This is a genomic window from Frigoribacterium faeni, from assembly GCF_007988805.1.
Lineage (GTDB): Bacteria > Actinomycetota > Actinomycetes > Actinomycetales > Microbacteriaceae > Frigoribacterium > Frigoribacterium faeni.
Genome location: NZ_BJUV01000017.1, coordinates 1 through 55096 on the forward strand (window position 1 = coordinate 1; position 55096 = coordinate 55096).

56 protein-coding genes and 1 tRNA gene (1 of these 57 cut by a window edge) are annotated in these 55096 nt (G+C 72.0%); 36 read left to right on the forward strand and 21 right to left on the reverse strand.

The features are described from left to right. Positions 1 to 266 precede the first annotated feature (266 nt). Both trhO and FFA01_RS09320 read left to right on the forward strand, forming a co-directional pair. Positions 267 to 1160, forward strand: a complete 894-nt coding sequence (trhO, locus tag FFA01_RS09315; protein WP_146855389.1) for an oxygen-dependent tRNA uridine(34) hydroxylase TrhO — start codon at positions 267 to 269, stop codon at positions 1158 to 1160. Then, positions 1157 to 1642 (forward strand): pyridoxamine 5'-phosphate oxidase family protein, encoded by a 486-nt coding sequence (locus FFA01_RS09320; RefSeq protein WP_146855391.1) that lies wholly within the window; start codon positions 1157 to 1159, stop codon positions 1640 to 1642. The genes trhO and FFA01_RS09320 overlap by 4 nt, the downstream gene beginning before the upstream one ends. A gap of 81 nt (positions 1643 to 1723) precedes the next feature. Here FFA01_RS09320 and FFA01_RS09325 read toward each other — a convergent pair whose 3' ends face one another. Then, the gene (locus tag FFA01_RS09325) at positions 1724 to 2230 is read right to left on the reverse strand and encodes a hypothetical protein (protein WP_146855393.1); all 507 of its coding nucleotides are present in this window, start codon (positions 2228 to 2230) and stop codon (positions 1724 to 1726) included. Positions 2231 to 2472: 242 nt separating this feature from the next. On the opposite strand from FFA01_RS09325, the gene FFA01_RS09330 reads away from it, so the two are divergent. From FFA01_RS09330 to FFA01_RS09375, 10 genes are all read left to right on the forward strand, one after another. Continuing rightward, entirely contained in the window at positions 2473 to 3498 is a 1026-nt protein-coding gene (locus FFA01_RS09330) for a 6-phosphofructokinase (protein WP_146855395.1), read from the forward strand. A gap of 115 nt (positions 3499 to 3613) precedes the next feature. Next, positions 3614 to 4102 (forward strand): hypothetical protein, encoded by a 489-nt coding sequence (locus FFA01_RS09335; RefSeq protein WP_146855397.1) that lies wholly within the window; start codon positions 3614 to 3616, stop codon positions 4100 to 4102. Positions 4103 to 4177: 75 nt separating this feature from the next. Next, positions 4178 to 5599, forward strand: a complete 1422-nt coding sequence (locus FFA01_RS09340; protein ID WP_146855399.1) for an SPFH domain-containing protein — start codon at positions 4178 to 4180, stop codon at positions 5597 to 5599. Between the two features lie 10 nt (positions 5600 to 5609). Continuing rightward, complete coding sequence (locus FFA01_RS09345) at positions 5610 to 6599, forward strand: MDR family oxidoreductase (RefSeq protein WP_146855401.1); 990 nt, start codon at positions 5610 to 5612, stop codon at positions 6597 to 6599. Between the two features lie 107 nt (positions 6600 to 6706). Next, positions 6707 to 7390 (forward strand): GntR family transcriptional regulator, encoded by a 684-nt coding sequence (locus FFA01_RS09350; RefSeq protein WP_146855403.1) that lies wholly within the window; start codon positions 6707 to 6709, stop codon positions 7388 to 7390. Between the two features lie 107 nt (positions 7391 to 7497). After that, positions 7498 to 8187, forward strand: a complete 690-nt coding sequence (locus FFA01_RS09355) for a GntR family transcriptional regulator (RefSeq protein WP_146855405.1) — start codon at positions 7498 to 7500, stop codon at positions 8185 to 8187. Next, complete coding sequence (locus FFA01_RS09360; RefSeq protein WP_146855407.1) at positions 8184 to 9002, forward strand: ABC transporter ATP-binding protein; 819 nt, start codon at positions 8184 to 8186, stop codon at positions 9000 to 9002. Before FFA01_RS09355 ends, FFA01_RS09360 begins: the two co-directional genes overlap by 4 nt. Before the next feature lie 51 nt (positions 9003 to 9053). After that, a complete protein-coding gene (locus FFA01_RS09365) occupies positions 9054 to 9581 on the forward strand; it encodes a PadR family transcriptional regulator (protein ID WP_146855409.1) in 528 nt (175 codons plus the stop codon). Further along, positions 9578 to 10351 (forward strand): ABC transporter ATP-binding protein, encoded by a 774-nt coding sequence (locus FFA01_RS09370; protein ID WP_146855411.1) that lies wholly within the window; start codon positions 9578 to 9580, stop codon positions 10349 to 10351. Before FFA01_RS09365 ends, FFA01_RS09370 begins: the two co-directional genes overlap by 4 nt. Continuing rightward, entirely contained in the window at positions 10348 to 12582 is a 2235-nt protein-coding gene (locus FFA01_RS09375; RefSeq protein ID WP_146855413.1) for an FtsX-like permease family protein, read from the forward strand. Before FFA01_RS09370 ends, FFA01_RS09375 begins: the two co-directional genes overlap by 4 nt. 119 nt (positions 12583 to 12701) lie before the next feature. On the opposite strand, the gene hemL is transcribed toward FFA01_RS09375, so the two are convergent. The 12 genes from hemL to FFA01_RS09435 all read right to left on the reverse strand — a co-directional run bounded on the left by hemL (position 12702) and on the right by FFA01_RS09435 (position 23615). After that, on the reverse strand, positions 12702 to 14045 hold the full coding sequence (hemL, locus tag FFA01_RS09380; RefSeq protein ID WP_146855416.1) for a glutamate-1-semialdehyde 2,1-aminomutase: 1344 nt from the start codon (positions 14043 to 14045) through the stop codon (positions 12702 to 12704). Continuing rightward, positions 14042 to 15034: a porphobilinogen synthase gene (hemB, locus tag FFA01_RS09385; protein WP_146855418.1), complete on the reverse strand. Its 993-nt coding sequence runs from the start codon at positions 15032 to 15034 to the stop codon at positions 14042 to 14044. The genes hemL and hemB overlap by 4 nt, the downstream gene beginning before the upstream one ends. After that, positions 15034 to 15816, reverse strand: coding sequence for a uroporphyrinogen-III synthase (locus FFA01_RS09390; RefSeq protein WP_146855420.1), 783 nt, complete (start codon positions 15814 to 15816; stop codon positions 15034 to 15036). Before FFA01_RS09390 ends, hemB begins: the two co-directional genes overlap by 1 nt. Beyond that, entirely contained in the window at positions 15813 to 16799 is a 987-nt protein-coding gene (hemC, locus tag FFA01_RS09395; protein WP_146855422.1) for a hydroxymethylbilane synthase, read from the reverse strand. The genes FFA01_RS09390 and hemC overlap by 4 nt, the downstream gene beginning before the upstream one ends. Before the next feature lie 4 nt (positions 16800 to 16803). Continuing rightward, positions 16804 to 18027 carry a ferrochelatase gene (locus tag FFA01_RS09400; RefSeq protein ID WP_146855424.1) on the reverse strand — a complete coding sequence of 408 codons (1224 nt, stop codon included), beginning with the start codon at positions 18025 to 18027 and terminating at the stop codon, positions 16804 to 16806. Further along, the gene (hemQ, locus tag FFA01_RS09405; RefSeq protein ID WP_146855426.1) at positions 18024 to 18791 is read right to left on the reverse strand and encodes a hydrogen peroxide-dependent heme synthase; all 768 of its coding nucleotides are present in this window, start codon (positions 18789 to 18791) and stop codon (positions 18024 to 18026) included. The genes FFA01_RS09400 and hemQ overlap by 4 nt, the downstream gene beginning before the upstream one ends. 88 nt (positions 18792 to 18879) lie before the next feature. After that, on the reverse strand, positions 18880 to 19107 hold the full coding sequence (locus FFA01_RS15920; protein ID WP_167627334.1) for a DUF3618 domain-containing protein: 228 nt from the start codon (positions 19105 to 19107) through the stop codon (positions 18880 to 18882). A gap of 35 nt (positions 19108 to 19142) precedes the next feature. Continuing rightward, positions 19143 to 19604, reverse strand: a complete 462-nt coding sequence (locus FFA01_RS09415) for a phage holin family protein (protein ID WP_146855430.1) — start codon at positions 19602 to 19604, stop codon at positions 19143 to 19145. Continuing rightward, complete coding sequence (locus tag FFA01_RS09420; protein WP_146855432.1) at positions 19601 to 19873, reverse strand: hypothetical protein; 273 nt, start codon at positions 19871 to 19873, stop codon at positions 19601 to 19603. Before FFA01_RS09420 ends, FFA01_RS09415 begins: the two co-directional genes overlap by 4 nt. A gap of 103 nt (positions 19874 to 19976) precedes the next feature. Continuing rightward, the gene (locus tag FFA01_RS09425) at positions 19977 to 21395 is read right to left on the reverse strand and encodes a protoporphyrinogen/coproporphyrinogen oxidase (protein WP_244289782.1); all 1419 of its coding nucleotides are present in this window, start codon (positions 21393 to 21395) and stop codon (positions 19977 to 19979) included. Positions 21396 to 21410: 15 nt separating this feature from the next. Next, complete coding sequence (gene hemE, locus FFA01_RS09430) at positions 21411 to 22478, reverse strand: uroporphyrinogen decarboxylase (RefSeq protein ID WP_244289783.1); 1068 nt, start codon at positions 22476 to 22478, stop codon at positions 21411 to 21413. A 129-nt stretch (positions 22479 to 22607) separates the two neighbouring features. Beyond that, positions 22608 to 23615, reverse strand: coding sequence for an NADP-dependent oxidoreductase (locus FFA01_RS09435; RefSeq protein ID WP_146855436.1), 1008 nt, complete (start codon positions 23613 to 23615; stop codon positions 22608 to 22610). A gap of 161 nt (positions 23616 to 23776) precedes the next feature. On the opposite strand from FFA01_RS09435, the gene FFA01_RS09440 reads away from it, so the two are divergent. From FFA01_RS09440 to FFA01_RS09450, 3 genes are all read left to right on the forward strand, one after another. Beyond that, positions 23777 to 25048 (forward strand): glutamyl-tRNA reductase, encoded by a 1272-nt coding sequence (locus tag FFA01_RS09440; protein ID WP_146855438.1) that lies wholly within the window; start codon positions 23777 to 23779, stop codon positions 25046 to 25048. Positions 25049 to 25106: 58 nt separating this feature from the next. Beyond that, on the forward strand, positions 25107 to 25514 hold the full coding sequence (locus FFA01_RS09445) for an NUDIX hydrolase (RefSeq protein ID WP_146855440.1): 408 nt from the start codon (positions 25107 to 25109) through the stop codon (positions 25512 to 25514). Between the two features lie 63 nt (positions 25515 to 25577). Beyond that, positions 25578 to 26219: a DUF4232 domain-containing protein gene (locus FFA01_RS09450; protein WP_146855442.1), complete on the forward strand. Its 642-nt coding sequence runs from the start codon at positions 25578 to 25580 to the stop codon at positions 26217 to 26219. A 160-nt stretch (positions 26220 to 26379) separates the two neighbouring features. Here FFA01_RS09450 and FFA01_RS09455 read toward each other — a convergent pair whose 3' ends face one another. After that, positions 26380 to 28344, reverse strand: a complete 1965-nt coding sequence (locus FFA01_RS09455; RefSeq protein ID WP_146855444.1) for a M13 family metallopeptidase — start codon at positions 28342 to 28344, stop codon at positions 26380 to 26382. 41 nt (positions 28345 to 28385) lie between these two features. Between FFA01_RS09455 and FFA01_RS09460 the strand changes: the two genes are divergently transcribed. Both FFA01_RS09460 and FFA01_RS09465 read left to right on the forward strand, forming a co-directional pair. Continuing rightward, positions 28386 to 29651 (forward strand): uracil-xanthine permease family protein, encoded by a 1266-nt coding sequence (locus FFA01_RS09460; protein ID WP_146855446.1) that lies wholly within the window; start codon positions 28386 to 28388, stop codon positions 29649 to 29651. Position 29652: 1 nt separating this feature from the next. Continuing rightward, positions 29653 to 30978 carry an MATE family efflux transporter gene (locus FFA01_RS09465; protein WP_244289784.1) on the forward strand — a complete coding sequence of 442 codons (1326 nt, stop codon included), beginning with the start codon at positions 29653 to 29655 and terminating at the stop codon, positions 30976 to 30978. A gap of 69 nt (positions 30979 to 31047) precedes the next feature. Here FFA01_RS09465 and FFA01_RS09470 read toward each other — a convergent pair whose 3' ends face one another. Further along, positions 31048 to 31734, reverse strand: coding sequence for a hypothetical protein (locus FFA01_RS09470; protein ID WP_146855448.1), 687 nt, complete (start codon positions 31732 to 31734; stop codon positions 31048 to 31050). Positions 31735 to 31940: 206 nt separating this feature from the next. On the opposite strand from FFA01_RS09470, the gene FFA01_RS09475 reads away from it, so the two are divergent. Next, on the forward strand, positions 31941 to 32471 hold the full coding sequence (locus tag FFA01_RS09475; protein ID WP_146855450.1) for an RNA polymerase sigma factor: 531 nt from the start codon (positions 31941 to 31943) through the stop codon (positions 32469 to 32471). Next, on the forward strand, positions 32461 to 33744 hold the full coding sequence (locus tag FFA01_RS09480) for a hypothetical protein (RefSeq protein ID WP_146855452.1): 1284 nt from the start codon (positions 32461 to 32463) through the stop codon (positions 33742 to 33744). Before FFA01_RS09475 ends, FFA01_RS09480 begins: the two co-directional genes overlap by 11 nt. Before the next feature lie 350 nt (positions 33745 to 34094). On the opposite strand, the gene FFA01_RS09485 is transcribed toward FFA01_RS09480, so the two are convergent. After that, positions 34095 to 34562 carry a DIP1984 family protein gene (locus FFA01_RS09485; protein ID WP_146855454.1) on the reverse strand — a complete coding sequence of 156 codons (468 nt, stop codon included), beginning with the start codon at positions 34560 to 34562 and terminating at the stop codon, positions 34095 to 34097. 155 nt (positions 34563 to 34717) lie between these two features. On the opposite strand from FFA01_RS09485, the gene FFA01_RS09490 reads away from it, so the two are divergent. The 4 genes from FFA01_RS09490 (at position 34718) to FFA01_RS09505 (ending at position 37054) form a co-directional block, all read left to right on the forward strand. Further along, on the forward strand, positions 34718 to 35632 hold the full coding sequence (locus FFA01_RS09490; protein WP_146855456.1) for a hypothetical protein: 915 nt from the start codon (positions 34718 to 34720) through the stop codon (positions 35630 to 35632). Then, positions 35632 to 35994: a GntR family transcriptional regulator gene (locus FFA01_RS09495; protein WP_146855541.1), complete on the forward strand. Its 363-nt coding sequence runs from the start codon at positions 35632 to 35634 to the stop codon at positions 35992 to 35994. Before FFA01_RS09490 ends, FFA01_RS09495 begins: the two co-directional genes overlap by 1 nt. A 209-nt stretch (positions 35995 to 36203) precedes the next feature. After that, positions 36204 to 36554 carry a histone-like nucleoid-structuring protein Lsr2 gene (locus FFA01_RS09500; RefSeq protein ID WP_146855458.1) on the forward strand — a complete coding sequence of 117 codons (351 nt, stop codon included), beginning with the start codon at positions 36204 to 36206 and terminating at the stop codon, positions 36552 to 36554. A 2-nt stretch (positions 36555 to 36556) separates the two neighbouring features. Beyond that, the gene (locus FFA01_RS09505; RefSeq protein WP_146855460.1) at positions 36557 to 37054 is read left to right on the forward strand and encodes a CarD family transcriptional regulator; all 498 of its coding nucleotides are present in this window, start codon (positions 36557 to 36559) and stop codon (positions 37052 to 37054) included. A gap of 21 nt (positions 37055 to 37075) precedes the next feature. Here the strand turns inward: FFA01_RS09505 and FFA01_RS09510 are convergent, their stop codons facing one another. Next, positions 37076 to 38152, reverse strand: a complete 1077-nt coding sequence (locus FFA01_RS09510; RefSeq protein ID WP_146855462.1) for a LacI family DNA-binding transcriptional regulator — start codon at positions 38150 to 38152, stop codon at positions 37076 to 37078. A gap of 88 nt (positions 38153 to 38240) precedes the next feature. Next, positions 38241 to 38963, reverse strand: a complete 723-nt coding sequence (locus FFA01_RS09515; RefSeq protein WP_146855464.1) for a GntR family transcriptional regulator — start codon at positions 38961 to 38963, stop codon at positions 38241 to 38243. Between the two features lie 157 nt (positions 38964 to 39120). On the opposite strand from FFA01_RS09515, the gene nucS reads away from it, so the two are divergent. The 4 genes from nucS (at position 39121) to FFA01_RS09535 (ending at position 42313) form a co-directional block, all read left to right on the forward strand. Next, positions 39121 to 39816 (forward strand): endonuclease NucS, encoded by a 696-nt coding sequence (nucS, locus tag FFA01_RS09520; RefSeq protein WP_146855466.1) that lies wholly within the window; start codon positions 39121 to 39123, stop codon positions 39814 to 39816. 148 nt (positions 39817 to 39964) lie between these two features. Further along, positions 39965 to 40195: a hypothetical protein gene (locus FFA01_RS09525; protein WP_146855468.1), complete on the forward strand. Its 231-nt coding sequence runs from the start codon at positions 39965 to 39967 to the stop codon at positions 40193 to 40195. Between the two features lie 133 nt (positions 40196 to 40328). Next, complete coding sequence (locus tag FFA01_RS09530; protein WP_146855469.1) at positions 40329 to 41006, forward strand: HAD hydrolase-like protein; 678 nt, start codon at positions 40329 to 40331, stop codon at positions 41004 to 41006. Beyond that, entirely contained in the window at positions 41003 to 42313 is a 1311-nt protein-coding gene (locus FFA01_RS09535) for an MFS transporter (protein ID WP_146855472.1), read from the forward strand. Before FFA01_RS09530 ends, FFA01_RS09535 begins: the two co-directional genes overlap by 4 nt. A 33-nt stretch (positions 42314 to 42346) precedes the next feature. Here FFA01_RS09535 and FFA01_RS09540 read toward each other — a convergent pair whose 3' ends face one another. Then, on the reverse strand, positions 42347 to 43225 hold the full coding sequence (locus FFA01_RS09540) for an SDR family oxidoreductase (protein WP_146855474.1): 879 nt from the start codon (positions 43223 to 43225) through the stop codon (positions 42347 to 42349). Positions 43226 to 43471: 246 nt separating this feature from the next. On the opposite strand from FFA01_RS09540, the gene FFA01_RS09545 reads away from it, so the two are divergent. Beyond that, positions 43472 to 44386, forward strand: coding sequence for a cation diffusion facilitator family transporter (locus FFA01_RS09545; RefSeq protein WP_146855477.1), 915 nt, complete (start codon positions 43472 to 43474; stop codon positions 44384 to 44386). 252 nt (positions 44387 to 44638) lie between these two features. Here FFA01_RS09545 and FFA01_RS09550 read toward each other — a convergent pair whose 3' ends face one another. Beyond that, positions 44639 to 45157, reverse strand: a complete 519-nt coding sequence (locus FFA01_RS09550) for a universal stress protein (RefSeq protein WP_146855479.1) — start codon at positions 45155 to 45157, stop codon at positions 44639 to 44641. 107 nt (positions 45158 to 45264) lie between these two features. Between FFA01_RS09550 and FFA01_RS09555 the strand changes: the two genes are divergently transcribed. Beyond that, entirely contained in the window at positions 45265 to 45939 is a 675-nt protein-coding gene (locus tag FFA01_RS09555; RefSeq protein WP_146855481.1) for an SOS response-associated peptidase, read from the forward strand. Between the two features lie 244 nt (positions 45940 to 46183). Here FFA01_RS09555 and FFA01_RS09560 read toward each other — a convergent pair. After that, a tRNA-Leu gene (locus FFA01_RS09560) sits at positions 46184 to 46267 on the reverse strand. Positions 46268 to 46375: 108 nt separating this feature from the next. On the opposite strand from FFA01_RS09560, the gene FFA01_RS09565 reads away from it, so the two are divergent. The 7 genes from FFA01_RS09565 to pknB form a co-directional block, all read left to right on the forward strand. Then, positions 46376 to 47092 (forward strand): FHA domain-containing protein, encoded by a 717-nt coding sequence (locus FFA01_RS09565; RefSeq protein WP_146855483.1) that lies wholly within the window; start codon positions 46376 to 46378, stop codon positions 47090 to 47092. Next, on the forward strand, positions 47089 to 47613 hold the full coding sequence (locus FFA01_RS09570; protein WP_146855485.1) for an FHA domain-containing protein FhaB/FipA: 525 nt from the start codon (positions 47089 to 47091) through the stop codon (positions 47611 to 47613). Before FFA01_RS09565 ends, FFA01_RS09570 begins: the two co-directional genes overlap by 4 nt. A 7-nt stretch (positions 47614 to 47620) precedes the next feature. Beyond that, a complete protein-coding gene (locus FFA01_RS09575; RefSeq protein ID WP_146855487.1) occupies positions 47621 to 48865 on the forward strand; it encodes a PP2C family protein-serine/threonine phosphatase in 1245 nt (414 codons plus the stop codon). Beyond that, entirely contained in the window at positions 48849 to 50312 is a 1464-nt protein-coding gene (locus FFA01_RS09580) for an FtsW/RodA/SpoVE family cell cycle protein (protein WP_146855489.1), read from the forward strand. The genes FFA01_RS09575 and FFA01_RS09580 overlap by 17 nt, the downstream gene beginning before the upstream one ends. Continuing rightward, positions 50312 to 51787 carry a peptidoglycan D,D-transpeptidase FtsI family protein gene (locus FFA01_RS09585; protein ID WP_146855491.1) on the forward strand — a complete coding sequence of 492 codons (1476 nt, stop codon included), beginning with the start codon at positions 50312 to 50314 and terminating at the stop codon, positions 51785 to 51787. Before FFA01_RS09580 ends, FFA01_RS09585 begins: the two co-directional genes overlap by 1 nt. Next, positions 51784 to 53580: a protein kinase domain-containing protein gene (locus FFA01_RS09590; RefSeq protein ID WP_146855492.1), complete on the forward strand. Its 1797-nt coding sequence runs from the start codon at positions 51784 to 51786 to the stop codon at positions 53578 to 53580. The genes FFA01_RS09585 and FFA01_RS09590 overlap by 4 nt, the downstream gene beginning before the upstream one ends. Positions 53581 to 53733: 153 nt before the next feature. After that, a protein-coding gene (pknB, locus tag FFA01_RS09595) for a Stk1 family PASTA domain-containing Ser/Thr kinase (protein ID WP_146855494.1) crosses the window boundary here: on the forward strand, positions 53734 to 55096 show its 5' portion. Its footprint extends 344 nt past the window's final position; 1363 of the gene's 1707 nt are visible here — the first part of the coding sequence; its start codon is at positions 53734 to 53736; the stop codon falls past the right edge of the window.

The following is a 55096-nucleotide window of genomic DNA, read 5'->3' on the forward strand; positions in this document are numbered from 1 at the left end:
CCCCGAGCCACTCCTCGAGCTCGGTGTCGTGCAGCCGATCGCCGTCGCCGAAGCAGCCGCCGACGATGGCCTCGAGCAGGAGGTCGAAGACCTCGTCTCGGTGCAGCCGACGGGTGATGGTCGCCGACGGGGTCGTGGGAATGGGCATCGGTCCTCCTCCGCGTGGGTGCGCCGTGGTCGGGACGCACTCCGTGATCTGTCGTTCCACGTGTCAGAATAGTGCATTCATCATCCAGGTATCGATCACCCGCGATTACACTCGTCCGGTGGCCGTCCCCAAGATCCTGCTGTTCTACGTCTTCACCCCGTTGCGCGACCCCGAGGCCCTGCGCCTGTGGCAGCGCGACCTCTGCCGCTCGCTGGGGCTCACCGGGCGGATCATCCTGTCGCCGCACGGCATCAACGCGACCGTCGGGGGCGATCTCGACGACGTCAAGCGCTACCTCCGCACGACCCGCGAGTACGGGCCCTTCGCCGACCTCGACGCCAAATGGAGCGACGGGACCGGACACGACTTCCCGCGGCTGTCGGTCAAGGTGCGCGACGAGATCGTGACCTTCGGCGCGCCCGACGAGCTCCGGGTCGACGACGACGGCGTGGTGGGCGGGGGGACCCGCCTGAGCCCCGACGAGCTGCACGAGCTCGTCGAGCGCGAGCAGGTCACGTTCTTCGACGGGCGCAACGAGTTCGAGTCCCGCATCGGGCGCTTCCGCGACGCGGTCGTGCCCGACGTCGCGAACACGCGCGAGTTCGTGGCCGAAATCGAGAGCGGACGCTACGACCATCTGAAGGACGAGCCCGTGGTCACGTACTGCACCGGCGGGGTCCGGTGCGAGGTGCTCAGCTCGTTGATGACCGCTCGGGGCTTCACCCGCGTGTACCAGCTCGACGGCGGCGTGGTGCGCTACGGCGAGCGCTTCGGCGACGACGGCCTCTGGGACGGCTCCCTCTACGTCTTCGACGGACGCGGCTCCGTCGACTTCTCCGATCACACGGCGGTGCTGGGCCGCTGCGTACGCTGCGGCGACGCCACGAAGCGCATGCGGAACTGCAGCGACCTGCAGTGCCGCGAGCAGCTCGTCGTCTGCGACGCCTGCGGGTCGCGGGGGGAGGTTCACTGTGAGGCGCACCGCGGTTCCGGCGTAGCGTCATCGGCATGACGGAGACGAACGACATCAGCAAGGTCGCCGAGGTGCTCGACAAGGGCAGGATCGGCATCCTCACCACCCAGGGCAGCAACAAGCACCTCGTGAGCCGACCCCTCGCGATCGTCGATCGCGAGTTCGACGGCAAGGTCTACTTCTTCACGCCCGACCCCTCGCCGAAGGTCGACGATGTGAAGGCCCACCCCCAGGTCAACGTGGCGGTCGAGACCGGCAAGGGCTATCTGTCCTTGTCGGGCGAGGCCTCCATCGTCAAGGACGCGGCCCTCATCGACGAGCTGTGGACCGCGGCCGCCGAGGCGTGGTTCGACAAGGGTCGCGAGGACCCGACCGTCGCCCTCCTCCAGGTCGAGGTCGAGACCGCCGAGTACTGGGTGAGCAACGAGCCGAAGGCCCTCACGCTCCTCAAGTACGCCAAGGCCGCCGTCACCGGCGGGCACCCCGAGAACATCGCCGACACCGGCACCGTCAGGCTCTGAGACCCGACGGGACGAGACGAGGAGGCGCGGTGCGTGACGATCACGCACCGCGCCTCCTCGGCGTCCGGGCCCTCCGCCGGCTCAGCCGCAGGTGACGGTGCGACCCGAGGGGTCGACGTACTCGCCCGCTCCGAGCTGGGCGCAGGTGGCCGACAGCCTCGCCAGGTAGTCGAGGGCGACGACGCCGTAGGCGACGACGGCGACGATGACGACGGCCGCGACGACGACCCCGGTGAGGCCGAGGCGGCGCGAGTAGCCGGCCCGCGACGACCGACGTGCGGCGACCAGGCCGAGCACGAGACCGAGCGGGGCGAAGAAGATCCCGAAGACGATCGACGCGACGGCGAGCCCGTGCCCGGGGTCGTCGGTCGTGCGACGGGGAGGATCCCACGCGTCGTCGTCGTCGAGAGGGGCGAAGTACGAGCCGAAGTCGGACGGGCCCGACCGGTGGCGGGCCGCGGCGGCGTCGTCCACGGCGACCGGAGTCGACGCGTCGACCGGACGGCCGTCAATGGGAGCCGGAGTCGGAGCCCAGATGTCCGGCACGGCCGCCGATCCGGAGGGATCGTGCGCGGAGACGCCGGTCACGGGCCGCGGCGGACCCGCTTCGGGGAGGACGCGGTGCTCTCCTGGCGCCGGTCGGGTGAAGCGCGCCCACGGGGACGGCGGGCGGGGCGACGGGGGTCGGGGGGTCGACGGGTCGCTCATGAGGTCGAGGGTAGTACCGCGCGGTTCGCCGACGCCGTGCTCCGACTCACAGCCTCGTCTGGGCCATGATGGAACCGACCTCGGCCACCGAGCCGGGCCCGACCTTGCGATGGAGCATCACGATGAGAATCGGAATCCTCACCAGCGGCGGCGACTGCCCCGGCCTGAACGCCGTGATCCGCGGCGCCGTCCTCAAGGGCACGCAGATCCACGGGCAGGAGTTCGTCGGCTTCCGAGACGGCTGGCGGGGCGTCGTCGACGCCGACATCGTCCCCCTCGTGCGCAAGGACATCCAGGGCATCGCCAAGCAGGGCGGCACGATCCTCGGCACGAGCCGCACCAACCCCTTCGAGGGCGACGGCGGGGTCGACCGCATCACCGAGAACATGGAGCGCCATGGCATCGACGCCATGATCGCCATCGGCGGCGAGGGCACCCTCGCCGCCGCCAAACGGCTGACCGACGCCGGCATCAAGATCGTCGGCGTCCCCAAGACGGTCGACAACGACCTGGGCGCGACGGACTACACCTTCGGCTTCGACACGGCCGTGCAGATCGCGACCGACGCGATGGACCGCCTCCGCACCACGGGCGAGTCGCACAGCCGGTGCATGGTGGCCGAGGTCATGGGTCGCCACGTCGGCTGGATCGCCCTCCATTCGGGCATGGCCTCCGGCGCCCACGCGATCCTGATCCCCGAGCAGGCCATCAGCATGGATCAGATCGTCGACTGGGTGCGGTCGGCGTACGACCGGGGCCGTGCCCCGCTGGTCGTCGTCGCCGAGGGGTTCGTCCCCGACCACGAGAGCGACGCGCACTCCGAACGAGGCCTCGACGCCTTCGGTCGCCCGCGCCTGGGCGGCATCGGCGAGCGCCTCGCCCCGATCATCGAGGAGCGGACCGGCATCGAGACCCGGGCGACGACCCTCGGGCACATCCAGCGCGGCGGCACCCCGACGTCGTACGACCGCGTCCTCGCCACCCGGCTCGGGCTCGCGGCGAGCGACGCCGTCGAGGAGGGACGGTGGGGGCGGATGGTCGCCCTGCGCGGCACCGACATCGTCCACGTCTCGTTCGAGGAGGCCCTCGACAGCCTCAAGACCGTCCCCCAGCACCGTTACGACGAGGCGTCCATCCTCTTCGGCTGACGACCGGGCCTCGCCTCGACCGGGCCTCGCCTCCCCCGGACCCTGCGAGACCGATCCGTCCACACTCCGCCGCGCAGGCGATGTGCTCGGGGCCGAGTTCTGACAGTCTCGATGCATGGTCACGTTCATCGTCGTCGGGTCGGTGGGGCTCGTCGTCCTCCTGCTCAGCATCGTCGTCGGCGATCTTCTCGACGTCTTCGACATCGGCGACGGCCTGGTCTCGGGCGTCGCCGTCGGCGCTGCCCTGGCCATCTTCGGACTGGCGGGCGTCGTGACGCTCCAGAGCGGCCGGCCCGCGGGGTGGACGTACGCCATCGCCGTCGGCATGGCCCTCGTGGCCCTCGTCGCGATCCAGCTCCTCGTCCGCCGGGTCACCCGACGCGAGACGGGCGGTCACTGGTCGCCCGTCGGCTTCGTCGGCACCGCCACCGAGACCACCACCGCCACCGGGGGCGAGGTCCGACTCGACGACACCCGCGAGCTCGAACGCCGGCTCGCCTTCAGCGTCGAGCGCATCGAGCGCGGTCAGCGCATCCGGGTCGTGGCCGAGACGGGCCCGCGCGTCCAGGTCGTCCGCGACGACGGCGAGACCACCGCCTCCTGACCCGACGGGCCCCGCCGAACGGGTGCCCGCACCCCGACTACAGCCCTGCACCACCGAAGAGAAACGAGAAGCCCGATGGACTTCATCTCCGGAAACATCAGCGTCGTCGCCATCGTCGTCGCGGTCGTCATCGTCGTCGCCCTGCTGTCGTTCGTCGCCAGCCGCGTGCGGCGCGTCCCCCCGAACGAGGCCCTGATCGTCGTGGGCCGCGGCGCCGAGAGGTCCGAGGGCGGCGGCATCTCGAGCCCGCAGAAGGTCATCATCGGGGGTCGCACCTTCGTCTGGCCGATCTTCCAGGAGGGGTTCAAGCTCAGCCTCGAGCAGTACCAGACCCCCGTCGAGGTCCAGGCCATCGACGCGAACTACATCCGCACGGCCGTCAAGGCGACCGTCAACTTCAAGGTCACCGGCACGGAGGACGGCGTCCGTCGGGCCGCCCAGCGCTACCTCCTGCAGCAGCAGCAGCTGCCGGTGATCGTGCAGCAGTCGCTCGAGGGCTCGATCCGCGGCCTCATCGGCGGGCAGCCCGTCGACGACCTCGTCAAGAACTTCTCCCGCCTCGCAGCCGACGCGGTCAACGAGACCAAGGGCGAGCTCGCCGAGCTCGGTCTGCAGATCGAGACGATGAACATCCGCGAGATCGAGACCCCCGGCAGCACGTACCTCGCCGACCGCGGTCGCGCCGAGGCCGCCGTCGCGAAGCAGAACGCCGACGTGGCGGAGGCCGAGGCCGAGCGGATCGCGGCTCTGGCCCGCATCGGCAACACCCAGCAGACGGCCGAGCGCCAGCTGCAGCTCGACGTGCGCCAGGCGCAGATCAAGGCCGAGACCGACCGTGCCAACGCCGAGGCGTCGGCCGCCGGCGAGCTCGCTCGCGCCACGCAGGACAAACTGGTCGCCGAGCAGGAGAGCATCGCCGTCGCCGAACAGGCCAAGGTGAACCAGGAGCGCCTGAACATCGACGTCCGTCAGCCCGCCGAGGCAGCGGCCTACGCCGCCGTCCAGAACGCCGAGGCCGAGCGCGACGCCGCCAACGCCGCCGTCGAGGCCGAGGCCTTCCGTCGCACGCAGCTCGCCGACGCCGCTCGCGCCGCCGCCGAGAACGAGGCCGCCGCCGTCGAGGCCGCCGGTCGCGCCGAGGCCGCCGCCATCAAGGCGAAGGGTCTGGCCGAGGCCGAGGCCGTCGACGCGCTGGCCGAGGCCCAGGGCAAGTTCGGCCAGGCCGCGCTCGCCTCGCAGGTCATCTCGCGCCTGCCCGAGATCGCCCGCGAGATGGCGGCGCCGATGGGCAACATCGACGCGCTGACCGTCGTCTCGACCGACGGGGCGAACGAGCTGACGAAGTCGGTCGCCAACAACATGACGCAGCTGCAGGACGTCGTGAAGGCCACCACCGGTCTCGACCTGGTGAGCGCCCTCGGCGGGTTCCTCGGCGGCCGGGCCGGCGCCTCCGACGCCCCCTCGGCTCACGTCACGACGCCTCGCGACTCCGCCTAGGGTGACCGCCGTGCGCGCCGTCGTCGTCGAGAAGGACCGCCCCGCGTCGCTCCGAGAGGTGGACGAGGCGTTCGTCGGTCTCGCCGACGGCGTCGCCGACGGCCAGGTCGCCGTCGACGTCCACTGGTCGAGCCTCAACTACAAGGACGGCATGGCCCTGGCGGGCGACCCGGGGGTCGCCCGGGTGAGCCCTCTGGTGCCGGGCATCGACCTGGTCGGGGTCGTGTCGGCGTCCGGATCGTCCGACTTCGCCGTCGGCGACCTCGTGGTGGCGAACGGCGCCGGCCTCGGCGAGACGCGGCACGGCGGGTTCGCCGACCGTGCGCTCGTCGAGGCCGGGTCGCTGGTCGCCGTCCCCGACGGGATCGACGCGCGACGCGCGGCCGCCATCGGCACGGCCGGCTTCACGGCGATGCTCAGCGTCCTGCGACTCGAACGCGACGTCCGGCCGGGCGACGGCGAGATCGTCGTCACCGGCGCCGCCGGCGGGGTCGGGTCGGTGGCCGTCGCGGTGCTGAGCCGCCTCGGCTACTCGGTCACCGCCTCCACGGGGCGGGTCGACGAGCGGGGCGCCCACCTGCGCTCGCTCGGCGCCTCCTCCGTCGTCGACCGGTCCGAGCTCGCCGAGCCGGGCCGACCCGTCCAGCGGTCCCGCTGGGCCGGGGGCATCGACTCCGTCGGCAGCACGACGTTGGCGAGCGTGCTCGCGCAGACGTCGTGGGGCGGAACGGTCACGGCCTGCGGTCTCGCTCAGGGCTCCGATCTGCCCACCACCGTGCTGCCGTTCATCCTGCGGGCCGTCACGCTCGCGGGAGTGAACTCCGTGGACGCACCGCCGGCCCTGCGTCGAGAGGCGTGGGGGCGTCTCGCCACCGACCTCGATCTCGACCTGCTCGACTCCATGACGACCGAGACGACCCTCGACGAGGTCGTCGCCCTCGGGCCGGAGATCGTCGCCGGACGGGTCGCGGGACGCACGGTGGTGCGCGTCCGCCCGTGACGCCGTCGACCGCGGCTCGAACCGCCGCCCGCAGGCTCGACATCTCCGGAGGGGTCATCTAAAGTACCGGATAATCGATACATTCTCGCGCATTGAAGGTCTGATACATGCCCATCCCCACCGGCCCCGAGAACCCCGCCCCCCGTCGCCTGCTCCGCGACGTCGTCTTCGACAAGATGCTGGCGGCCATCGAAGACGGCACGCTCCAGCCCGGTGAGCGCCTCAACGACGACGAGCTGGTCACCTGGCTCGGCGTCTCGCGCACCCCCATCCGCGAGGCGATCGCCAAACTCGTCGACTACGGCCTGGTCGAGATGGAGGCCAACCGGTACACGCGTATCGCCCTGCCCGACTTCGAGCTCTACCGGCACGCGCTGCAGGTCTTCGCCGGGCTCAACGAGCTGACCGCGCGGTGGGCCATCCCGCTCCTCACCGACGCCGAGGTCGACGAGTTCACCGCATTCGTCGACACGGCCCTCGAGAGGCACGAGGCCCGCGACGTCGACGGTCTCGCCGACTTCCAGGCCGTGACCACCTACCTCAGAGGCAAGATCGGCAACCCTCTGCTCGACAACGCCGAGCAGCTCGTCACCGCGCGGGTGATGTTCATGTCGAAGCCCGTCCTCGAGCACTGGCAGTGGGACCTCACCGCCGAGTACCTGACCCGGATCCGCGAGGCCGTGCGCAAGCGCGACGTCGACCTCGCGACCGCCGCGTTCATCCCGCTGAACGAGGCGAACCTCCGCCACCTCGAGGCCGTCGAGGTCGACGGGGCCCTCATCACCCGCTGACCGCGCCTCCACACGAGCGCCGACGCAGTACCGCACCACCTCGTCGGTGCGGGGCGGACAGGGAACCGACCCGCACCTCCCACCCTCCATCCAACCCAGGAGACCCCATGCCGATCCCCACGCTCACCGACCAGCCGCCCGCTCCCCGTCGCCTGCTCCGCGACGTCGTCTACGACAAGATGTTCGCCGCGATCATCGACGGCACCCTCGAGTTCGGCGAACGACTGAACGACGACCAGCTGGTCGCGTGGCTGGGCGTCTCGCGCACCCCCGTCCGCGAGGCCATCGCGAAGCTCGCCGACCAGGCCCTGGTCGACATCGAGGCCAACCGCTACACGCGCATCGTCCACCCGACCTTCGACGAGTTCGTCGACACCATCGACGTCGGTTACGCCGTCTGGTCGCTCTTCGTCGAGCGCGGCGTCGCCCGACTCGGCAAGAACCAGCGGGCCGAGGCCGTGAAGATCCTCGACGCACGGGCCAAGGCGTTCGCCGCCCATAAGCCCGAAGACGATCAGGCGCTCGTCCGCTTCAACGAGCTGCTGCTCGAGGCCAGCGGGAGCACCTCGCTCACGCGCCTGTGGGCGAACACCGGCCCGCGCCTCCTGCTGCTCATCCGCCGCCCGTCGGCCCAGGGCCTGTTCGACTTCGACGCCGCCCTGGCGTTCACGACGACCCTGCGCGACGCCGTGGCCGACGGCGACGCCGAAGCCGCCGCCGAGGCCGTCCGCACCCAGCCCCAGCGCCTGGCCGCGTTCCACGAGAAGGTCCGCGAGGCGGGCGTCTACGCCTCGTGACCTCCGCGTCGGCGGCGACGAGCGCCTCCTCCCCGATCGTGCTCGACGTCGCCGACGTCCGGGTCCGGCGTGCCGGCCGTGATCTGCTCGGCGGGGTCTCGCTGCGCGTCCGGGCCGCCGAGCACTGGGCGCTGATCGGCCCGAACGGGGCCGGCAAGACCACTCTCCTGACGCTCTGCGGCGCACTCGGCCACCCGTCGGCGGGCACCGTCGACGTGCTCGGCCGCCGTCTCGGCCGGGTCGAGCTGAGCGAGCTCCGTCGGCACATCGGCCACGTCGACCCCCGGCACCGGATGCTCGGGGACAACCCGGTGCTCGACGTCGTGCTCACCGGCCTCACCGGCAGCAGCGATCCCGTGCCGCGCTGGTCGGCGACGCCGGCCGAGGAGGCGCGGGCACGGTCGCTCATCGCCTCCGTCGGTCTCGGGGCCCGGTCCGGATCCCGGTGGTCGGTGCTCTCGCAGGGCGAGCGCGGTCGGGCGCTGATCGCCCGGGCGCTCGTCGCCGATCCGGCCCTCCTCCTGCTCGACGAGCCGGCCACCGGGCTCGACGTCGCCGCGCGCGAGCACCTGCTCGACACGCTCGACGAGGTCCGCGCGGCGCACCCCGACATCGCCTCGGTGACCGTGACGCACCACCTCGAGGACCTCCCTGCCAGCACCAGCCACGCGGTCCTGCTGCGCGACGGCCTGGTCTTCGCGCAGGGCCCCGCCGACGACGTGCTGACGTCGGAGAGGGTGTCGGCGGCGTTCGACCACCCGCTCGTCGTCGACCGCGTCGACGGACGCTGGTCGGCCCGGACCCGTCGGGGATAGCCGCCTCGCGGCGCTCGCGCTGGACTACACACCGAGTGTATAGTCCAGCGCATGGACAACTCCCGTGCCCTCCTCGGGCTGCTCAGCGTCGAGCCGACCTACGGCTACGACCTCAAGCACGACTACGACCGTCACTTCGGGCGGCGGAAGCCCCTCGCCCTGGGCCAGGTGTACTCGACCCTCGCCCGCATGATCCGCGACGGGCTGATCCGCACGCTCGGCTCGGAGGCGGGCGGGGGGCCCGACCGGAAGCGCTACGAGGTCACCGACGCCGGTCGGCGGGCCCTGCGCGAGTGGATGTTCACGCCCGACGTGCCCTCCGACACACTGCAGAGCAACCTGTTCGCCAAGACGGTCGTGGCCCTGCTGGTCGACGACGACGCCGAGGCGCTCCTCGACGCCCAGCGGGCGGAGCACATGTCGCGCATGCGCGAGCACACCCGCGCCAAGCGCGACGCCGACCTCGTCGACGTGCTGCTGCACGACCACGCGCTCTTCCACATCGAGGCCGACCTCCGCTGGATCGACCTGACCGGGGCGCGTCTCGCCGAGCTGCGGCGGGCGGTGAGGCGCTCGTGAGCGGCTCGGCCCCCCTGTCGGCTCGAGGCCTCACGGTGTCCTTCGGCCGCACCGAGGCCCTCCGCGGCGTCGACCTCGACGTCGAGGCGGGCGAGGTCCTCGCCGTCATGGGTCCGTCCGGATCGGGGAAGTCGACGCTCCTCCATGCCCTCGCCGGGGTCATCGTGCCCGACTCGGGAACGGTCTCGCTGGGCGACACCGTGATCAGCGACCTGCCGGAACCCGCTCGGGCGCAGCTGCGCCTCCGCGAGTTCGGCTTCGTCTTCCAGTTCGGTCAGCTGCTGCCCGACCTCACCGCTCTCGACAACGTCACCCTCCCCCTCCTCCTCACCGGTCACTCGCGCCGACGGGCTCGACGCCAAGCCGCCTCCTGGCTCGAGCGACTCGGGGTGGCCGACACGCGCGACCAGGTCCCGAGCGAGGTCTCCGGAGGGCAGGCGCAGCGCATCGCGATCGCCCGGGCCCTCGTCACCGGGCCCCGCGTGGTCTTCGCCGACGAACCCACCGGGTCGCTCGACTCGCTCGCGGCCGAGAGCGTCATGACGACCCTGACCGATCTCGCCCGCGACACCGGCGCCACGATCGTCGTCGTCACCCACGATCCGCGCACGGCGGCCCATGCGGACCGGGAGGTCGTCGTCCGCGACGGGCGGATCGGCGGCCGGACCGGCGGCGGGGCACGCGGCGAGGCGGGCGGCGAGGCGGGCTGCCCGGCCGGCGACGACGCCGACCGCGCACCCCGTCGGCCGGTCGTGCGGACACGAGCATGAACCCCGCCGTCATCCCCCTCGTCGCGGCCGGCGGACGCGGCGACCGCGCACGGCTGCTCGGCATGGTCGCCGGCGTCATGGTGGGAGTCGCCCTGTTCCTCCTCCTCTGGGGCGCCTACCAGGCCCTCCAGCTCCGCGAGGAGCGCACCGCCTGGCTCCAGTTCGGCGGCGTCGACGCGACCTACGTCGCCGACCTCGAGTCCGGCCCGGCCGCCGACGCCGTCGTCGCACGGCTGGGGACGGACCACGTCGCCGACGCTGCGATCCAGCGGGTCGACGTCTCGGCTCCGACCGGCGACCCCGCCGGCACGCCGCAGATCCCCGGACTCGACGGACTCCCGCCCGTGGGCGCGTACGCCGCCTCCCCCGCTCTCGCCGCCCTCATCGCATCGACGCCGAGGGACGAGCTGGGCGACCGCTTCGGCGAGCAGGTCGGCATCCTCGACGCGGGATCGCTGCCGACGCCCGATGCGCTCGTGGTCGTCGTGGGCACCGACCGCGACGCTCTCGTCACCGACCCGGCCGCCATCCAGGTCGCGTCGTTCACGGGCCAGCCCTACGGCGGCAGCACCAACTACCAGATCGTCGCGCTGATCGGCAGCATCGCCCTGCTGTTCCCCGTCCTGCTGCTCGTCTCGATCGTCACCGACCTCGGGGCGGCGCAGCGTCGCGACCGTCTCTCGACGTTGCGCCTGATCGGAGCGACGCGCGGCGACGTCGCCCGCATCTCCGCCGTCGAGACCGGGGTGACCAGCCTGGTGGGTGCGCTGGCCGGCGTCGCCCTCGCGCGCCTCCTCGTCCCCCTCGCGGCGCAGCTGCGGATCGACGGCGGGCGGTTCTTCGCCGCCGACCTCGTGGCGTCGCCTCTCACCGCGGTCGTGGCCGTCGCGGTCACCGTCGCCGCCTCCATGGCGGTCGCCGTCGCCCGCGTGCGTCGCAGCGACCCGGGGCCTCTCGGAGCATCTCGACCGTCGGCCGAGACGGTGCCTCGCGCGTGGCGGCTCGCGCCGGTCGGTCTGGGCGTGACGGGCATGGTGGCCGTGACCGTCGCCGAGATCTCGGGCGTCCGGGTCCCGTACTCGGCGGCGCTGCTCATCGCCGGGTTCGTGATCACGAGCGTCGGTCTGCTCGCCGCCGGGCCCTACCTCACCTGGCTCGTCACGCGAGGGGCCGCGGGCCGGGCGCGCGACGCCTCCGGGCTGATCGCGATGAGCCGCATCAGCCGGGCGCCCCGGGCCACGTTCCGCTCGGTCGGGGGCCTCGTGATCGCCGTGTTCATGGTCTCGGTGTTCGCCGGCGCCGCCAGCACGGCGGTGGGCCAGGCCGGCCTCGTGACGGACGACGACCACCTGCCGCCGTCCACCCTCTTCGCCGACCTCGACCAGACGGGCTCCGATCCGGTCGGCACCGACCCGAGCCCCGGAGCCGAGGAGGCGCGGGCCGGCTCGACCCCCGCCGCCATCCGCTCCGCCGTCGACCCCGTGACGCGCGTGGCCGGTGTCGAGCACGTCGCGGTCGCGTCGTGGTCGTCCGAGTCGATGGGCGGGCTGCTGCTCACCCGTGACGACGCCGCCGGGCTCGGCCTGACGCTGCCCGCGGGCGACGACCCGTTCGTCGAGCTGGGCATCGCCGCGAAGAGCGACGGCCCCGCCGCCCTGACGGCCGCGCCCGCTCCCGGTGTTCTCACGCCGGCGGTCGTCATCGTCGCGACCGACGGGACGACCGGCGCCGTCGATCGAGCCCGCACGGCCCTCGACACCGGACCCGTGGTCCTGTGGGGGCATCCGGTCACGAGAGCCGAGAACGCCGGGAGCTCGCTCCGCACGATGGTCGAGAGCTTCGCCGCGATGGCGAACGTCGGCATGGGCATCGCCACGTTGGTCGCCGCCGCCTCGCTGACGGTCGCCACGACGGCGGGGGTCCTCGATCGGCGGCGGCCCCTCGGGCTCCTGCGCCTCACCGGCATGCCCGTCGCCACCCTGCGCAGGATCCTCCTGCGCGAAGCCGCCGTCCCCCTCGTCACGGTGACGGCGGGCACGGTGGGGCTGGGGTTCGTCGTCGCGTGGACGATCCTGGCCGGTCTCACCGGCGGCGCGCGGACGATCTCCTGGCCGGATCCGTCGTACCTGGTCGTCCTGGCGGTCAGCGTCGCCCTGGCCGTCGCGTCGGTCGTCGCGACCTTCCCCACGGCCGAGCGCAGCACCGGGACCGGGTCGACGCGCTTCGAGTGACGGCGGAACCTCCGCGTGAGCGGAGAACCCGGTCGTGACGGGGTTCGACGCTCACGCGGGGGTTCCCGCTCGCGGCGCCCGGATCAGGGCGGCGCCCGCGGCGGCTCGGTGCAGGCGGCTCAGTGCGGGGCGGTCGCGGCGGCGGCGGCCTTCGCGGCGGCGGGCAGGGCGTCGAGGATGCGCGACACGGCGGTCTCGTCGTGCGCGGCCGTGACGAACCAGGCCTCGAAGACCGACGGGGGCAGGTTCACCCCGGCGTCGAGCATGGCGTGGAAGAACGGCGGGTAGCGCCAGGCCTGCTGAGCCCGGACGTCGTCGTAGTTCAGCGGCGCGGTCGGCGTGAACGCGAACGAGAACAGCGAGCCCGCACGCTGCACGCTGTGCTCGACACCCTCGGCCGACAGGGCGTCGGAGACGGCGACCGAGAGCTGGTCGGCGACCGCGTCGAGGGTCTCGTAGACGGCGGGGGTGGCGAGCCGCAGGGTCGCGGTGCCGGCGGCGACGGCGACCGGGTTCCCGCTGAGCGTGCCGGCCTGGTAGACCGGGCCGAGCGGGGCCAGGTAGTCCATGACCTCGGTGCGACCGCCGAGCGCGGCGAGCGGCAGGCCACCGCCGATGACCTTGCCGAAGGTGATCAGGTCGGGCTGCCAGCCGCCGCCGTCGGGCACGACGTTCGCGGCCTCGAGGCCCCACCAGCCCGCAGGGCCCACGCGGAATCCGGTCAGCACCTCGTCGACGATGAGCAGCGACCCGTTGCGTCGGGTGATCTCGGACAGGCTGCGGTTGAAGCCGCGCTGCGGGGCGAGGACGCCCATGTTGGCGGCGGCCGACTCGACGATCACGGCGGCGATGCGCGGGCCGTGCTCGTCGAAGGCGGCCCGGACGGCGTCGAGGTCGTTGTACGGCAGCACGAGGGTCTGCGCTGCCGTCTCGGCCGTGATGCCGGCCGAACCGGGCATCGACAGGGTCGCGACGCCCGAGCCGGCCTCGGCGAGGAGCGAGTCGGAGTGACCGTGATAGTGCCCGGCGAACTTCACGAGCAGGTCGCGGCCGGTGTATCCGCGGGCCAGCCGGATGGCCGTCATGGTCGCCTCGGTGCCGGTGGACACCATCCGCAGCTTGCCGATCGGGTGGGCGTCGCCGACCGAGACGCGTTCGCGCACCAGCTCGGCGAGCTCGGTCTCGCCGGGGGTCGAGGCCCCGAACGACAGCCCGCGTGCCGCGGCCTGCTGGACGGCCTCGAGGACCTCGGGGTGGGTGTGGCCGAGGATGGCCGGGCCCCACGAGGCCACGAGGTCGACGTACTCGCGCCCCTCGGTGTCGGTCACGTAGGCGCCCTGCGCCCCGACCAGGAACCTCGGCGTGCCGCCGACCGAGCCGTAGGCGCGCACAGGCGAGTTCACGCCGCCGGGGATGGACTGCTTGGCTCGGGTGAAGTAGTGCTCGTTGCTGCGGTCGCTCATCGGATGAGTCCCTTCTGCAGGCGCGTGGCCAGTTCCGTCGCCCAGTAGGTCAGGATGGCGTCGGCTCCGGCGCGCTTGATCGACAGCACGCTCTCGTACGAGGCGGCGTCGAGATCGATCCACCCGTTGGCGGCGGCGGCCTGGATCATCGCGTACTCGCCGCTGATCTGATAGGCCCAGACCGGAACGGTGCTGGTCGCGGCGGTCTCGGCCAGCACGTCGAGGTAGCTCATGGCGGGCTTCACCATGACGATGTCGGCCCCCTCGGCGATGTCGAGGTCGACCTCGCGGAGGCCCTCGCGGCCGTTGGCGGCGTCGAGCTGGTAGGTGCGTCGGTCGCCGACGAGCGTCGACTGGACGGCCTCGCGGAACGGGCCGTAGAACGCCGAGGCGTACTTGGCCGAGTAGGCCAGCAGGGCGGTGTTCGAGTGACCGGCGTCGTCGAGGGCGTCGCGCGCCGACCCGATCTGGCCGTCCATCATGCCGCTCATGCCGATCAGCTGCGAGCCGGCTTCCGCCTGCACGACCGCCATCTCGTCGTAGCGCTCGAGGGTGGAGTCGTTGTCGACCGAACCGTCCGCGGCCAGGACGCCGCAGTGCCCGTGGTCCGTGAACTCGTCGAGGCAGAGGTCGGTCTGCACGACGAGCGCGCCCTGCGCGGCGTCGACCGCCACCCGGGTCGCGACGTTGAGGATGCCGTCGGGGTCGGTCGCGCCCGAGCCGATCGCGTCCTTCTCGAGCGGGACGCCGAACAGCATGACGCCGCCGACACCCGCCGCGGCGGCCTCCTCGACCGCGCGGGGGAGGCTCGACAGGCTGTGGTGCATCACGCCCGGCATCGAGCTGATCTCGACCGGCTCGTCGATGCCCTCGCGGACGAACATCGGCAGCACCAGGTCGGCGGGGTGGAGGCGCGTCTCGGCGGTCAGACGGCGCAGAGCGGGGGTGGCGCGCAGCCGACGAGGGCGCACGCGGGGGAACTCGGACATCAATCCTTCTCGGAATCGGAGGGGCGTCCGTCCAGCGCGTGGTCGACCACGGCCTGGACGAGGGCGGCCGCCGAGCGGGTCTCGGCGATCAGGTGGACCGGCAGGCCGGCGGCCCGGGCGTCGAACGCGGTGCGCGGTCCGATGCAGGCCACCAGGGTGCCGGCGGGGAGGGGGGCGAGCTGGGCGGCGATCTGCCGCGCGACGCTGCCCGAGGTGATGAGGATGACGCCGATCTCGCCGGACGAGACGCCCGCCTTGACGGTCTCGGCGACCTCGACGCCGACCGTCCGGTAGGCGGAGACGAACTCGGCGTCGAAGCCGCGCTCGGAGAGCCCGGCGACGAGGGTCGGCTCGGCGAGGTCGGACTGCGGCACGAGCACGCGGCCCTGGACGTCGTCGCGCGGCCACTCCTTGACCAGGCCGCGGGCCGAGTTGTCGCCCTCGGGCACGAAGTCGACCCGGTAGCCGGACAACGACAGCGCGGCCGCGGTGGTCTCCCCGACCGCGGCGATCCGGGTCGATGCGGGCGGACGGATGCCGTTGCCGACCAGGACGTCGACCGTGGTGGCGCTCGTGACCACGAGCCAGTCGTAGACGCCGGCCTCGAGCCGGGCCAGGGCCGCGGCGAGCAGCTCGGGGGTCTCGGCCGGCGCGAAGTTGATGATCGGCGCGATCACGGGGGAGGCGCCGTGGGAGCGCAGCGACGCGGCGACGCCGTCGCCCCACTTGCCGCCGCGCGGCACGAGGACCCGGGTGCCCTTGAGCGGTCGCCCGGCGGTCACGAGGCGCTGCCCAGAGGGTCGCCGCCGGAGGGGCCGCCGCCGATCGGGGCGAGGTCGGCGGCGCCGAGCTCGAGCAGTTCGTCGACGACGCGGCGCGAGACCTCGAAGACGTCGACGAGCTGGGCCTCGACGGGGCCGTCGTCGAGCGAGACGGCGTGCGACGACGAGACCGTGCCGGTCCCGTCGGGGCTGTAGACCGTCGCGCTGAGCAGCAGGAGACCGGCGTCGACCACGGCGGTCGCGCCGATCGGGGCCGCGCACCCCGCCTCGAGCCCGGCGAGCACCTGGCGCTCGGCGGTCACCACCAGACGGGTCTCGCGGTCCTCGACGGCACCGAGGCCGCGGGCGAGGACGTCGTCGGGGTCGCCTTCGCGCACCTCGACGGCGAGCGAGCCCTGGCCGGGCGCCGTGGGCCACCAGCCGAGGCCGAGCAGCTCGGTCGCAGCCTCGAGTCGGCCGAGTCGGCCGAGTCCGGCGGCGGACAGCACGACGGCGTCGAGATCCTCCTCGACCCGACGGAGGCGCGTGTCGACGTTGCCGCGGATGTCGACGACCTCGAGGTCGGGGCGTCGCGAGAGCAGCTGGGCCACGCGTCGAGGCGAGCCCGTCCCCACGCGAGCACCCTGCGGCAGCGTCTCGAGGGTGAGTCCGTCACGCGCGCAGAGCGCGTCGCGCGCGTCGGCGCGTCCGGGAGTGGCGCCGATGACCAGGCCCGGGTGCGTCGCGGTGGGGAGGTCCTTCAGGCTGTGCACGAGCACGTCGCACTCGTCGGCGAGGAGGGCCGTCCGCAGGGCGCTGGCGAACACGCCGGTGCCCCCCAGGGAGGCCAGCGACTCGCCCGAGCCCTGGGTGCGGTCGCCCTCGGTGTGGATCCGGACCAGTTCGACGTCGGTGCCCGTGGCCCGTGCCAGCCGATCGGCGATCGTGGTGGACTGCGCGACAGCGAGGGCGCTGCCACGGGTTCCGACGCGGAGGGTCGCCACGGCGCTACGGGACCAGACCCGAGAGGGCCGGCTTGAAGCCGAGGCGCACGTTCTCGCAGCAGCCGGGGCGGCAGACGTCGTACCAGGGGCCGAGGTCGGTGACGTGGGGGCGGTCCTCCGCCGGGACGCCGTCGCGACGTTCGAGCACGAGATCGACGAGGCCGGTCACGTAGTTCGGGTCGATGCCGGGGGTGGGAGTCCGGACGGCCCAGAAGCCGTTCTTCTCGCTCGTCTCGAGGGCCTCGTTGTCGAGGTCCCACATGACCTCCATGTGGTCGCTGACGAAGCCGAGCGGCACGATGACCACCGCACGGGTCGGCCCGCCGGCGAGGTCGTCGATCGCGTCGTTGATGTCGGGCTCGAGCCACGGCATCGAGGGGGGCCCGCTGCGGGACTGGTAGACGAGCTGCCAGGGGACGGTGCTCCCGCCGCCTTCGGGGATCTCGAGGTCGAGGGCGGCCTCGGCGGCGGCCATGACGACCTCGGCGACCGCCTTGTGCTGCGCGGCGTAGGCGCCGTCGGCGTCGAAGCCGCGCGACTGCGGGCCGCTCTTGGCCGCGTCGGTCGAGGGGATGGAGTGCGTCGCGAAGAGCACCTGGATCTCGCTCGAGAGGTCGAGGTCGTCGAGTTCGGCCCGGGCCTTGAGCAGCGCGTCGCGCACGCCGTCGATGAACGGCTGCACGAAGCCGGGGTGGTCGAAGAACTGACGCACCTTGTCGATCTGGATCTTGTCGGCCAGCCCCGTGTCGTCGAGCGCCATCGCGAAGTCCTCGCGGTACTGCCGGCACGAGCTGTACGACGAGTAGGCGCTCGTCGCGACGGCGATGAGCTTGGTGAACCCGCGCTGGTCGGCCTCGCGGACGGCGTCGGCCATGTAGGGATCCCAGTTGCGGTTGCCCCAGATCACGGGCAGGTCGATGCCGCGGCGCTGCAGCTCCGCCTCGAGCGCGGCCTTGAGCTCGCGGTTGTGCTCGTTGATCGGGCTCACGCCGCCGAAGTGCCGGTAGTGCGTCGCCACCTCTTCGAGTCGCTCTTCGGGGATGCCCCGCCCGCGCGTCACGTTGCGCAGGAACGGGATGACGTCGTCCTGGCCTTCGGGTCCGCCGAAGCCGGCGAGCAGGATGGCGTCGTAGTCGGTCGGCTCGCTCACGTGCTCCGGGCCGCGCTCGGCGGCCGGGGTGGCGTTGCGGACGAGCTCGCCGTTGGTGATTCCGCTGGTGTCGGTCACGACAGAACCTCGATGATCTCGCTGGTGGTGATGCGGCGGCCCGTGAAGAACGGGATCTCCTCGCGGACGTGCCGACGGGCTTCGGTGTAGCGCAGGTCGCGCATGAGGTCGACGAGCTGCACGAGCTCGGGGGCCTCGAGTGCGAGGATCCACTCGTAGTCGCCGAGCGAGAAGCTCGCGACGGTGTTGGTGAGCACGGCGCGATGCTCGGACCCCTGCTTGCCGTGGTCGGCGAGCATCTGCCGACGCTCGGCCTCGGGCAGCAGGTACCACTCGTAGCTGCGGACGAACGGGTACACCGTCAGCCACGCCTCCGGGTCTTTGCCGCGCATGAAGGCGGGGCTGTGATTGCGCGAGAACTCGGCCTCGCGGTGCATGCCCATGGCGTTCCAGGTCGGCAGGAGACCGCCGAGCACGTCGGTGCGGAGCAGCTGCCGGTAGGCGGACTGGACGGCCTCGGGCACCTCGCCGTGCAGCCAGATCATGATGTCGGCGTCGGCCCGCAACGCGCTGACGTCGTAGAAGCCGCGCACGACGACGCCTTCGCCGGCCAGGGACCCGACGACGGCGTCGAGCGCCTCGGCGTCGGTCTCGTCGGGCGAGAAGGGGTTCTTCGGGTCGCGACGGAGCACGGCCCAGAGGGTGTAGCCGAGACGCTCGGCGCCTTCGGGGGCCGAGGCGGCGGGCACCGCCTGGGCGGTCGGCGCGGCGGGTGATTCTGACGTCGGCAGGACGGGTGCTGGGCCGTCGGCGCGGGAACTCATGCGACCATTCTCTCCCTCTCGCGGCTGGGAGCCCAACCAGGTACTTCCAGTTCGAGAGACCTGTGGAGAGCGCCCCGGCCGGGGAGGATCAGCGCGATCGGACGGCGGCGACGAGGATGCCGCCGACGGTCAGCGCGACGACGCCGGCGCCGGCGAGCCACGGCCACTTGTCGCGCTCGTACGACGCCTTGGCGCGGTGTCCGGCGATGCCCAGCTGCTTGGGCACGTTCAGCTTGTCTTCGATCTCGTTCAGGGTGGCGGCCAGCTCGGCGCGCGTGCGGTCGATGTGACCCTGGATGTCGTTCGTGTCGCTCACGGTGGCTCCGATCGGTGCGGGGAGAGGGGGACGGCTCAGGACTCGTCGAGGCGCGTGCGCGGGATCGTGCCGACGCCCTTGATCGCCCGGACGTCGCGCTTGAGGCTCGCCAGCGTCTTCTCGGGGACGACGGGGAGCCCGACCTTGATCTTCTTGTAGCCGACCCAGCCGAGGATGCCGGCGCCGATCAGCAGGGCGACGGCCACGATCAGGGCCGACAGCCAGCCCGGCAGCCAGATGGCGATGAGGAGCACGATCGCGGTCAGCAGCACGCCGAGGGCCGCGAACACGAGCACGAGGGCGCCGACCACGAAGCCCGCACCCAGACCGAAGGCCTTGAGCGTGCCGATGATCTCGCTCTTGAGCAGCGCGATCTCGCCCTTGACGAGGTCGGTGACCAGCGTCGGGACGTCGTGCAGCAGCGTGAACAGCGAACGCGAGCGGGTCCGTGAACCGGAGTCGTGTCGGATGCGGTCGCTGCGGGTGGAGTCGGTCATCGAGTCGTGCCGGTGCGGGTGGACTTCTTCTTGCCGCCCCCGAACGCCTTGACGACGACGAACTTCACGCCGTCGACCGCCGCGTCGACGGCATCGGCCGTCTTGGCTCCGGCGAAGTCCTCGGCCTTGACCACCTGGCGCTGGACGGCGCGGCTGTGCCAGAGCTTCGACGACTTCTCGGCGATCTGGTCGTAGCGGTCTCGTCCGGCCCGGGCACCCAGCACGAAGCCGAGGGCTGCACCGGCGACGAAGATCAGTTTGCCTCGCATGTCGCTCCATTCGTGGTCTGCGCGCAGGAGTCGCCCGCGCGCGACACCAATCTAGCCCGCGCGCGCCGCGAGTTGCCCGACCGCGAGGTCGTTCGCCCGCCGATCACCTGATGGCGGGGACGGACCCCTCCGGCGCGAGGAGCGCCGCAGCGGTCGCGCGGGCCTGCGCGATGACGGCGGCCAGCCCCCGGCCGGCCACGGCACCGCCGATCCGGTGCACCCCGGCGAGGGGGATGACGGAGGCGGTGCACGCCTCCTCGGGGACGGGTGCGAGGGGTGCGTCCCAGGCGACGCGGGCCCAGCCGTCGACGGCCTCGGGGTCGATGCGCACTCCGAGCAGCACGCTCGCGTCGGCGACCGCCACGGCCCGCAGCTCGGCGTCGGGCGTCGTCCGCTCGACCACGGGCGAGTCGTAGCTCAGCCGGAGCACGTGCCGCCCGCCGGCGAGCTCGGCGAGCCAGGGCCATTTGACCGTCGCGTGGGTGACCGCCTTGGCGCGCACGTCGAGCGCACCCGGCGCGACGAGCACCCCGGTGCCGCGCGGCCCGGCGTCGAGCGCCGGTTCGCGGACCACCAGCGTCACGAGCGTGATGAGACCCTCGGCCGAGGAGGCGCGACCCGCCAGAGCGCGCCCCGCACCGTCGCCGACGGCCAGCACCACCGCATCGGCCACGATCCGTTCGCCGTCGACGGTCACGGAGGCGCCGTCGAGGGCGGTGACGTCGGCCCCGAGTCGGATCTCGACGCCGAGCCGGTCGAGGTCGGCCACGAGGGCGTCGACGAGCCGCGCGTTGCCGCCGCGCAACCCGGCGACCGCCGAGCCGGCCGGGGCCAGGGCGCGCAGGCTCAGGACGGCCGCGGCCAGCGAGCCCTCGCGCAGGAGGGCGGTGCGCAGCCCGGGCGACACGCGGTCGAGCGGGAGGTCGTCCGGGTGCCGGGAGTGCACGCCACCGACGATCGGCGTGACGAGGCGGTCGAGCACGGCGTCGCCCATCCGGGCGCGGACGAAGGGCCCGACCGCGACCTCGTCGGCGCCGACCTCGGGCGGCTGCCGGTCGAGGCGCGCGGCCTCGGCGGCGGCGTCCGGTCCGATCACCCGGACGACGTCGGGGGCCGAGAGGTCGCCGGGGATGCCGAGCAGCCCGGTGCGGGGCAGCGGGAACGCCTCGCCGTCGGCCTGGTGCACCCAGGCGCCGCGCCCGTCGGGCAGCACGATGTCGTCGGCCAGGCCGAGCTCGTCGAGGTACGCGGCGACCGTCCCGCCTCGGGTCGCGAAGCTCTCGGCCCCCGAGTCGAGGTCGATGCCCGCGACGGTGTGCCGGCCGACCTCGCCGCCGAGCCGGTCGGCGGCCTCGAGGAGCAGCACGCGGGAGCCGCCGCGGGCGAGCTCCCGGGCCGCGACGAGACCGGCGACGCCTCCCCCGACCACCACGGCGTGCAACCCCGCCGCGGCGCGCGACCCGCCCGCGCCGTCACCGGCCGGACCGTCGCCGGTCGAGGTGGCGCGCATCGGGTCGGTCACGGGGTGGGCCTCTCTCTAGAGCGTGTGGGCGAGCTCGACGATGCGGGTCAGCACGTCGGGGTCGGTGTCGGGGTTGACGCCGTGGCCGAGGTTCAGGACGTGAGCGGGGGCCGCGCGGCCCCGCTCGACGACGTCGCGGACGTGCGCCTCGAGCACGGGCCACGGGGCCTGCAGCAGTGCGGGGTCGATGTTGCCCTGCAGCGGCGTCGAGCCGCCGAGGCGACGGGACGCCTCGTCGAGCGGGATCCGCCAGTCGACGCCCATCGCGTCGGTGCCCACGTCGCGCATGGCGGTCAGCACCTCGCCGCTGCCGACGCCGAAGTGGATCCGCGGGACACCGAGGTCGGCCACGTGCGACAGCGCCCGGGCCGAGTGGCGGGCGACGTTCGCCGTGTAGTCGGCGAGCGACAGCGACCCGACCCACGAGTCGAACAGCTGCGCGGCGCTGGCGCCGGCGAGCACCTGCGCGCGCAGGAAGGACCCCGTGACGTCCGCCGCCCAGGTGAGCAGCGCCTCCCACGTGTCGGGGTCGCTGTGCATCAGCGTGCGGGCGCGGATGTGGTCTTTGGACGGGCCGCCCTCGACCAGGTAGGCCGCCAGGGTGAACGGGGCGCCGGCGAACCCGATCAGCGGCGTGCCGCCGAGCTGCGCGACCGTCTGGGCGACGCCCTCGGCGATGGGCGCCAGCGCGTCGGGGTCGAGGGGGCGGAGCGCCGCGACGTCGGCCGCCGTGCGGATCGGCGACTCGAGCACGGGCCCCCGGCCGGGCACGATGTCGACCGCCACGCCCGCGAGCTTGATGGGCACGACGATGTCGCTGAAGAAGATGCCCGCGTCGACCCCGTGACGACGCACCGGCTGCAGCGTGATCTCGCTCGCGAGGTCGGGGGTGAGGCAGGCGTCGAGCATCTTCGTGCCGACGCGCAGCTCGCGGTACTCGGGCAGCGAGCGACCGGCCTGGCGCATGAACCACACGGGCAGCGTCTCGGGCCGGTCGCCGCGCAGCGCGCGCACCAGCGGCGCCTCGGTGGTCAGGCCGGTGGCGAGGGGGTGCTGCTCGGGCAGTCCGTGGGTCGAAGTCACGTGCTCGATTCTCCCATCGACCGCTGGACGTCTGATCGAGGTGCCCCGACGGGGCCCCTTCGGCGCCGGCATCGCCCGCGCCGGGTCACCTCGACGACGCGACGAGCCCGGAGGCCGAGGAGGCGCGGGTCAGCCGACCTCGACGACCATCTTCCCGACGTTGTCGCCGCGCATCAGCCCGGTGAACGCGTCGAACGCCGAGTCGATGCCCTCGACGACGGTCTCGTCGTGGACGACGTCGCCGTTCGCGAGCCAGGGGCCCATCTCGGCGGCGAACGCGGGCGCGATGTGGCGGTAGTCGCCGAGCGTGAAGCCCTTCATCGTCAGACCGCGCGTGACCATGTTCGTCATGCCGGTGATGCCGACGGGGGCGCCGGTCGAGTTGTAGTTCGCGATCGACCCGCAGAGAGCGGCCCGTCCGCCGTCGCGGAACGACGCGAGCGCCGCCGACAGGTGGTCGCCGCCGACGTTGTCGAAGTAGAGGTCGATGCCCTCGGGAGCGGCCTCGGCGAGCAGCTCGGCGACGTCGCCGTCCTTGTAGTTGAACGCCGCGTCGAAGCCGTACTTCGACGTGAGCAGCTCGACCTTCTCGGCGGAGCCGGCACTGCCGATGACGCGCGAGGCGCCCTTCAGCCGGGCGATCTGCCCGACCATGGTGCCGACCGCGCCGGCCGCGCCCGAGACGAACACGACGTCGCCCTCGCGGATGCCGGCGATCTCGGTGAGGCCGACGTAGGCGGTGAGGCCGGTGAGGCCGAGCACGCCGAGGTAGGCGGACAGCGACACCCCCTCGACCGGTCGCACGGCACGGAAGGAGGCCGCGCCTCCCTGGGCCACGTCGCGCCAGCCGAGGTCGTGCTGCACGACCGTCCCGACCGGCAGGTCGTCCGACCGTGACTCGACCACGCGGCCGATGGCCCCGCCGGTCATCGCCTCGTCGAGGGCGAACGGGGGGACGTACGACTTGACGTCGTTCATCCGACCGCGCATGTAGGGGTCGACCGACAGGAACTCGTTCTGCACCCGGACGTCGCCGTCGGTCAGGTCGGGGAGCTCCACCTCGACGCGCCGGACGTCGTCGGGGGTGGGCTCGCCCTGGGGGCGGGCGGCGAGCTGCCACTGGGTGCTGATGGTCATGATTCTCCTGTCATCGGGCCGACCGTCGTGGTCGACGAGGGGCTCGTGTTGCAAGACGCAACACCACGCGAACATTCCCGTGGTCGAGTCTCGACCCGATCGTCGTCTCGACGTCGAGCCATCACCCAGCCGGATCGCGCGTCGAGCGTTACCATTGACTGGTGCTCATCTGCCTGACGGCGTCCCATCGGAACGCCAGCTTCGACCTCCTCGAGAAGTTGAGCATCGGCGCACCCTCCGCGGTCAGCACCCTCGTCGACGGAAGCGACTTCGTCAACGGCGCCGTCGTCCTCGCGACCTGCAACCGGTTCGAGGCCTACCTCGACGTCGACGAGCCCCTCACCGCCGGCAGCGCCGTCGCGGTCGAGGCCACCATCGTCACGATGAGCGACGCCAGCGACGTCGCCGCCGACAGTCTCCGCGACAGCGTCCGCGTCATCACGGGCGACGAGGTCGTCGAGCACCTCTTCGCCGTCAGCGCCGGTCTCGAGTCCGTGGTCGTCGGCGAAGACGAGATCTCCGGTCAGGTCCGCCGCGCGCTCGAGCGGGCTCGCGAGGTCGGCACGACCTCCTCTGACCTCGAGCGCCTCTTCCAGAAGGCCTCGCACACCTCGCGCGGCGTCAAGAACCGCACGAACGTCGGAGGCGCGGGTCGCTCGCTCGTGCGTCTCGCCCTCGACCTCGCGGCCTCGCGGGTCACCGACTGGTCCGAGGCCCGCGTCCTCATCGTCGGCACCGGCCAGTACGCCGCGACGACGGTCACCGCCCTGCGCGACCGCGGCGCCGACCAGCTGGCCGTGTACTCGTCGTCGGGACGCGCCTCCTGGTTCGGGCTCAAGCACGACGCCACCCCGTACGACGACCTCGCCGCCGCGATCGCGTGGAGCGACGTGCTCATCACCTGCACCTCGACGACCGAGCCGGTCGTCACCCCCGACGTCGTCGCCCCCGGGGCCCGCAGGCTCGTCATCGACCTGGGTCTCCCCCGCAACGTCGACCCGCTCGTGACAGAGGTCGAGGGCGTCGAGCTGCTCGACCTCGAGACGATCAGCCTGCACGCGCCCCTCGCCGAGCTCACCGCCGCCGACGACGCCCGCGCGCTGGTCTCGACCGCCGCAGCGGAGTTCCAGGCGGTCGCCGCCGAGCAGTCGCTCACCCCCGCCGTCGTCGCGCTGCGCAAGCACGTCTTCGATCTGCTCGACGCAGAGATCGAGCGGGCCCGCACCCGCGGCGACTCGTCCGAACGGACTGAGGCCGCCCTGCGGCACCTGGCGGGCGTGCTGCTGCACACCCCGTCGGTCCGAGCCCGCGAGCTCGCCCGCGAGGGCCGCGGGGAGGAGTTCCGCGACGGACTCGAGGCGCTGTTCGGTCTGACCGCGACCCGGGGCGCCGCCTCCGCCGCCCCGCTGCACGCCGTCGGCGACGCCGGCTGACCCACCCCACCTGACGCCCGACCGCTCGGGCGTCCGACCCGGCTGCGAGGATGTCGGGATGCAACCGATCGTCGTCAGCGCCCTCGCGCTGATCCGTGACCGCCGCCTCCTGATGGTCACCGCGCGCGAGCGCGACGTGCTCTACCTGCCGGGCGGCAAGCTCGAGCCGGGCGAGTCGCCCGTCGCCGCTCTGATCCGGGAGTCGCGCGAGGAGGTCGCCGTCCGACTCGACCCGGCGACCGTGGTGGAGCTGTTCACGGTCCGGACGCAGGCCCACGGCGAGCCCGACGGCCAGGAGGTGCACATGACGCTGTTCGCGGCCGAACCGGCCGACGACAGCCCCGAACCGCGGGCCTCCTCCGAGGTCGGCGAGCTGCACTGGGTCACCTCCGCCGACGCCGTGCGCTGCCCGCCGGCCGGAGTGGCGACTCTGCAGGGCCTCCGCGACCGCGGGCTGATCGACTGATCCGGGTCGATCCGGTTCGCGCACGACACGGACGCTTTCTGCGCATCGTGCAAAAGTGAAGACATGAACAGACTCGCGCTGCCCTTCGCCGTGACGTTCACGGCACTCGTCGCCCTGACCGGCTGCACGTCCGGCTCGTCCGGCGTCGAGACCCCCACGGCCACCGTCACCGACACGGCCACCGTCACGGCGACCCCGTCCGCCGCGGCGAGCGCGACGCCCTCCGCCCCGGCCGGCGTCGACGGCGAGGACGGCGGGACGGGCGGACCCGACACCGCCGAGGGAGCCTGCCGCACGGCCGACCTGGCGGGCAGCACCGCCGACGACGGCGGCGGCGCGGCGGGCAGCGTCGAGATCGCCATCGTGCTGACCAACACCGGCGCGACCTCGTGCACGCTGCAGGGCTGGCCGGGCGTCTCGTTCGTCGGCGGAGGCGACGGCACCCAGATCGGGGCCTCGGCGAAGCAGGACGCCGCCTCGCCCCACGAGACCGTGACCCTCGCCCCGGGAGGCGCGGCGCGGGCGTCCCTGCGCGTCACCCAGGCGCTGAACTACTCCAACGCCGAGTGCGCACCGCGCGACGCCGACGGCTTCCGGGTCTACCCTCCCGGCGAGACGGAGTCGCTCTTCGTCGAGAGCGCGCAGGTCGCCTGCTCGAGCGAGTCGGTCGAGCTGCTGACCGTGGGAGCCCTGCAGGCCGGCTGACCGGCCCGCCGCCGGCGACGCGAGCTGAGCAGCCACCACGCCAGGCGCGAGCTGAGCAGCCACCACGCCAGACGCGCGCTGATCAGCCACCACGCCAGAAGATGGGCACAGCGCCAGATCTAAGCCTGGTGCCGTGCCCATCTCGTGGCGCCGTGCTCCGCTACCAGATGGTGACCCGCTCCTCCTCGGGGAGCCAGGCGGCGTCGGTCGACGTGACGTCGAACGCCGCGTAGAACTCGTCGATGTTGCGCACGATCTGGTTGCACCGGAACTCGTTGGGCGAGTGCGGGTCGATCGACAGCAGGCGGACGGCCTCCTCGTCGCGCAGGGTGATCTGCCAGGCCTGAGCCCAGCTGAGGAAGAACCGCTGAGCGCCCGTCATGCCGTCGATCACCGGGGCCTCGGCCCCGTCGAGCGAGAGCACGTAGGCCTTGTAGGCGATCGACAGCCCGCCGAGGTCGCCGATGTTCTCGCCGATCGTCAGCGCGCCGTTCACGTGGTGGTCGGGCACCTGGGCCGGTGCGAGCGCGTCGTACTGGGCGATCAGCGAGGCGGTGAGCTTCTCGAACGCCTCGCGGTCGGCGGCGGTCCACCAGTCGCGCAGCCGGCCGTCGCCGTCGTACTTCGAGCCCTGATCGTCGAAGCCGTGGCCGATCTCGTGCCCGATGACGGCGCCGATGGCCCCGTAGTTCGCGGCGGCGTCGCGGGTCTCGTCGAAGAACGGGAACTGCAGGATGGCCGCGGGGAACACGATCTCGTTCATGCCCGGGTTGTAGTAGGCGTTGATGGTCTGCGGCGTCATGAACCACTCGTCGCGGTCGAGAGGCTTCCCGATCTTGCCGAGCTCACGGTCGAAGCCGACGGCGGCCGTGGCCCGCACGTTGCCGACGAGGTCGGCGGGGTCGACCTCGAGGGCCGAGTAGTCGCGCCACTTCTCGGGGAAGCCGATCTTGGGCGTGAACTTCTCGAGCTTCTCGAGGGCGCGCTGCCGGGTCTCCTCGGTCATCCACTCGAGGCCGGCGATGCTCTGACGGTAGGCCTCGACCAGGTTGGCGACGAGCACGTCCATCGCCGTCTTGGCCGCGGGGGCGAAGTGCCGCTCGACGTAGATTCGGCCGACGGCCTCGCCCATGGCGCCCTCGACCAGCGAGACTCCGCGCTTCCAGCGGGCGCGCTGCACGGGGGCGCCGGTGAGGGTGCGGCCGTAGAAGCCGAAGTTCTCGGCGACGAACGGAGTCGACAGGTACGCCGCGGACGACCGGACGATCTGCCAGCGCAGCCAGTCCTGCCAGGCCGGGAGGCGCTCCTCGGTCAGCAGCGAGGCCAGACCGGTGACGAACGAGGGCTCGCGCACGACGAGCTCGTCGAACACGCGCTCCGGTGCGCCGACGGCGTCGCGCCAGACGGTCAGGTCGACGCCCTCGGCGAGCGCCGCTGCGGCGTCCCAGCCGAGCAGGTTGTAGGTCGCGTCGCTGTCGCGGGTGGCGACGTTGTCCCAGTGGTGGGCGGCGAGCGCGGTCTCGAGCTCCATCACGCGGGCGGCGCGCTCGGCGGCGTCGTCGAATCCGGCGAGGTCGAGCATGCGCTCGACGAAGGCGACGTAGGAGGTGCGGATCGCCTCGAACTTCTCGTCGCGGTAGTACGACTCGTCCGGCAGTCCCAGCCCGCCCTGTTCGACGAAGAGCACGTAGCGCTCGGGGTCGCCCGGGTCGTTGTCGACGAAGAGCTGGACGAAGCTGGCCACGCCCTGCTTCTCGAAGCCGCCGACGAGGCGGAGCAGGCCGGCGACGTCGGTCACGGCGTCGACCGGCTCGAGCAGCGGGCGGATCGGCTCGACCCCGAGCGCCTCGACGCGCTCCTCGTCGAGGAAGCTGGTGAAGAGGTCGCCCACCTTGCGGGCCTCGGTACCCGGCTCGGCGTCCTGGGACTCGTGGATGATGTCGCGCACGGCCGCCTCGGCCTCCTCGGCGAGGACGTAGAACGAGCCGTAGCGGGCCTTGTCCTCCGGGATCTCGGTGCGGGCGATCCAGCGCCCGTTGACGTGGCGGAAGAGGTCGTCCTGCGGACGCACCTCCGGGTCGAGTTCGTCGGTCAGGATTCCGGAGGTGAGGGCGTCGCTCGTCATGCGCGCCAGCCTACGACCGAGCCCCCGCTACAGTTCTGAGCATGGCACTCCCCTGGTCGTTGCATGGCGACGGAAGAACGGTCGACTCCACCGAGATCGTGGCCCCGGAGGAGCGCCTCACCTGGCCGCGCACCATCGGCCTGGGCGGTCAGCACGTCGTGGCGATGTTCGGCGCGACCTTCCTGGTGCCGATCATCACCGGGTTCCCGCCGAGCACGACGCTGCTCTTCTCCGGCATCGGCACCCTGCTCTTCCTGATCATCACGAGGAACAAGCTGCCGAGCTACCTCGGCTCGTCGTTCGCGTTCCTCGCGCCGATCGCCGCGGCGAAGGACGTCGGCGGCATCCCCCTCGCCCTCAGCGGCATCATCGTCGTCGGGGCGCTGCTGGCGATCGTCGGCGTGGTCGTGCACCTGGCCGGGACCCGCTGGATCGACACCCTGCTGCCGCCGGTGGTGAGCGGAGCCATCGTCGCCCTGATCGGGTTCAACCTGGCGCCCGCGGCTCGGGACAACTTCGCGCTCGCTCCTCTGACCGCGGTGATCACCCTCGCCGCCGTCGTGCTGAGCGCGGTGCTGTTCCGCGGGCTGCTCGGCCGCCTCTCGATCTTCGTCGGGGTGGTCGTGGGCTACGTCGCGGCCCTGCTGCTGGGCGAGGTCGACTTCTCGGCCGTGCACGACGCCGCCTGGATCGGCCTGCCGACCTTCACCGCACCGGCCTTCGACCTCGCGGCGCTCCCGGTCTACCTCGGGTTCCTCCCGGTGGTGCTCGCGTTGATCGCCGAGAACGTCGGGCACGTCAAGGGCGTCGGTCAGCTGACCAAGCGCAACCTCGACCCGCTGACCGGTCGGGCGCTCTTCGCCGACGGCCTCAGCACGGTGCTGGCCGGACTCGGCGGCGGCTCGGCGACGACGACCTACGGCGAGAACATCGGCGTGATGAGCGCCACCCGCGTGTTCTCGACCGCGGCCTACTGGGTGGCCGGCATCGTGGCGATCCTGCTCGGCCTGTCGCCGAAGATCGGCGCCGTCATCTTCACCATCCCGCCGGGGGTGCTCGGCGGCGTGACGACGGCGCTGTACGGCCTGATCGGGGTCATCGGCATCCGGATCTGGGTCGAGAACAAGGTCGACTTCAGCCGACCGAAGAACCAGCTGACCGCCGGCATCGCCCTCATCATGGGCATCGCGAACTTCACCCTGACGCTCGGCGGCGCGACCTTCGGCGGCATCATCCTCGGCACGGTCGCGGCGATCGTGGTCTACCACCTGATGTCGCTCGTCGGCCGCGCCCGCGGCACCGACTGAGGTGCGCCTCCGGTCCCCTCTCGATCGGGAGATCGTCCGGCTCGCCCTGCCCGCCCTCGGCGCGCTGATCGCCGAGCCGCTCTTCCTCCTCACCGACACGGCCCTGATCGGGCACCTCGGCTCCGTGCCGCTCGCCGGTCTCGGGGTGGCCGGGGTCATCCTGCAGACGGCCCTGGGCCTGCTCATCTTCCTCGCATACGCGACGACGCCGACGGTGGCGAGGAGGCTCGGTGCCGGTGATCGCGCCGGCGCCATCCGCGCCGGCATCGACGGCCTCTGGTTCGCGCTGCTGCTGGGCGTGGTGCTGGCGGTCGCGGGGGCGTTCGCGGCGCCGTGGCTCGTCGGGCTGTTCGGCACCGCCGCTCCCGTCGAGGCGGCCGCGACGACCTACCTGACCGTGTCCATGATCGGCCTGCCCGGCATGCTGATCGTCATCGCGGCGACCGGTCTGCTCCGCGGGCTGCAGGACACCCGCACGCCGCTGGTCGTGGCCGGCGTCGGCTTCGCCGTGAACGCCGGGCTGAACGCCGTGTTCATCTACGGTCTCGGCTGGGGGGTCGCCGGCTCGGCCGCCGGCACGGTCGTCGCGCAGTGGGGCATGGCGGCCGTCTACGTCGTCATCGCGGTGCGGGCGGCGCGCGCGGTCGGGGCGGACCTGCGCCCGGGCCTGGCCGGCGTGGGCCGGACGGCGCGCTCGGGCGCGTGGCTGCTGGTGCGGAACGCGAGTCTGCGGGTCGCGATGATCGCGACCGTGGCGACCGCCGCCTCCTCGGGGGTGACGGGGTTGGCGACCATCCAGGTCGCGCTGACCCTGTTCAGCACCCTGGCGTTCGCGCTCGACGCCCTCGCGATCGCGGGGCAGGCGATGATCGGCCACTCGCTCGGCGCCGGCGACCGCGACCGCGTGCGGGCCGTCATGCGTCGGCTGCTGGTGTTCGGGATCGGCGGCGGGGTCCTGCTCGGCGCGCTGATGGCGACGCTGTCGGGGGTGCTCGGTCCGGTGTTCACCGCCGACGAGGGGGTGCGCGACCTGCTGCCCGGGGTCGTGCTGGCCATGGCCGTGGGGATCCCCCTGGCGGGCTTCGTGTTCGTGCTCGACGGCGTGCTGCTCGGGGCCGGCGACGCCCGCTACCTCGCGCTGGCCGGCGTGCTCAACGTGGTCGTCTACCTGGCGATCCTGGTGCCGGTCGAGCGCTCCGTCGGCGACGGACCGGGCTCGGCCGTGGCCCTGTGGTTCGCGTTCGGTCTCGGCTACATCGGCATCCGAGCCGTCACCCTCGGGGTGCGGGCGGCCGGCAGCCGGTGGATGGTCGTCGGGGCCCGATGAGCGCAGGAGGCGCGGTGCGGGTCGTCCCCGCACCGCGCCTCCTCGAGGTCCCGGCCTCGGAGCGCTCGATCAGCCGCAGAACTCGGTCGGCGGAACGGGGCCGACGCCCAGGGCGATGGTGTTCACCGGGCTCGCGGCGGCGCCGTCGGACGAGGGACCGCTGCTGAAGACGAGCCAGTCGCCCGCGTCGCCCTGCACGCCGCGGTACTCGGTGCCGTTGTACTCGCCGGTCACCGCGATCGACGGGTACGCCGCGGTGAGCTCGTCCACCGTCGAGCCGATGCCGATCCCCTCGGCCGTCGTCGGCGACGTCGCACCGTCCGGCACCAGGCCGACGCCCAGTCGGATGCTCGTGATCACGTCGCTGTCGACGTTCTCGGTGCCGATGTAGATCGACGGGACGGCGTCGCTGTCGTAGACCGTCACCGGGCACTCGGGTGCGCCGTCGTTCGACGTGGTGGTGAAGGCCGTCATCGACTCGGCGGCGGCGGCGGCCGATCCGCCGAGGGTGATCGGGCCGATGCCGGTGGCCGAGACGACCCACGACGCGGGGTCGGCCAGGTCGATCGTCGGGGTGGGGGTCCCGGTCTCGGGGGTGGCCGAGGGCGCCGGCGAGGTGCTGGGCGACGCGGCGACCGAGCTCGTCGTCGGCGAGGGCGCGGACGCGTCGGTGTCCGACGAGCTCGTGCAGCCGGTGAGCGCCAGGCTGCCGACCGCGAGGGCCGTCAGGGCGACGATGAGTCGGGACGTGTTCATGTGAGGCGGTCTCCTGACCTGGGATCGGGAACGCCTGTCGTCCCCCCGATCGCCACGCTAGTCGGGACGACGAGGGGCGGGCGTCATCCCTCCGAGTGACGCAGGACCGCCGCTGGTCGCGCCTCCCGTCACCGGCACCCGGGTCTTTTGCGCCGATTCGGTCAGGTTCGGGTTTTCCGCGACACTCCTCTAGTGAGGGGGTGGAGATGGACGTGGAGACACTCAGCGACGCGGATCTGACGAGACGCGCCGCGACGGGGAGCAGACAGGCGCTGTCCAGCCTGTTCGACCGCCATGCGACGACGATCACCCGGTACGCCTGGGCGCTGGCGTCGAGCCGGACGGACGTGGCGGAGATCGTGCAGGACACCTTCGTGACGATGTGGAAGAGGAGCGGCGAGATGGCGCTGCCGCACGACTCGCTCCTGCCCTGGCTGCTCGTCGTCTGCCGCGGCCACGCCCTGAACCCGGCTCGCATCCAGGCCGGCGCCCCGTCGACTCCGCTGGCCGACCTCCTCGCGCCGCTCGAGGGCGACGACGCGCGCGACAAGCTCCGCTTCGTCCGTGCCGAGATCGACGCTCTCAGCCCCCTCGACCGGCAGCTCTGCGAGCTCTGCCTGGTCGACGGTCTCCCGTACTCCGAGGCCGCCGCCCGACTCGGGCTGCGCTCCCACACCACACGCGTGCCCCGCTCACGCTCGCGACTGCGGAAGGCGGTGACGCACGATGAACACTGAACCCCCCACCGGAGACGACCTCACCCGGATGCTCGTCTCGATGAAGACGAATGTCCTCGAGCGGGCCGCCGACGTGCCCCGCCGACGTCGCGGACACCGCTTCGGCATCGCCTTCGGCCTCGTCGCCCTGCTCGGCGTCGGCACGGCCGGCGGCGGCGTCGCCTTCGGCCTCATCCCCTCGCCGTTCGAGGGCATCGCCCAGTCGGAGCCGACGGTCGTCGAGTCGACGGAGCCGGCACCGACGCCGAGCGCGACCGCGGCGCCGGCGCCGAGCGCGCCTCCTGCGGCCGAGCCCGACTACAGCCCTCCGCTCTCGGCCCTGCCGATGGACTGCACGACCCTCGCGTCGGAGTCGTCGCTGACGTCGCTGCTGCGGGCGCCGGAGCTCCCCGTCCTGTCGACGCGACTGCACACCGTCGAGAAGGCCGGGAGCATGGAGGCCGGAGTGCTCTCCTGCAGCTGGGACTCGGACGGCGATGCGGCGTCCGCCAGCCTGGCGGTCGGGGTGTCCCCGGACACGGCGACGGGTGGCGAGAGGATCGCGGAACAACGCACGGCCGGAGCCTCCGACCAGGGCGTCGGGGACGCGTCCACCGTGCAGTGTGTGGCGGAGCAGATGAGCTGCCGCGGGAACGTCGTCGTCGGCGACTACTGGATCGAGTACTCGTACCGCGAGTCACCGACCCTGAACGCCGGCATCGTGGCCCTGCTCACCGAGCAGATCGGGCGCATGGCCGAGGTCGCCCGCGCACAGGAGCCGCAGGCGGCGTGGGAGATGCCCGAGGCGGGTGCGAAGTGGGTCGCGACCGGCGACTGCTCGACCCTCCTCACGACGGTGCCGATGAGCACGCTCGTCGAATCGCCGGCCATGGCGGACGTGGGCATCGACTCCGTCTACGAGGCGGGTCCGGACGGGACGTCGGTGAACCTCGGCTCGGCCTACCACTGCACCTGGTCCACACCGGAGACCGACGCCGTGCCCTACGAGAGGATCGACGTCGGCGTCGACCCGGGTGGACGGTGGGCCTTTGACGCACGCTCGGTCGGCTTCGCGGGAACGGACACGTACAGCGTGAGGACCGAGGAGCCGATCGACGTGGCCGGCGCGCAGGACGCCACCCTCCGCTGCGAGCAGATCGAGATGGAGGCCTGCGGGATCGATGTGCTCGTCGACGACTCGTGGTTGCAGATCGGGTTCGAGAGCGGGTTCGACCGCGACCAGGCTCCTCTGCTGGTCGCCGTCGCGGAGTCGCTGATCGCGGCCCGCGGCTGAGGGCGGCCCGCGGCTGAGGGCGGCCCGCGGCAGAGGCGGCCCGCGACGGTTCCCATGGATCGTGCCGAAGATTATGAGCTACGGCCATTGCTCATAAAAACGACGTGGGTCTTTATGAGGACCACGGTCCGACCCGTGTGCGCGGTGAGATCCCCGATCCCACCCTCGACGGGCCCGGCCAGCACACGGTGATGAGACGTCGTCGATGAGACGTCACCTGTGCGGCGTGCGGGGCTGCATCATGCGGGGATGGCGCTGCCCTCGCGCCGACAGAGGACCGGATCGACCGCCGGCCCACGGCTCGTGCTCGCTCCGGGCGTCGTCTACCGACTCACCGCGCGATGTCCGACTCAGTTCTGCAGCTCGGCCTCCCAGTTCGTCCGCTGGATCTCGACGTCGAGCTCGCGGAGCTCCTTGGCGACGTCGTCGGCCTGACGCCGCAGATCACTGACGGGCAGCGCCGCGAACTGGCGCAGCTCGCTGCGCATCTGCCGGTAGCCGCCTCCGGATCCCTGAGCGGCGTCCGCGGACCGGCTCAGCAGCGAGTGCCGGGCCCGGAGGGTCTCGCGGCGCGCCAGGGCGCCGGTCATCGTCATCGCGCCGTCCGCGAGGGTCACGGTCGCGTTCGTCAGGTTGATGGCGACGACGAGCTCCTCGAGCCGGTCGAGCGCGTCGGAGGCCTCCTCGACGAGCGCGGAGGCGTCCTCCTGGGGCTCCTCGCCCTCCTGGTATCTCGCGTTCTCGGCGATGCGCGAGCGCATCTGCTCGATGCGACGTTGCAGGTCGGCGCGCGTCATCAGCGCCTCAGCCAGTCTCATCACCCGATCGTCGCAGACCGCGGGCCGCAGGGCCACCGGTCACGGGACCGCGGGAGGCGCGGTGCCGGCGCCACCGACACCGCGCCTCCTCGATGTATCAATCAGGTGACACAATCATGTATCGTTCACTTGATACAAACGGGGAGGGTGACGACATGGTGTGGATCTGCTTCTGGGTGCTCTGGCCCGTCGGGGGCGGCCTGGTGCTGGCGGTGGGCTGGTGGCTGCTGCGGACACGGAGAACCGACCCCCACGACAGGCGACCGCCGACCTCCGGAATCGTCGCCGGATTCCTGCTGCTGACCATCGCGATCGCCGCCCGTGTCGTCTTCGGCCCCCTGGCCTTCGTCCTCGATCTTCCGAGCGGGCTGTCGAGCGCCTACTCGGATCTCCGCTTCGCACTGCCCCTGGTGCTCGGCGTCGTCGGGCTCGTCATCGTCGCATTCCCGTTCAGCGCCCGGAGAACCGGGGGTGCCGCCGACCTCGCACCGCGAACCCCGTTCAGCTTCGCCCGAGGCGGTTGGTTCGTGGCTCCGACTGTCGTCCTGGCGGCCATCCTCGCCCTGACCATCGCGGCCGGCCTCGCGTCCGAGCGTGACACGTCGACGGGTCGCTACGACGCGTACACCGTCGCCATCGGCGGCGAGACCAGCATGGGGACCACCATCTACGGCTGGTTCCACTCCGTGCCGTGCCTGATCGCGATCGGCGTCCTGATCGCCGCCGCCGGCGTCGATCTGGTGCTCATCGCCCGTCCGGCACTCGCGCGCGATCGCGATCACGACAGACGACGTCGGACGACGCGCACCCGGACCGTGCTCGCCCTCGCGACCGGCTCACTCCTGCTCCATCTCGGACTCGTCCTCGACTCGCTCGCGGGGACAGCGACCCTGCGGGGTCGGTTCTCGACATCGGTGGGGCCTCTGGACTCCTGGACGCCGTTCGCGGCGCTCGAGCCCGCGCTCTCCACGACATCCGGCCTGGCGACCGCATTCGGATTCGCTTTCTGGTTCGCCGTCCTGCTCGCCGGGGTCCCCGCACGACGATCACCCGAGACGTCACGACCGTGATGATCTCGCTCTCGGGCTCCGTTCCGCCGACGGAGCAGATCCGCGATCAGATCCGAGGTCTGATCGCGTCGAACCGCCTCGCGGCGGACGAACGGCTCCCCTCGGTCCGCCAGCTCGCGAACGACCTCGGCGTCGCACCGGGAACGGTCGCCAAGGCCTACAAGGCCCTCGAGATGGAGGGCTACGTCGTCGCCAGAACGGGAGGCGGGACCCGCGTGAGCCGGAGAGCCGCGACGACCCCACGGCCCGTCCTGGAGGCCGCCCGGCGCCTGGCCGAGACGAGCACCGAGTCCGGAACGGGCCTCGATGATGCCGTCCGCATCCTCCGGGCGGTCTGGCCTGAGCAGCCGACGGACCGGTGATCTCGACATCCACCTGAATAATTCTCGGTAATAAGTTCCGCTCGACGCTAAAGGCTTCTTCTTATCGAACGTTCGTCGCTTATAAAGCCGATGACGAATGCGGATATCGCTTATCGCGCGGACCTCGGGAACAGCACGGAGTTCGGGTTCCGAAAGGCATTGCGAATAGCGTAAACTGGGCTTTCCATCTTTTGTCTCGGAGAATCCACTTGGCTCAGAAAACGCTCATCCAGCTCGTCGACGACCTCGACGGCACTCCCATCGCCGACGGCGAAGGCAAGACCGTCAGCTTCTCGATCGACGGCGTCTCGTACGAGATCGACCTCAGCAACGACCACGTCGACGAACTCGACGCGGCTCTCGCCACGTTCGTGTCCGCAGCGCGCAAGACCTCCCGCTCCGGCGCCGGCCGCGCATCGACGGGCCGCACCGCGTCGACCAAGTCGAACCCCGAAGATCTGCAGAAGATCCGCGAATGGGCCAAGAGCAATGGGCACGCCGTGTCCGACCGGGGTCGCATCGCCGCCTCCGTCCGCGACGCCTACACCGCGGCGCACTGATCATGACGACGACATACGACGTCGGCACGACGCTGGTCTACCCCCACCACGGTGCTGTCACCATCACCGACCTCACCACCCGTAACGTCAAGGGCTCGCCCACCGAGTACATGTCGCTCCGGGTTCACACCAGCGATCTGATGATCCAGATCCCGACCGGCAACGCGGACGACATCGGCGTCCGCGAGGTCATCGACCAGGCCGGCGTCGAGCGCGTCTACGACGTGCTCCGCACCTCCGAGGTCGAAGAGGCCGGCAACTGGTCGCGTCGCTACAAGAGCAACCAGGAGAAGATGACCAGCGGCGACGTCTACAAGGTCGCCGAGGTCGTGCGCGACGTGTGGCGTCGCGATCAAGACAAGGGCATCTCCGCCGGCGAGAAGAGCATGCTCGGGCGCGCCCGGCAGATCCTCGTCTCCGAGCTCGCCCTGGCGCTCGACACCTCCGTCGAGGACGCCGACGCGGCACTCGAGGGCGTCCTCGCCACACCCGCCGCCTGAGCCCTCGGGTTCGAGCAGGCGTCACACCCCGGCTTCACGCGGCGGCGCCGTCGTGCAGCCGGGGTGGAACACGCTCGTGAACGTCTGCGACTCCGCAGGAACGCCGGCGAGCAGGTCGAGCAGCGCCCGGCCCGCCGCCCGGCCCTTCTCGACCGCCGGCTGACGCATCGTCGTCAGATCCGCCGCCCGAGGGTCGTCGAGACGGATCCCGTCGAACCCGACCACGCTCAGCTCGGCGGGCACGGCCAACCCCAGCTCGGCCGCCGCCGCGATCACGCCCGAGGCCAGCAGGTCGCTCTGCGCCACGATGGCCGTCGGCCGATCGGCGGGCGGCACATCCAGCAGGAGCATGCCCGCACGGTGCCCCTCGGACGTCCAGCTTCCGGCCGTCACCACGCCGCCGGCACCGGGGAACACCTCCCGCACCCCCGCGAGGCGCTGCAAGGCCGTATGCGTCGTCCCCGCGGCGACCCGTTCGTCGGTGATGCGTCCCAGCTCCCTCGTCGGCCCGAGCTCGAGAGCCACGACCGCGACCCGCCGGTGACCCAGTTCGCGCAGGTGCCGTGCCAGCGTGCGCGAGGCCTCCACATTGTCGAGACCGATGTCGAGGACCCCGTCCATCGGCCGGGCCTCGATCGACACGACCGGCATCCCCCGCCGACGCACGACCGCGACCGACTCGTCGAGACGCAGGCTGCAGCCGAACAGCACCACGGCGTCGAGCGGTGCGTCGATCAGGCGGGACTGCGCGGGCGTCGTCTCCGTCAGCAGCAGCAGCGAGTTGTCCGCCGGCCCCGTCACGTCGGCCAGTCCGTCGAGCATGGCCACGTTGACCGGATCCCGGAACGCGTCGCTCAGACTCGACTCGATCACCGCCCCGACGATGCCCGAACGACCCCGGCGCAACGACCGGGCGCGGGGGTCGGGGCCGCCGTAGCCGAGCTCCTCGGCGACGGCCAGAACCCTCTCGCGGGTGGCGGGCGACACCGGACCGGCCCCGCTGAACGCCAGGGAGGCGGTGGAGGCGGACACCCCGGCGCCCCGCGCGACGGCGGCCAGCGTCGGTCTTTCGGCGGCGGCCTTCTCTGCCCGGCTCATGGTGATGCAGCCTAGCCGGGGCCCCTGACGGGATCCGGGCCGAGGAGGCGCGGGTCGAGCAGGTGCCCGAGGTCGCCCCGCCCGGTGGTCAGGGCAGGTCGGGGGCGAACGCGATCGCGTGGTCGGCGACGAGCCCGGGGATCGCCCGCCAGTCGCCGTAGTGGGCGGCCGACTCGATGAGGTCGACGATGCGTCCGCGGACGTCGTCGCCCAAGGCCGGCGTCGAGCCGTGCACCCGCAGAGCGGCCGTGCTGGCGAAGACCGAGAGCGGGTCGAGCACCTCGCGCTCGAGGCGCGCGGCCTCGTCGGGCTCGAACGTCGTCAGGAGCGGTCGGGCCAGCTCGACGAGTCGCTCCACGTCGGCCGGCATCACCAGCCCGTACGCGTCCGCCAGCGTGGGCTGAGGCTGCGGTTCGGGAAGCTGCTCGAGCAGGGGGCCGAGCGTGAGCGCCGACTCGATCGCGCCTCCCAGGCGACGCAGCAGGGTCACCGTGCTGAGCGGGTGCAGACCGACGACCGCGACCCCGCCGAAGGGCGGCCGCAGCAGCACGCCGATGCGGCAGAGCACGTCGATCGCCCGACGGACCTCGGCGCGCGACGTGCCGAGCTCGCGGACGACCGCCTCGACGTCGATCACGTCGCCCGGTCGGTAGCGCCCCGTCGCGACGTCGACGAGCATCAGCTCGGTCGTCGGCGCAGAGGGGTGGTCGACGCCGGATCGGACCTCGTCCGGTCGGACGCGGCGGGCGTCCACCTCGGCGGGGCGGGCGCCGTTCGGCATCGGGCTGGTCATGGGCGTCGTGGTCGGCATGGCTGATCCTCCGGGTCGTGGGGGTCGGTCGCGGGGTGAGGCGACTCGTTCTCGATGTCGGCACCCGCCGACACTCTGAACATATGTCGCATTTCACACTCTGTCAACCGGCGGGAGCGGGGTCGCCGACCCGCGCCTCCCGCCCTAGGATCGTCGGGTGCGTCTCGTCATAGCCCGTTGTTCCGTCGACTACGCCGGACGTCTCTCGGCCCACCTGCCGCTGGCCACCCGCCTGCTGATGATCAAGAGCGACGGCAGCCTGCTGGTGCACTCCGACGGCGGCAGCTACAAGCCGTTGAACTGGATGAGCCCGCCCTGCTCGATCCGCACCCTCGAGCCGGACGCCGATCAGGTGGAGGCCGGCGTCGTCGAGCTCTGGAAGGTCACGCAGGCGAAGACCGCGGACATCCTCGTCGTGTCCATCCACGAGGTGCTGCACGACTCGAGCCACGAGATGGGCATCGACCCGGGGCTCACCAAGGACGGCGTCGAGGCCGACCTGCAGCGACTGCTGGCCGAGCAGATCGACCTCCTGGGCGAGGGGCACACGCTCGTCCGACGCGAGTACATGACCGCCATCGGACCGGTCGACATCCTCGCCCGCGACGCCTCGGGAGGCGCGGTGGCGGTCGAGCTCAAACGGCGCGGGGACATCGACGGCGTCGAGCAGCTGACGCGCTACCTCGAGCTGATGAACCGCGATCCGCACCTCGCGCCGGTGACCGGCGTCTTCGCGGCGCAGGAGATCAAGCCGCAGGCGCGCGCCCTGGCTCAGGACCGCGGCATCCGCTGCCTGCTGCTCGACTACGACGCCATGCGCGGCCTCGACGACTCGCACTCGCGCCTGTTCTGAGGCCCGGCCAGGCGGCGCCGCAGGCGGCCGGAAGCGGGAGCGTCACCGAGGAGGCGCGAGCCTGAGAGCTCACCCCCTTGCGTCCTCAGAATATGAGGGTAATATTTCTTATTGCCCGTTCTGCCCGTGACCCGATCTGGAGGCGCCTGTGTCCTCGCCCATCTTCGACCTCATCGTCTCGCAACGCGATGCGACCCCGATCTTCGAGACCATCTCGGGCTCGTTCCCCAGCGTGAAGGGCGACGACTTCGCCGTCGCCCCGGCCCGCGCGAGGGTCCGCGTCACCGCCGACCGGGCCGTCGCGCCCCGCGTCGCACCGGATCGCGTGCCCGGCGGGAGCGTCCCGACGACGACCTGGCCGCTCGGTCGGGTCGGCTGAGCGCCCGGGGGCTCCCCGACCGCGGCGGCGACCCGCGCCTCCCGACCCGCTCCGCCCGGTCCGCGCCTCCCGACCCGCTCCGTCGCCGCGTGAGCCGGTCTCGGTGTCGGCACCGGTGCCTAAGCTGGTGTCGATGACTCTCCCCTACACCGCCGTCCTCTACGACCTCGACGGCACGATCGCCGACTCCGCGCCCGCCATCACGGCGAGCCTCGCGCACACGATCGAGGCGCTGGGGCTGCCCGTGCCGCCCGCGTCCGAGTTGATCGCCTGGGTCGGCCCCCCTCTGCCGCAGAGCTTCGAGGTCCGTCTCGGACTCTCGGGCGGACGACTCGACGAGGCCATGCGGCTGTACCGCGCCCACTATCTCGAGACGGGCGCGCTCGAGAGCCCGATCTACCCCGGCGTGCCCGACCTCATGGCCGCGGTGCACGCGGCGGGCATCCCGACGTCGACCGCCACCTCCAAGCCCGAGACCCCCGCGACGCGGATCCTCGTGGCGAACGGCCTCGACCGCTACCTCGACCTGATCACCGGCGCCTCGGACGACGAGGTGCGCAACACCAAGGCCGACGTCGTGGCCGAGGCGCTGCGCCGTCTGGAGGCCCGCGGAGCCGACCTGACGCGTCCCGTCCTCATCGGCGACCGTCACCACGACGTCGAGGGCGCGGCCGTCCACGGCGTGCCCACGATCATCGCCGGCTGGGGTTACGGCGACGAGTCCGAGTACGCCGGGGCCGTCGAGGTCGCGGCCGACGTCGACGAGCTCGCCGCCCTGCTCGGGGTCACCCTCCTGCGCGGCGCCGCGTGAGCCCTCGCGCGGGGGCCGTGGTCCGGTCGCCCGCCGCCTGGCTGCTGACCCTGGCGATCGTGCTGATCGCGCTCAACCTCCGCGGCCCCATCGTGGCCACGGCGCCCGTGCTCGACCAGATGAGCGGATCGCTGGGCCTCACCGCCGTCGTCGCCGGCCTGCTGACCAGCATCCCCGTGCTCTGCTTCGCCGTCGCGAGCCCCGCCGCCTCGGCCCTCATCGGCCGGGTGGGCCCCGAGCTCGCCGTCACGGTGGGCCTCGCCGGCGTGCTCGCGGGCACCGTGCTGCGCACCCTGGGCACCTCGTTCTGGTTGTACGCCGGCACCATCGTGATCGGCGTCGCCATCACGATCGGCAACGTCGTGCTGCCGGTGATCATCAAGCGCGACTTCTCGCCCGAACGCGGCGGCTTCGTCACCGGCATCTACACGTCGGCCCTCAACGTCGGCTCGATGATCACCTCGCTCGGCACGGCGCCGATCGCGGCCGTGGTCGGCTGGCCCCTCGCCCTCCTCACCTGGGGTCTGCTCGCCGTGCTGGCCGCGGTCGTGTGGTCGTTCGCCGTCGGGCCCCGGGTGGCCCTGCGGGGCGTGCGCCTGCCGGCGGCGACGGGCGTCGACGACGCGACCCGCGCCTCCTCGGCTCGGGGCGACGCGTCCGACGTGCTGACCGGCGGCATCCCCGTGATCGACGAGCGCGCGGCCGCCGAGGACGCCGCCGAGCGGCGTGCCGAGGCCGCGCGGCCTCCGTTGCTTCGCCGCTGGACGACCTGGGGCCTGACGCTGGCCTTCTCCGGTCAGGCGTTCGGGTACTACGGCCTCACGGCGTGGATGCCCACGCTGCTGCGCGACGAGATCGGGCTCACCCGCGAGGCCGCCGGCGCGAGCTCGTCGGTGTTCCAGATCCTCGCCGTGGTCGGCGCGCTGGGCGTGCCCGTCCTCGCCCTCAAGGTCAGGCCGGCGGTCATCATCGCGCTGATCAGCCTCTTCTGGATGACCATGCCGCTCGGCCTGCTCTTCGCCCCCGAGCACTGGCTCGTCTGGTCGGTGTTCGGCGGGGCCGCGCAGGGCGGCGGGATCACGATCATCTTCATCGTGATCGTGCGCATGGCCACGACCGACACCGACGCCCGCCGCCTGTCGGCGCTCGTGCAGGGCGGCGGCTACGCCATCGCCGCGCTCGGGCCCCTGGCGATCGGCGGGCTGCACGACGCCTCGGGCAACTGGCAGGTACCGATGCTCGGTGTCTTCGCGGCGACGCTGGTGCTCGGAGTCAGCGGCGTGCTGTCGTCCCGACGGGTGCGCTGAGCGCAGGCCCGGGCCGCACCGGCCGAACCGCGTTCAGTCGGTCGCGACGAGCCGCTCGATCGTCAGCGGCTCGCGCCCGGTCAGGTCGCGGACCGCGGTCGAGACGCCCGACACCTCGCCCGAGGCGATCGACGTGTAGGTGCTGACCCAGGCGTCGGCCTGCCAGGGCTCGGGGTTCCACGCCGCCCGCGACGCGTACGCCTCGTCGAGGGTCTCGTCGTGGAACGAGTACGAGCGGCCGGTCGCCGCGGTCAGGCGGGCCGCGACCTCGGTCAGCGTGACGGCCTCGGCGCCGGTCAGCTCGTAGCTCCGGCCGACATGCGCCGCCGGGTCGGCGAGCACCGCGGCGGCGACCGCGGCCACGTCGGCGCGCGCGACCGCCGCCACCCGCCCGTCGCCCGCCGGGCCGCGGATGACGCCCTGGTCGTCGGCGAACTCGCGCAGCACGTCGAGATAGAACGAGTCGCGCAGGATCGTCGTCGCCATGCCCGACCCGACCAGGTGGCGCTCGGTCGCGAAGTGGTCGCGGGCGAGCGTGAAGACGGCGTCGGGAGCCGCGCCCTGGAACGACGTGTAGACGACGTGACGCACACCCGCCTCCGCTGCGGCGTCGACGAACGCGCGGTGCTGGTCGAGCCGGTCGACGGCCTCGGCGGCGGACACCATCAGCACGGTGTCGACGCCCTCGAGCGCTGCTCGCACGGCTGCGCGGTCGGCGTAGCTCGCGACGGCCACCTCGACGTCGGCACCGAGATCGGGGGCGCGCGAGGCGTCGCGCACCAGCAGCCGCACGGGGAGCCCGTCGGCCACGAGCGACGCGGCGACCCGTCCGCCGATCGCTCCGGTCGCACCGGTCACGGCGATCGGCCGGGGGGAACGGGCGGAGGACGAGGAGGCGCGGGTCGAGGTCATGACTCAGCCAACCGCGGTCTCGGCCCGGCTGTTCCGGGAGGCGCGCCTCCTCGGGTGCGCCGCTCGCGCCTCCTCGGGTCCAGATCGGCTCCGATCGCCGTCGTTGCAGGGATCGAGAGTCGTTATCGACTGGGCCGGATGCCTGGCCGACGTCGGTGGCCGCGGCTATCGTCGAGGCGAGCGATCACCGACGACCCGCGACCGGGCCGTCGGCCCGAGCCGCCCGAACACCCGAGAGAGCACAGCATGGCGCACGACCACCAGCACGGCCACATGGCGGCCGACGGACGGCGACTCCGCCTCGCGATCCTCATCATCGCGTTCGGTCTGGTGGCCCAGCTGACCGGTGCGCTGCTCTCGGGCTCGCTGGCCCTGCTGGCCGACTCCGGCCACATGTTCTCCGACCTCGCCGGCCTGGTCATCGCCCTCGTCGCCACCATCGTCGCCGCTCGACCCGCGAGCGGGCGGCAGACCTACGGCTACCGTCGCGCCGAGGTGTTCGCGGCCATGATCAACGGCCTCGTGCTCGTCGCCGTGTCCGTCTCGGTGGCCGTCGCCGCCGTGGGCAGACTGCTCGAGCCGAGCGATCACGAGGTGCTCGGCGTCCCCATGCTCGTGGTGGGTCTCGTCGGCGGGGCCACGAACGTCGCTGCGCTGCTCGTGCTGCGGGGCGGGGCGACCCACTCGATCAACATGCGGGGCGCCTACCTCGAGGTGCTGGGCGACCTGCTCGGATCGGTCGCGGTCGTCGTGGCGTCGATCATCGTGCTGACGACCGGCTTCGTGCAGGCGGACTCGGTGGGCTCGCTGATCATCGCGGCGATGATCGTGCCGCGGGCCTGGTCGCTGCTGCGCGAGGTGTTCCGCGTGCTCTTCGGCTCGGCGCCGGGCGACATCGACCTCGACGACGTCCGCGCGCACATCACCGGCACCCCGGGGGTCGTCTCGGCGCACGACGTGCACGCCTGGCAGATCACCAGCGGGGCGACGGTGTTCTCGGCCCACGTCGTCGTCGAACGCGACGTGTTCTGCGACATGAGGGTCGATGAGACCCTCGACTCGCTCGACCGGTGCCTCGCGGCGCACTTCGAGGTCGAGCACGCGACGTTCCAGCTCGAGCCGGCCGACCACGCCGACCACGAGCGCGCGACGCACGCGTAGGCCGCGAGCGCGAGCGGTCCTGGTCGGCGCGCAGCGGCGGGCCGGGCCGCCGGGGCTGCCCCGTGCCGAACCCGACCGCTCAACCCTCGATCAGCCGTACCGAACCCGACCGCTCAACCCACGATCAGCCGTACCGAACCCGACCATCCGACCCCCGAAACCCGCCCGAAACCCTGAAAACGCGCCTCCTCGGCCCCGAACGGTCGCGATGTGCACAGAGGCAGACGCGGGGGCGCGCAGGGCGGTTCGGCGTCAGAGGTCGAGCTCCCACGGCAGACGGTCGGCGCGGGCCACGGGCGCCAGCGGCACGACCACGACCGGCAGGTGCTGGCGGTGGGTCAGGTGCAGGGCGACCGATCCGGCGAAGAACTCGCGGACGCTGCCGCGCAGCCCCGCCTCACGGCTGCCCACGACGATCATCGGCGCCCCGATCCGGGCGGCGAAGCGGCCGAGGCAGTGCGCCGGCTCGCCGGTCACCGCACGGGTCTCGAGGGCGACGCCCCGGGCGCCGGCGATGGAGCGGAGCCGCGCCTCCAGGTCGACGTCGAAGACCGGCGGGCCGTCGTACTCGTCGGGGTCGAGCGGGTACGACAGCACCGTCCCGTCGATCCCCTCGGTGAAGGCGACGCGGTCGGGTTCGACCACGACGCAGACCAGGCCGGTGCCGAAGCGGGCCGCGAACTCCGCGGCCCGGGTGACCACCGCCTCCCCGCCGCCGGGTACGACGCCCGCCACGACGAATCCCTGCAGATCAGCGTCGTCGTTCGACATGCTCACCACCGTCTCGCCGGGGCCCGTGGGGGCCGACCTCGCTCGAGCGTGCGCTCGGCCCCAGTGAAGCACTACCGCAGGACCACGGGGAAGGGGAGACTGTGGACATGTGCGGCCGCTACGTCATCGCCCGAGCGACATCCGACCTGCTGCCGAGCCTGCTCGACGGCCTCGGACCGCTGCCCGACGACTTCAACGTCGCCCCGACGACGCGCGTCCCCGTCGTGCGCGAACGGCACGGTCGTCGCGAGCTGCCCCTGGTGCGCTGGGGCCTCGTCCCCTCCTGGTACCCCGACCTCAAGCGGCGACCCCAGCCGATCAACGCGCGGATCGAGACCGTGGCGACCAGCGGCATGTTCCGCCGTCCCTTCGCCCAGGCGCGCTGCATCGTGCCCGCCGCCGGCTACTACGAGTGGGTCGTCACCGAGACGGGCAAGCAGCCGCACTTCATCCACCAGCCGGATGCGGGCCTGGCGATGGCGGCCGTGGCCAGCGCCTGGCCCGATCCGACCAAGGCCGACGACGACCCCGACAGGTGGGTGGCGACGATGTCGATCATCACCCGTGACGCCCATGTCGCTCCCGGTGAGGTGCACGATCGCATGCCGGCCTGCCTGACACCGGACTCGTACGACGACTGGCTGGGCGACCACCTCGGCTCGGACGAGCTGCTCGACCGGGATTCGCACGAGATCGCCCACGACCTGGTGCACTACGAGGTCTCCCGCGACGCGAACTCGGTCCGCAACAACGGCCCGCACCTGATCGACCCCCTCCCCTAGGGAGAGCCATTTCGGCCTGCGCCGCAGAAGCGGCGGCGCACAACCAGCACAGAGAACGAATGGCCCTCCCGTAAGGGAGAGCCATTTCGGCCTGCGCCGCAGAGGCGGCGGCGCACCATCAGCACAGAGAACAAATGGCCCTCCCCGTAGGGGAGAGCCATTTCGGCCTGCGCCGCAGAGGCGGCGGCGCACGACAAGCACAGAGAACAAATGGCCCTCCCGTAAGGGAGAGCCATTTCGTTCGTGCGCGAGGGGGGACTTGAACCCCCACGCCCTTTCGAGCACTGGCACCTGAAGCCAGCGCGTCTGCCAATTCCGCCACTCGCGCGAACTCGAAAACACTAGCATGAACGAGGCGTTCCCTTCTGCACTCGCGAGGACATGCCACTCGTTCCGGCTAAGATCGGGCGACCTGAGACCCCGAACCTGGAGAGACATGGGACTGCTCGACAACTTCGAACGTGGGCTGGAGCGCGCCGTCAACGGCGCCTTCGCCAAGACGTTCCGTTCGAGCGTGCAGCCACTCGAGCTCACGAACGCGCTGCGGCGCGAGCTCGACACGAAGGCCGCCGTGGTCTCCCGCGACCGCATCCTCGTGCCGAACGAGCTGCTCGTCCGTCTCTCTCCGATGGACTACGAGAAGATGGCCGCGATCGGCTCCACCCTGATCGACGAGCTGACGCAGCTGACGAAGCGCCATGCGACGGCGCAGGGCTACCAGTTCGCGGGCCCTCTGAGCATCCGACTCCGCGAGGACGACTCGTTGAGCATCGGCATCCTGGCGGTCGACTCGCGCAATGTCCGGGGCGAGGAGGTCAGCTGGCGTCCGGTCGTCGACATCGACGGACAGCGCCACGTGCTGCGCGGCCAGCGGACGGTCATCGGTCGAGGCACCGACGCCGACATCACCGTGCAGGACACCGGGACCTCCCGTCGCCACGTCGAGATCCTGTGGGACGGCAACCGGGCGCAGGTCCGCGACCTGGGCTCGACGAACGGCTCGAAACTCGACGGCGAACCCCTGTCGAAGGCCCCGCTGCTGCCCGATTCGACGATCCAGATCGGTCGTACGCGTATCGTGTTCCGCGTGCTCCCCCTTTCAGCGACGCCCGACCCCTTCGACGGGCCCGACGTCTCGGGGGGTCGACGATGACGAGCGAGCTCACCCTCCTCGCCCTGCGGTTCGGCTTCCTGGCCGTGCTCTGGCTGTTCGTCTTCGCGATCGTGTTCGCCCTGCGGTCCGATCTCTTCGGGCAGCGGGCGCGCAAGCTCCCGGCCGACCAGCAGGCGGGGCAGGCGAACCAAGCCGCCGCCGCGCCTCCCGCACCCGCCGCCCCTCGCGCACCGGCTCCGGCGGCGCCGAGCGGCTCCGGCGGCGACACGGCCGCCACGCGTCTGGTCATCACGAAGGGCGCCAAGGCCGGCCTCGAGATGCCTCTCGCCGATGGCCCTCTCACGATCGGTCGCTCGCAGGAGAGCAACCTCGTGATCCGCGACGACTACACCTCGACGCATCACGCTCGACTCATGCTGTGGAACGGTCGCTGGGTCATCCAGGACCTCGATTCCACGAACGGCACGTTCCTCGCGGGCGAACGCGTCACGGTTCCCACCCCGGTGCCCGTCGGTTCCACGGTGACGATCGGCCAGACGAGCTTCGAGCTGCGACGGTAAGCGCCCCATGACGCAGCCCAAGAGCGCGGCCCTGTCCAATGTGGGCAAGATCAGGTCGAACAACCAAGACAGCGGCTATGCCGGGACCCGGTTGTTCGTGGTCGCCGACGGCATGGGCGGCCACGCGGGCGGCGACGTCGCCTCCGCCATCGCGATCCGCCGCATCCGCGAGACCGACAAGCAGTACACCTCGCCGGGCGACGCGGAATTCGCCCTGCAGTCGTCGCTGATCGCCGCGAACCAGCTCCTGGCCGAGACGGTGTTCGAGCACCAGGAGCTGACCGGCATGGGCACGACGGTCAGCGCGATGCTGCGCGTCGGCGACAGCATGGCCATCGCCCACATCGGCGACTCCCGCATCTACCTCTGGCGCGAGGGCGAGCTCAGCCAGATCACGGCCGACCACACCTTCGTGCAGCGCCTCGTCGACAGCGGGCGGATCACCGCCGAGGAGGCGGCCGTCCACCCCCGACGCAGCGTCCTGATGCGCGTGCTCGGCGACGTCGACGCGGCCCCCGAGATCGACACGGCCATCCTGGGGACGCAGCCCGGCGACCGCTGGCTGATCTGCTCCGACGGACTCAGCAGCTACCTCGCGGAGGACCGCATCAAGAAGGCCCTCGCGGCCGGCCTCGACTGCGAGCAGACCTCGCGTCGCCTCGTGAAGGAGACGCTCGACCACGGCGCGCCCGACAACGTGACCGTCGTGATCGTCGACGTCGACGAGTCGGGCGACTCGTCGGCCGAGCCGCCGGTCACCGTCGGCTCGGCCGCCGTCCCGCTCACCTTCGAGGGCGAGACGGGACGCAAGTCCCTCCGTCTGCCGACGATCCTGCTGCACCCGCTCAAGGTGGCCACCACCCCCGAGGACAGCCACTTCGAGCCCGAGTCCGACGAGTACCTCGCCGAGCTCATCGCCGAAGACAAGCGTCGTCGACGACGACGCCGCATCACCTGGCTGGTGGCGCTGGTCGTCGCGATCGGCGCCCTGGTCGCCGGCCTGGTGCTGACCTACCAGTGGACCCAGGACCACTACTACGTCGGCGAGCAGGAGGGCACGGTCGTCATCTACAAGGGCGTGCAGCAGACCCTCGGCCCGATCGGCCTCTCGAGCGTCGTCGAGGAGACCGACCTCGCCGTCTCCGATCTGCCGAACTACACCCAGCAGACCGTCGAGGACACCATCAACGCCCGGTCGCTGGCCGACGCGCGCTCCATCGTCGAGAGGTTGGCCGATGCCAGCACCCGGTGACGACACGTCGACCGAACTGATCGGACGTCCGGCAGGAGGCGCGGGGGGCTCCAAGAGGACGTCGCGTCCCGCGGACTCCGAGCCCACGAGCCTCACTCAGGCGATCACCATCCGTCTGCGCCAGCCCGCTCGCCTGCGCAATCTCGAGCTGCTCATGCTGCTCATCGCCTGCGGCATCTGCGCCGGAGCCGTCGTGCTCGTCCAGCTCGGCGCCACCGACGAGATCGACCCCGGCGTGCTCATCGCCGGCTCGGCCGTGCTGGGTCTCGGGCTGGTCTTCCACCTCGTCCTCCGGGTGGTGGCCCGCGAGGCCGACCCGTTCATCCTCCCGATCGGTCTCGCCCTCAACGGCATCGGCATCGCGATGATCTACCGGATCGACCTCGCCTACGGCCGCTCGGGCTGGGAGGCCTTCGGCATCAAGCAGATCGCCTGGACCGCCATGGCGATGGTCATCGCCCTGGTCGCGCTGATCGTGGTGCGCAACTACCGGATCCTCTCGCGCTACCGGTACATCGCGATGTTCGTCTCGATCGTCCTGCTGCTGCTGCCCCTGCTCCCGGGTCTCGGCCGCGAGGGGCTCAACGCCCGCGTGTGGATCGACATCGGACCGTTCTCGTTCCAGCCGGGCGAGATCGCCAAGATCACCCTGGCCGTCTTCTTCGCCGGCTACCTGGTGACCGCCCGCGACAACCTCTCGCTGATGGGCCCGAAGATCCTCGGCATGCGGTTCCCGCGACCCCGCGACCTCGGTCCGATCCTCATCGTCTGGCTCGTCGCCATGGGCGTCCTGATCTTCCAGCGCGACCTCGGCACCTCGCTGCTCTACTTCGGGCTCTTCCTCGTGATGATCTACGTCGGCACCGGTCGGGCCAGCTGGATCGTGCTCGGTCTGACGCTCTTCCTCGGCGGGGCGATCGTGGCCTCGACCTTCCTCGGCTACGTGCAGGGCCGCTTCGCCGCCTGGCTGAACCCCTTCGATCCGGCGGAGTACAGCGCCGACGGCGGCTCGTTCCAGCTCGTGTCCGGACTCTTCGGGTTCGCCAACGGCGGCCTGATCGGAACGGGCCTCGGCCAGGGCCGACCGCAGACCACGCCCCTCGCCGAGAGCGACTACATCTTCGCCTCGCTCGGCGAGGAGCTCGGTCTGGCCGGGATCTTCGCCATCCTCGCGCTCTACCTGCTGCTCGTCTCGCGCGGCTTCCGCATCGGCTTCGTCGGTCAGGACGACTTCGGCCGCATGCTCGGCGTCGGGCTGGCGTTCGTCATCGCGCTGCAGGTCTTCGTCGTCATGGGCGGCGTGACCCGGGTCATCCCCCTGACCGGTCTGACGGCGCCGTTCATGGCCGCCGGCGGATCGTCCCTCGTGGCGAACTGGATCATCGTGGCGCTGCTGCTGCGACTGTCCGATTCGGTGCGGAACCAACCGAGGCTGGTGATCGGCTGATGAACAAGGAACTGAGACGAGTGAGCCTCGTGGTGCTCGCGATGTTCGTGGCGCTCTTCGTGTCGAGCACGTACATCACGACCTTCCAGGCCGATTCGCTGCGCGCCGACCCGCGCAACTCGCGGGCGCTGCTGGCGAGCTACTCGGCCCAGCGCGGGCCCATCCTGGTCGGCGGCGAGCCCGTGGCGCAGTCCGACCCCGTCGACGACGTCTACAAGTACCAGCGCTCGTACTCGCAGCCGCAGCTCTACGCACCCGTCACCGGCTACTACACGCTCGGTCAGGGCTCGCGCGGCATCGAGGACGCCATGAACCAGTACCTGACGGGCAACGCGAACTCGCAGTTCTTCGAGCAGATGAACTCGCTGCTCACCGGGCAGTCGCCCGAGGGCGCCACGGTCAACCTGACCCTCGACCCCGACGTGCAGCAGGCCGCGTTCGACGCGCTCGGCAGCAACACCGGCTCGATCGTCGCCGTCGAACCGTCGACGGGCAAGATCCTGGCCATGGTCTCGAAGGAGAGCTACGACCCGAACCCGCTCGCGAGCCACGACAGCGCCGCCGTCAAGGCCGCCTACGACGCTCTCGTCGCCGATCCCGCCGATCCGCTGCAGAACAAGGCGATCGAGGGGAACCTCTACGTGCCCGGCTCGACCTTCAAGCTCATCACGGTCGCAGCCGCTCTCGAGAGCGGCGACTACACGCCCGAGAGCACCTTCCCCAACCCGTCGACGCTGACCCTCCCGGGCACGAGCACGAACATCAACAACGCCGAAGGCGGCAGCTGCGGCGGCGGAGACGAGGCGACCATCGCGACGGCCCTGCGCCTCTCGTGCAACATCCCGATGGCCCAGCTGGGTCGGGCCCTCGGCGCCGACGCGCTGAAGGAGCAGGCCCAGGCGTTCGGCTTCGACGACGACTCGATCGAGATCCCGCAGTCGGTCACCCCCAGCCAGTTCCCCATCGAGGACGCCGAGGGGGCCGAGATCAGCGACGCGGCCCTCATGCTCCAGTCGTTCGGACAGGGCAGCGACCGCGTCACGCCGCTCCAGATGGCCATGGTCTCGGCGGCCATCGCCAACGGCGGCACCCAGATGAACCCCACGCTGATCGACAGCGTGCTGAACCCCGATCTCAGCCCGGTGGAGGATTTCTCGCCGAGCGAGTACGGCGACCCCATCAGTTCCGACACGGCGTCGACGATGACCGACATGATGGTCCAGGACGTCGCGGACGGCGCGGCCAGCAATGCAAGAATTGACGGGGTCGACGTGGCCGGAAAGACGGGGACGGCCGAGAACGGCACGGGCGATCCGTACACCCTCTGGTTCACCGGATTCGCTCCGGCGGCCGACCCCGAGGTGGCCGTCGCGGTCGTCGTCGAGAACGGCGGCGGACAGGGCCAGTCCGCGTTCGGAAACAGTGTCGCGTCACCAATCGCGAAGAAAGTCATTGAGGCGGTGCTGAACAAATGAGACCTTCGGGCGGAATCACCTTCGGTGGGCGTTACCAGCTCTCGACCCGCGTCGCCATCGGCGGCATGGGCGAGGTGTGGGAGGCCACCGACCTCGTCATCGGCCGCACGGTCGCCATCAAGATCCTGAAGGACGAGTACCTGGGCGACCCCGGGTTCCTCGAGCGCTTCCGCGCCGAGGCGCGCCACGCCGCGCTCGTGAACCACGAGGGCATCGCCAACGTCTTCGACTACGGCGAGGAGGAGGGCAGCGCCTACCTCGTCATGGAGCTCGTGCCCGGCGAGGCCATGTCGACCGTGCTCGAGCGCGATCGCGTGCTGCCGACGGACAAGGTGCTCGACATCGTCGCGCAGACCGCGTCGGCCCTGCAGGCCGCCCACGCCGCCGGCCTCGTGCACCGGGACATCAAGCCCGGGAACCTGCTCGTCACGCCCGACGGCCGGGTCAAGATCACCGACTTCGGCATCGCCCGCATCGCCGACCAGGTCCCGCTCACCGCCACCGGCCAGGTCATGGGCACCGTCCAGTACCTGTCGCCCGAGCAGGCGAGCGGCCACCCCGCCTCGCCCAGCACCGACATCTACTCGCTCGGCATCGTCGCCTACGAGGCTCTCGCGGGTCGTCGCCCGTTCACCGGCGAGTCCCAGGTCGCCATCGCGATGGCGCAGATCAACGAGACGCCGCCCGACCTCCCGTCGACGGTCTCCGAGCCGGTGCGCCGCCTGGTGATGTCCTGCATCTCGAAGAAGCCCGGCGAACGCCCCGCGACGGCCTCGGCTCTGGCCCAGGCGGCGCGGGCTCTGCGCCGCGGCGACGTGGGCGCCGCGACCGTCGCCGTGCCCGCGATCGGTGCCGCCGCCCTCGCCGCCGACGACGCGACGCGCGCCTTCGCCTCGCAGGACGCCACGACGCAGCTCTTCAATCCGAACGCCACCGGGGCGAACCCGACCGGGTCCTACACGCCCGGCTCGGCCGACCCCGACGCCCTGCACGACGACGACCTCGACGACGAGAGGAAGCCCCGCAGCCCGTGGTTCTGGCCGCTCATCGTGCTGGGCGTGCTCGTCCTCGCCGGCGCCGTCGCGGTGATCGCCTTCGCCCTGTCGTCGAACGAACCGGCACCCGCGCCGTCATCGTCGTCGCCGTCGGCCACCTCGTCGGAGCCCGCGCCGGCGGAGACCACGCCTTCCGAGACCCCGAGCGCGACCCCCGACACGGTCAACGTCGTCGCCGGCGACTTCATCGGCATGACGGAGGCGCAGGCCCGGTCCGCCCTCGAGTCGCTCGACCTCGTCGTCGACTCGGCGCCGAGCTCGGCCGCCCCGCCGAACGCGGAGGACGTCGGCACGGTCGCGAGCGTCAACCCGAGCGGCAACGTCCGCAAGGGCAGCACGGTGACGATCCTGATCTATCAGGCCGCACCGCAGCCGACGCAGCCGGGGTCGCCCAGCGCGGATCCCACGCAGATCGCCGCCGACGGCACCCAGGCCGCCACCATCAGCTGGGAGTCCTACGCGGGCTGCCCGACGGGCTACTCGCTGACCGGGTACTCGTACTCGATCACCGGCGGCACCGACACGTCGGGTCAGACCGGCGGTGCGGTGGGCGCCAACGTCACCTCCATCCAGGTCGTCTCGACGACGCCCGGCAACGTCACGGTCGCCTACGTCGCCAACTGCGGCGACCTGGCGTCCGACCCGTCGCCCGGTGTGACCATCACCGCCACGCAGGTCGAGCAGCAGCCGAGCCCGGACCCCACGACCCCGGCCACCACCGACCCGCCTCAGGGTTGATCCCCGTGACCGCGGCCCGCTCCGGGCCGCGGTCACGAACCCCTGACAATCATCCCCAGGACGGACCCCGACACCCGATCCGGGGTCAGACGGCCAAGTACACTTGCCTCAACCGTGCGTTCCGAGATCACGGTACGTGAGGGAGTGTCAGGCGTGGTCGAAGGCGTGAGAGAGGGCATCCACCTCCTCGCCAACCGCTACCAGATCGGTGAGCTCATCGGTCGCGGCGGCATGGCGGACGTGCATGTCGGCACCGACGCCCGCCTGGGTCGCCGCATCGCGATCAAGCTGATGAAACCCGCCCTGGCCACCGACCCCGCCTTCCGCACGCGCTTCCGCCAGGAGGCGCAGGCCGCTGCGCGCATGGCTCACCCCACGATCGTGCGGGTCTTCGACGCCGGCGAGGAGACCGTCCGCTCGGCCAACGGCCACGAGGTGCAGGTCCCCTTCATCGTCATGGAGTACGTCGAGGGGCGGCTGCTCAAGGACATCGTGGCCGAGGGCCCGATCGAGCCTGCCGAGGCCATGCGCATCACGCAGGGCGTCCTGACCGCCCTCGAGTACTCCCACCGGGCCGGGGTCGTGCACCGCGACATCAAACCCGGCAACGTGATGATCACCCACACGGGCCAGGTCAAGGTGATGGACTTCGGCATCGCCCGAGCCATCTCCGACTCGTCCGCCACCGTCGCCCAGACGACCGCCATCCTCGGCACGGCGCAGTACTTCAGCCCCGAGCAGGCCCGTGGCGAGACGGTCGACGCCCGCACCGACCTGTACTCCACCGGGGTCCTGCTCTTCGAGCTGCTGACCGGCCGCCCGCCGTTCCGCGGAGAATCCCCCGTGGCGGTCGCCTACCAGCACGTCAGCGAGCCGCCCGTGCCGCCCAGCACGATCGCACCGGCCGTGTCGCCCGCGCTCGACGCCGTGGTGCTGCACGCCCTGGCCAAAGACCGCTTCGAGCGGTTCCAGACCGCGGCCGATTTCCGGTCCGACGTCGAGGCCGCCGCCGAGGGTCGTGCGCCCGCCCGGCGCCTGCCGGCCTCGCACGTCGGCAGCACGCTCTTCGGCGTCAACCCGGCCGCGGCCGCGGGCAGCGAGGCCGCCCTGAAAGAACTCGCCTCCGACGACAACGACCGCCCGCAGCGCACCCAGACCCGGCCCCCCGTGGCATGGATCTGGGCGGGCATCGTCCTGGTCGGCATCGTCATCGCCGCCGTGGTCTTCTGGGTCGTCAACCTGACGCCCCCGGTCGTCGACAACACGCAGTCGACGCGGATCCCCGATCTCGTCGGCGTCAGCTACGACGACGGCGCCGCACGGCTCGACGAGCTCGGTCTCGAGGTCACACGCGCCGAGATGCCCGACGACACCGTCGAGGCGGGCGACATCGTCTCGACCGACCCCGACGCGGGCATCTCCGTCCCCCTCGACACCTCCGTCACGGTCACGGTCTCGACCGGCCCGCAGTCCGTCGCGGTGCCCGACGTCGTCGGCTCGCAGGTCGACGAGGCCT

Excerpts from the sequence above, each read along its gene's own strand:
- FFA01_RS09320 (WP_146855391.1), top strand. The coding sequence starts at position 1,157 with ATGACGGAGACGAACGACATCAGCAAGGTCGCCGAGGTGCTCGACAAG.
- FFA01_RS09330 (WP_146855395.1), top strand. The coding sequence starts at position 2,473 with ATGAGAATCGGAATCCTCACCAGCGGCGGCGACTGCCCCGGCCTGAAC.
- FFA01_RS09335 (WP_146855397.1), top strand. The coding sequence starts at position 3,614 with ATGGTCACGTTCATCGTCGTCGGGTCGGTGGGGCTCGTCGTCCTCCTG.
- FFA01_RS09340 (WP_146855399.1), top strand. The coding sequence starts at position 4,178 with ATGGACTTCATCTCCGGAAACATCAGCGTCGTCGCCATCGTCGTCGCG.
- FFA01_RS09350 (WP_146855403.1), top strand. The coding sequence starts at position 6,707 with ATGCCCATCCCCACCGGCCCCGAGAACCCCGCCCCCCGTCGCCTGCTC.
- FFA01_RS09355 (WP_146855405.1), top strand. The coding sequence starts at position 7,498 with ATGCCGATCCCCACGCTCACCGACCAGCCGCCCGCTCCCCGTCGCCTG.
- FFA01_RS09365 (WP_146855409.1), top strand. The coding sequence starts at position 9,054 with ATGGACAACTCCCGTGCCCTCCTCGGGCTGCTCAGCGTCGAGCCGACC.
- FFA01_RS09375 (WP_146855413.1), top strand. The coding sequence starts at position 10,348 with ATGAACCCCGCCGTCATCCCCCTCGTCGCGGCCGGCGGACGCGGCGAC.
- hemL (WP_146855416.1), bottom strand. The coding sequence starts at position 14,045 with ATGAGCGACCGCAGCAACGAGCACTACTTCACCCGAGCCAAGCAGTCC.
- hemB (WP_146855418.1), bottom strand. The coding sequence starts at position 15,034 with ATGTCCGAGTTCCCCCGCGTGCGCCCTCGTCGGCTGCGCGCCACCCCC.
- hemQ (WP_146855426.1), bottom strand. The coding sequence starts at position 18,791 with ATGAGTTCCCGCGCCGACGGCCCAGCACCCGTCCTGCCGACGTCAGAA.
- FFA01_RS09415 (WP_146855430.1), bottom strand. The coding sequence starts at position 19,604 with ATGACCGACTCCACCCGCAGCGACCGCATCCGACACGACTCCGGTTCA.
- FFA01_RS09420 (WP_146855432.1), bottom strand. The coding sequence starts at position 19,873 with ATGCGAGGCAAACTGATCTTCGTCGCCGGTGCAGCCCTCGGCTTCGTG.
- FFA01_RS09435 (WP_146855436.1), bottom strand. The coding sequence starts at position 23,615 with ATGACCATCAGCACCCAGTGGCAGCTCGCCGCCCGCCCCCAGGGCGAG.
- FFA01_RS09445 (WP_146855440.1), top strand. The coding sequence starts at position 25,107 with ATGCAACCGATCGTCGTCAGCGCCCTCGCGCTGATCCGTGACCGCCGC.
- FFA01_RS09450 (WP_146855442.1), top strand. The coding sequence starts at position 25,578 with ATGAACAGACTCGCGCTGCCCTTCGCCGTGACGTTCACGGCACTCGTC.
- FFA01_RS09455 (WP_146855444.1), bottom strand. The coding sequence starts at position 28,344 with ATGACGAGCGACGCCCTCACCTCCGGAATCCTGACCGACGAACTCGAC.
- FFA01_RS09460 (WP_146855446.1), top strand. The coding sequence starts at position 28,386 with ATGGCACTCCCCTGGTCGTTGCATGGCGACGGAAGAACGGTCGACTCC.
- FFA01_RS09470 (WP_146855448.1), bottom strand. The coding sequence starts at position 31,734 with ATGAACACGTCCCGACTCATCGTCGCCCTGACGGCCCTCGCGGTCGGC.
- FFA01_RS09475 (WP_146855450.1), top strand. The coding sequence starts at position 31,941 with ATGGACGTGGAGACACTCAGCGACGCGGATCTGACGAGACGCGCCGCG.
- FFA01_RS09480 (WP_146855452.1), top strand. The coding sequence starts at position 32,461 with ATGAACACTGAACCCCCCACCGGAGACGACCTCACCCGGATGCTCGTC.
- FFA01_RS09485 (WP_146855454.1), bottom strand. The coding sequence starts at position 34,562 with ATGAGACTGGCTGAGGCGCTGATGACGCGCGCCGACCTGCAACGTCGC.
- FFA01_RS09490 (WP_146855456.1), top strand. The coding sequence starts at position 34,718 with ATGGTGTGGATCTGCTTCTGGGTGCTCTGGCCCGTCGGGGGCGGCCTG.
- FFA01_RS09495 (WP_146855541.1), top strand. The coding sequence starts at position 35,632 with ATGATCTCGCTCTCGGGCTCCGTTCCGCCGACGGAGCAGATCCGCGAT.
- FFA01_RS09505 (WP_146855460.1), top strand. The coding sequence starts at position 36,557 with ATGACGACGACATACGACGTCGGCACGACGCTGGTCTACCCCCACCAC.
- FFA01_RS09510 (WP_146855462.1), bottom strand. The coding sequence starts at position 38,152 with ATGAGCCGGGCAGAGAAGGCCGCCGCCGAAAGACCGACGCTGGCCGCC.
- FFA01_RS09515 (WP_146855464.1), bottom strand. The coding sequence starts at position 38,963 with ATGCCGACCACGACGCCCATGACCAGCCCGATGCCGAACGGCGCCCGC.
- FFA01_RS09530 (WP_146855469.1), top strand. The coding sequence starts at position 40,329 with ATGACTCTCCCCTACACCGCCGTCCTCTACGACCTCGACGGCACGATC.
- FFA01_RS09540 (WP_146855474.1), bottom strand. The coding sequence starts at position 43,225 with ATGACCTCGACCCGCGCCTCCTCGTCCTCCGCCCGTTCCCCCCGGCCG.
- FFA01_RS09545 (WP_146855477.1), top strand. The coding sequence starts at position 43,472 with ATGGCGCACGACCACCAGCACGGCCACATGGCGGCCGACGGACGGCGA.
- FFA01_RS09550 (WP_146855479.1), bottom strand. The coding sequence starts at position 45,157 with ATGTCGAACGACGACGCTGATCTGCAGGGATTCGTCGTGGCGGGCGTC.
- FFA01_RS09555 (WP_146855481.1), top strand. The coding sequence starts at position 45,265 with ATGTGCGGCCGCTACGTCATCGCCCGAGCGACATCCGACCTGCTGCCG.
- FFA01_RS09565 (WP_146855483.1), top strand. The coding sequence starts at position 46,376 with ATGGGACTGCTCGACAACTTCGAACGTGGGCTGGAGCGCGCCGTCAAC.
- FFA01_RS09570 (WP_146855485.1), top strand. The coding sequence starts at position 47,089 with ATGACGAGCGAGCTCACCCTCCTCGCCCTGCGGTTCGGCTTCCTGGCC.
- FFA01_RS09575 (WP_146855487.1), top strand. The coding sequence starts at position 47,621 with ATGACGCAGCCCAAGAGCGCGGCCCTGTCCAATGTGGGCAAGATCAGG.
- FFA01_RS09580 (WP_146855489.1), top strand. The coding sequence starts at position 48,849 with ATGCCAGCACCCGGTGACGACACGTCGACCGAACTGATCGGACGTCCG.
- FFA01_RS09585 (WP_146855491.1), top strand. The coding sequence starts at position 50,312 with ATGAACAAGGAACTGAGACGAGTGAGCCTCGTGGTGCTCGCGATGTTC.
- FFA01_RS09590 (WP_146855492.1), top strand. The coding sequence starts at position 51,784 with ATGAGACCTTCGGGCGGAATCACCTTCGGTGGGCGTTACCAGCTCTCG.